Below are 57,108 nucleotides of genomic sequence, written 5' to 3'. Positions count from 1 at the left end.
AACCCACCTAAGAGGATCACAAGCCCGAAGCCCGTCGATGCAAAAAAACGTTCTCTGATGGAGCTTAAATACTCCTCTTTAGAAACTTCAACCATCAAGTAGCGCTGCAGCTCGGGTAACCAGCGGGTGGAGACTAAAAAGGTGTGGTTATCACGTTGGATTTCGTGCACACGAAGTTCTTTTTCATCTTGCAGTAAGCTGGCTGATTCCTGGCTTTGAAGCGCTGCCAGTGACGTCTCGTCACTGCGAATAAGTAACTCACCCTCCGCATTGAGTAACGCGGCGCGGCCGGTTTCGCCAAGTCGGAAGTCTTCAATTAGCTGCGCCAATCGAGAAAGATCCAGCCCCGCACCAGCCACAATAAGAGGGCGACCATTGAGTGCCTGTTCACGACTACGGAAATTTAAAAAGACAAACGCTTCTTCTGGTGAGAAAGTATCACTGTCTAGGTTTAGATTATAAGCAGTATCGCTATCGGTAAACTGATAGTACCAGTCATCATCGCCGCCGGGCGCTTGTAGCGTCCGCTCTAGAAACTCTCCACCGCGGTACTGGAAGTAGTAGCCGCGCCCTTGATATTGAGCCGCGATAAACAACAGTTCGGTGTCGAGCTGTTCCATCAAACGTGACAAATAGCGCATGACGCCCGGCTGGTCGGTGTCTGGCATTCCGTTGCGCACCCACTGCTCAATGAAATAGCTGTCGGCTAGGCTTTCTGACAACGCTAGCGCTGGACTCAACCTAAGCGTTAGCCGGGTGGCAAGGCCCTCTACCTGACTAGGCAGCTCTTCGTTTAGCAAGTTTTCCAAGCGCGCCTGGCTATGTGAACGGGCCTGCAGGTAGAGCGCTAGCAGCATAGCCAGTGCCAATACCGTTCCAAATGAGATAAACAGTCGTAACCGTAATGGCAAGGATTTCCAACGCGCTGTCATTATCGCTTCTGCTCCGAGTTAACTGGTGACGCTAGTAAGTAGGAAGTGCTAACACTGATTGCTTAGCGTTAAATAACGTTACAAGAAGCCTATCATATGACGATTTCAGCGGCTTTTATGAAGGCTGTCCAGTTTTCTCATTAACGCTACGTCACTCGACAGGTAAATGCTGTGACAAAGGTGATGCACTTTGCGATGAAATCAAGCGTGATGAGTGGCCGCTAAAGTAACATCATTGTGACATGGACTGTGCGGCTTGATCCGTGCGACTTAGCACTTGTGACTTAGCCCTTATGACTTGGCCCCTCCTTCCGTAGTGATCAACCACCGTAGCAACTTGTAAAAAACACTTAGGTAGTAAAAAAAACGTCTTATTTTCTTTTTATTGCTACTAAAGAATAATAGTTGAATCGTTTCATCTCCTTAGAATGCCTGTGAATATTGGTAATTTTACCTACATTCACTGCGTCGCCTGCCGATAAGCGACTACTCCCAAGGACCTTCCCATGCATGCCCTAACGCTGGCATCGTTTCTCTTTTTTACCGGCCTGGTGGCCTTTGTTACGTGGCGCATTACGCGTAGAGATGATCACCGAAGTACGAGTGGCTATTTCTTAGCCGGAAGGACACTAACCTTTCCACTAATAGCCGCCTCACTGCTGATGACCAATCTCTCAACTGAGCAGATGGTTGGGCTAAACGGTTCCGCGTTTACCGATGGTCTGAGTGTTATGGCCTGGGAAGTGATTGCGGTGATCGCTTTGGTAGCACTGGCGCTGTTTTTCCTACCGCGCTTTCTTAAAAGTGGAATCGCAACGCTTCCACAGCTGTTAGCAATACGTTTTGATAACGGTACTCAACTGATTGCCAATGTGATTTTCTTGATTGCTTACGCCGTTGTGCTGTTGCCTATCATTCTCTATTCAGGGGCTATTGGTTTACAGGGCATGCTTGATCTTCAAGGGCTTACCGGCATTCAGTCGAGTACGGCGCTGCTGTGGGCCACTGTCTGGACGGTTGGCATCATCGGCGCGGTCTATGCGCTGTTTGGTGGCCTGCGTACGGTAGCGGTCTCAGATACCTTGAATGGCGTCGGTCTATTGATCGGGGGCTTTGTCATCGTTTATTTCGGCCTTCAGGCAGTGAGCAATGGCAGTGGCATCATGGAAGGCTGGAGCATTCTGAAAGAGAGCGATCCGAGTAAATTTAACTCGGTAGGTGGTCCTGACCAGCAGGTGCCGTTCTCGACTATTTTTACCGGCGTCCTGTTGCTACACCTGTTTTACTGGACGACGAACCAGCAAATTATTCAGCGCACCTTTGCGGCAAAAAACCTCGCAGAAGGCCAAAAAGGTGTGTTGCTGACCGGCTTCTTTAAACTGTTAGGCCCGCTCTATCTGGTGCTGCCGGGGATCATTGCTTACCACCTTTACGCCGACCAAGGCGTTCGCGCGGACGAAGCGTATGGCCACTTGGTGTTTAACGTGTTGCCGCCGTACCTAACAGGTTTCTTTGCTGCGGTAATGGTCGGGGCGATTCTCTCCTCGTTTAACTCGGCGCTAAACAGTACCACCACGATTTTCAGCCTGGGTATCTATAAAGGTGTGCTGAAAAAAGATGCCACTGAAGAAGAGGTCGTGAAATCAGGCAAGGTATTTGGCTGGATTATGGCCGTAACGACCATGATTATTGCGCCGCTGTTGGCAGGCCAGGATAGTCTATTTGGCTACCTGCAGAAGATGAACGCGATTTACTTTATCCCTATTTTGGCGGTTGTTCTGGTGGGGCTTCTGACCAAACGCGTGCCTCCCATGGCGGCTAAAGTAGCGTTAGTAGGGGGCTGTTTGCTGATCGCAGCAGGCTACTTTGTTCCGCCGTTTAACAAGCTGCCGATGGTGATGCATGAGTTCCACTTTGTCGCCGCTGTGTTCGTGCTGTTGGTTGCCGTGATGCTGATCATTGGTAAGCTGCGTCCCCGCGCCACCGCCTGGGTGCAAGAAGATTCGGGCGATGTCGATCTCACTCCCTGGAAGGGCGCTGTGCCAACCGGCATTGTGCTTGTGGTATTAGTGGTGATTATGTACGCCTCGTTTGCTGGCTGACCACCGCTAACACAACGTAGATATTGTCACTGACGCCCCGCCTATGCGGGGCGTCAGTGTTTGTAAGGCGGTTATAGAGCTAAGTCGCTCGGTAGGTATCTCCAAAGCGCTTACGCAGCTCGTTTTTTTGCACCTTACCCATCGTATTGCGCGGCAGTTCATCGACAAAGAAGACCCGCTTGGGCTGCTTATACTTAGCGAGCCGTCCATCTAAATGGGTGATTACTTGCTCCTCTTCAAGCTGGTTTTCTCCAAGATCGGCACCTTGCTGGCGAACGACCACTGCGGTAACGCCTTCGCCAAAGTCAGGATGCGGTAGACCGATGACTGCGGATTCTGCGACTTGCTCAAGCTCATCGATCACCTGCTCCACCTCTTTGGGGTAGACGTTGTAGCCGCCGGAAATCACCAGATCCTTGTCACGGCCCACAATATGCACATAGCCCTGCTCGTCGACCATGGCGAGATCGCCGGTAATGAAAAAGCCATCGTCTAATAGCTCTTCACGGGTTTTTTCGGGCATTCGCCAGTAGCCGATAAACACATTCGGGCCGCGAATCTGCAGCATGCCAATCTCGCCCAAAGGCACCTCATCGCCGGTTTCACGATTGGTAATGCGCATCTCCACACCGGGTAGCGGCATGCCCACGGTGCCTGCTCGGCGGGCGCCTTCATAGGGGTTGGAGAGATTCATATTAGTTTCGGTCATGCCGTAGCGTTCAAGAATCGCATGGCCTGTTTTGGCTTCAAATGCCTCGTGGGTCTCGGCGGTGAGTGGCGCAGAGCCGGAAACGAACAGCCGCATATGGGCAGTCGCTTCTGGGGTTAGTCGTTCGTCCTGAACTAGCCGGGTATAGAAGGTGGGAACGCCCATCATCACACTGCCATGGGGCAGCTCATCAAAAATCACATCCGCATCGAACTTGGGCAGGAATAGCATGCTGGCGCCCGCTATCAAGGTGACGTTGCAAGCGACGAATAAGCCGTGGGTGTGGAAGATTGGCAGTGCATGGATCAGCCGATCATCAGCGCTGAAGTGCCATGCTTTGGCCAGGGTCTCGGCGTTAGAGGCGAGGTTTTGGTGCGTTAGCATAGCGCCTTTGGAGCGCCCGGTGGTGCCTGACGTGTAGAGAATCGCAGCCAAGTCACGCTGACCAATCGCCACTATGTCTTGCCTTGGCGTTGCCGCTTGGGCGGCTTCCATCAGGCTGCCATCGGCAGCGCTGCCTAGGGTTGCCACCGCAGGGCAGCCGGTTTCAGCAGCAAGCAACCGCGCTTGCTCTTCTAGTGTCGGTCGACAAACAAATAGCGCTGGCTCGGCGTCATTTAAAAAGTAGCGAATTTCATCGCTGGTATAGCCCGTATTGAGGGGTAAATAGACGCCGCCGATGCGCAGGCAGGCCAAGTAAAGCAGTATCGCCTCAGGACTTTTATCCACCTGTACCGCGACGCGGTCACCTTGCTTAACGCCTAGCTCGGTGAGTGCACCCGCAAGCTGCGCACTGATGGTTAGCGCATCGGCGTAGCGATAGCGGCGGCCGTCGCGGGTGGTGATAAAATCGGCCTCTGCGCGCTCGCGCATTTTGGCAGCAAAGGTTTCAAATAGGTTGTAGCTCATTTGGTGGTCTCTCCCTTGGCCAGCTTGCGGGCGCGTTTGGCGAGGTCACGCACCTCATTTGAGCAAGCAACGGCCGCCTTGGCGGTATAGTTTTCGTGATTGCGCTCGATATCGTTCAGCACATACAGATAGTTAACCATCAGTCCTGCGGCTTGTTTAAAGCCCTTCTCGGAGGTATCGCCCAGCCAGTTAATGCGGTGCAGTTCGGCGCCATTGCCGAGGTGAAAGCGGGCCACCGGATTGAGTGGCAAGCCGTGGCGGTTTTTCTCTTCGGCCAGATAACGGGCGGCCAGTGGGCGAATCGCGGCTTTCAGCTGCTCCTCAAGGGCTTGGTCCTGATGCCATCCTGGGGTTTCAAGCCCTTTGAGTGATTGACGCAGCGACGAGGGAAGTTGCTCATCGTCCCGCTGCTCCTGAAGCCACTGAGCGAAGCCAGGCACCGGCGAGAGGGTGACGAAGTATTTAAGCTGCGGCAGCTCCTGGGAGAGCTCTTGCACCACCTGTTTGATCAAAAAATTACCGAAGGAGATCCCGCGCAGCCCGTTCTGACAGTTGCTAATGCCAAAGAACGCCGCCGTGTCAGCATCCTCGGGGTCATCGATACCTTTTTTGCTATAGCTGCTTTCGCCAGAGAGGATGGGTTGAATACGGCTTGGCAGGCCCTTGTGGAGGGCCACTTCTACAAAGATTAGCGGCTCATCGCCAATCGCCGGGTGGAAAAAGGCGAAACAGCGACGGTCACGGGCATCCAGCCGACGGCGCAGGTCGTCCCAATCCTGAATCTCGTGTACCGCTTCGTAGCGGATGATCTTCTCTAGAATTGAGGCGGGGGTGTTCCAGTCAATGCGCTTGAGCATCAAAAAACCACGGTTAAACCAGGAGCCGAACAGGTGAGCGAAATCGTTGTCGATAGCCGCTAATTCCGGCTGTTCGCGTAGCAACCCCAGCAGGTCTTCACGCATTTTAACCAGCTCATAGGTGCCGTCGCTGGCGAGATTTAGGCGCCGGAAAAGCTCTTGGCGACGGGGCTCACAGGCTTCAAACAAGCGCTGTAGCGATTGATTGTCGCGAGCGTCTTGATACGCCAGATAGGCCGCGTCAATGGGGCCGGGCTCGGCCGCAAAGTCAGTCGTTAGGCGGGCAAAGAAGCTGCTTTTTTCAGCTGCCGAAAGGCGCTGATAAATCGCCAAGGCGCGGCTTGCCAGCGCGATGCTGGAAGCTTCGCCATCGCTTTCCAACAATTTCTGACAGGCATGAATCAACTGCCCATGGTCGGGCGTTAAGTTCTCGGGATGGCGGCGCCGCAACAGCGCATCACGCTGGGTGATGTTGTTGAACAGCTCCTGCAAAAACAGCATGTTCATGGTCGAACTCCTTAACCCATGATCAAGTTAGGTAGCCAAAGCGCGATGCCCGGGAAGAGGCACAGCAGCAAGATACCCAGCACCATACATAGCGCGTAGGGCAAGCTTCCCATCAGAATGTCGCGCAGCGAGATATCCGGCGCGATACCTTTAATAATGAACAGGTTGAGACCCACTGGCGGTGTGATCAGGCCGATCTCCAGGTTGATGGTCAAAATCACCGCAAACCAGTAGGGGTCGAAATTAGCCGCCAGGATGATGGGTAACAGAATCGGCGCGGTCATGACGATCACGGCCACAGGCGGCAGGAAGAAACCGGCCACTAACAGGAAGAGGTTAATCACCCCCCATCAGCGCCCAGCGGTTGATCTCCAGATCAGCAATCGCAGCGGCGACGGTTTGGGTGATAAACATGGAGGAGAGCGCGTAGGCGAACACTTCGGCGGTGGCGATCACCAGCATGATCATCACGCTTTCGCGCAGTGAGTCGCGCATAATCAGCTTGATTGGGCCCAGCTGCCACATGCGGTAGATCAGAATCGCCAGCGCCAAACACAGAAATGCACCCACGCCCGCCGCCTCTGAAGGTGTTGCCACCCCGCCATACAAGGCAAATAGGATGCCCGCGACCACGCCCAGGAAAGGCAGAACACGCACGAGCGCTTTCAGGTTGCTATCAACATTCTGCTTAACGTTCTGCTTTAGCCGTTCGACGGACTCCGCCATGGGATTGTTCATGGAATTGTTATAGCCACCGGCCAGCTTGCAGGCGATCATCGTCCAGATCATAAACAGGCCCGCGAGCATAAAGCCTGGCACCACCCCGGCAATAAATAGTCGACCAATCGAGGTTTCGGTGGAGATACCGTAGATAATCATGGTGACCGACGGCGGAATCAGGATGCCCAGGGTGCCGCCCGCGGCAATACAGCCCCGCCGCGACGCCATCCGGGTAGCCGCGCATGCGCATTTCGGGAATGCCCATTTTACCAATCGCTGCGCAGGTGGCCGGTGATGATCCCGAGAGCGCAGCAAAGATTGAACAGGCGCCGATATTGGAAACCGCCAAGCCGCCGGGCAGCTTGCCCATCCATAGATCCAGCGAGCGATACAGATCGCGTCCGGTGGGGGAGGAGGCTACCGCGGCGCCCATCAGAATAAACATCGGAATGGCGACAAAACCAAATTCGGCGATGCGGTCAAAAAAGGTTTCACCGAAGTAGGTGAGCTCGGCAAGGCCGCGGTCGTAGAGCAGTGCTAGCAGCGATACACCGCCGAGGGCAAAAGCGATAGGGGTGCCAATGGCCATTAGTCCAATCAGGGCGATGGCGACAATAATGCCTAAGGTAATGGGATCCATGCTTAACTCTCCCCACGCAGAATTTCAGCCACATACTGCAACGACAGCAGGGTGGCGCCGACGGCCATGGGCAGCAGGGCGGGCCACAGTGGTGGATTCCAGACGGAGCCCGTCGTCCACCCGCCGTGGAGTGCCTCAAAAACATACACCCAGCTGGCATACGCCAGGGCGGCACAGAAACCTAATCCAAACAGGGAAGCGATCAAACGCATGATGGTGCGGGTAGTACCGCCCAGCGCATCGGGCACAATCGTGATCGCGACGTGGCCGCCGGTCATCAGTACATAAGGGCTGCCCATCAGCATCGCCGCCGTTACTGAGAAAATGGTGAATTCGGTCTGCCAACTGGTGCTCATTCCGAGTAAGTAGCGAATAAATACCATCTGGCAAATCACTAATACGCCAGCGATAAACATGGCGCAGGCTAAATAGGCGGAAAGCCGCGAGAGCTTATCCATGACGCGAATGTAGCCGCCAATGATGCCCCCGCGAGCAAGGGCATTGTGAGTCGTTGCAGGTGCCATATTTCCCTCGTCAAGCTGGTTATCTCGCCAAGCTAAGCAAGCATCCGTTGAAAACGGCCACCCCGAAGGGCAGCCGAGCCATTAGGCGTTCGTGGGTTGCTTATTCGACGGCCAGCGCTGCATCGATAATGGCTTGGCCATTGGGCACATTGTCGGCAAAGTTTTTGTAGGAAGTTTCCTTGGCGATATCGAGCCAGGCGTTGTAGTCCTCTTCACTCATACTGACCACCTCGACGCCATTCTCCTCGTAAAGGTCGACCATCTCCTGATCAATGGCGGCGGCCTCTTCAGCGAAGAAGGCCTCTGCGGCTTCTCCGGCTTCCATCAGCGCCGCCTGCTGCTCTTCATTAAGCCCTTGCCATACCTGCTCGGAAATAAGAATCGGCTCGTACATGTACCAGAGCGCGAAGTCACCCGGTTCGGTCAAGCATTCAACCTGTTCATAAAGCCGGAAAGAGATAAACGACATCGACGAGGTGTTGGCGGCATCCAACACACCGGTTTGCATGGCGGTATACACCTCAGAAGAGGGCATGGAGGCAATAGAGGCACCAGCGGCCTCAAGCATTTGTTCAAACGCAGGTCCGGCAGCACGGAAATTTTGGCCCTCGACGGTATCCGGGGAGGTAACGCACTGTTCGCTAGAGGCAAAACCGCCCGATAGCCACGCATCCGAGAGTACTCGAGCGCCGCCCTCTAGAATCACCGCTTTGATCATCTCCATATATTCGGAGTCATTCAAACGCTGAGCGTGTGCTTGGTTGCGCACTAAGCCAGGCATCAGCGTGGCAGAGAACTCCGGGTGCCGTCCGCTGGCATAATCCAGCGGCAGCGAGGTGATATCGAGGCGACCACGAGCGATAGCGCCCCACTGTTCACGCGCTTTAAACAGCGATTGACCCGGGTAGACCTCTATCGTCAGGCCAACATCTGCCTCGGCGACATGGCGGGCCATCATTTGCACCATTTCGTCTCGGACATCCCCTTGCCCTCCGGGGAATTGGTGCGACGCGCGTAGCACGGTATCGGCAGAGGCATGGGAAGAAGCCGCAATGGCGAGACCAAGGGCGGCAGCAGTTGAGATCAAATAGCGTTGCATGTGGCGTCTCCAACAGTTGTTGTTGTGTGTTTGGATTGGCTATATATATCTATCAGTTGACCTGATATATATATCAATAGGCGCTACGTATGCTAATGTCAACTATATGACAGCATTAAAATGGCTAACATGAGTCGTGATCCAAGGAGGTGAAACATGACGGGCACTAAGCTTTCTAACGCTCAGCGATTAAGAGATTCTCTTGAAGATGACATCATCAATGGCCGTCGTTTACCGGGAGAGCGCCTGGATCCAGAAGCCTTAGGGCGAGAGTTTCAGGTCTCGCGTACCCCGGTGCGCGAAGCCTTTCAGCAGCTGGTCGCCAGCGGCTTGGTCACCGTTTCGCCGAAGAAGGGCACCTTCGTTGCGAAAGTGGGAATTGATCAACTGATCGAGATGTTCGAGGTGATGGCGGAGTTAGAGGGTATGTGCGGCCGCTTGGCGGCACGGCGGATTACCGAAGCCGAACTGGCCGCGTTACGCGAAGCGCATCAGCGCTGCGAAGCAGCAGCGCTGGCTGGTGACAGCGACGAGTATTACTACGAAAACGAAGGGTTTCATGACTGTATCTACACCGCTAGCCACAACGCCTTTTTGGCCAGCGAAGCGCGTCAATTGAAGCAGCGCTTAAAGCCTTACCGACGGCTACAGCTGCAGGTGCGTCAACGGGTAAATAGCTCTCTCAGCGAGCATCAAGCCATCGTCGAGGCTATTGAGCGGGGCGACTCTGTGGCTGCTCAGCAAGCACTGAGCGACCATGTATTGATTCAGGGCGAGCGCTTTAGCGATTTCGTTTCCAGCGTACGCAGGATGGAGTCGCCATTAGAGATAGAGAGAACGGGCTGAGCCTAATGTATCGTTTTTGATAAAGATGTCCGAATCGGTGGGGTAATGGTCCTTGCCGACATCGGGCGTAGCGCTGACACTCTCTCATGCTTCTATATCCCGTTAGCGGAGAGAGACTGTGACTCGCCATGTTGTCCTATTTGCTTACCCTGACTGCCAACTGTTGGATGTCAGTGGCCCTTGGCAGGTGTTTGCCAGCGCCAATGCGTTAAGCCCTCAACCGCTCTATCAGTTGACGCTGGTCTCCGATGCCGTTGGCCCAGTAGCCACCAACAGCGGCTTAGCCGTGCATGCGACGCACAGCTACCACCAGCTTAAGCATTTACTGCCCCTGGATACGCTGTTGGTGGCGGGCGGCAGTGGCGTGATGCAGCAGCGTGACATAGCCGCTGTGAAACAGGTGCTGTTTGAGGTCGCCCCTGAGGTGAGACGGTTTGGATCTATCTGCTCTGGGGCATTTTTACTAGCCGCTGCAGGGCTGCTGGATGGCTGCCGCGTCACCACCCACTGGCGCCATGCAGTTCAATTGGCCGAAGAGTATCCCGCGCTAAGCGTTGAGCCTGATGCACTGTATATCGAAAGCAACGGCCGCTACACCAGCGCCGGTGTAACGGCAGGAATTGATTTGGCGCTGTCGCTGGTAGAGGCGGACCACGGTGCTGACCTAGCCGGACGAGTGGCGCGCGAGTTAGTGGTGTTTTTGCAGCGTCCAGGTGGGCAGTCACAGTTCAGCGAGATACTGCGCCACCAGCAAGAGGCGGGGCCGCTGCGCCGCCTGCTGGATCAACTCCATGCCGACCCCAGCGTAGATCACGGGCTTGAGAGTATGGCCGACCTAATGGCGGTCTCCCCGCGTCATTTAACCCGGCTGTTCAGGCGTTATCTGAATACTACGCCGGGTACTTACCTGACCCAACTACGCCTTGAACAAGCGCGCCTGGCGCTGCTCAATGAGCGCGAGCAGCTCTCCCTTGAGCGCCTAGCGCAACGCTGGCGGCTGGGCGGCGCAGAGCAGTTGCGCCGCCAGTTTCAGCGCTACTACGGCGTATCGCCCTCGGTCTATCGTCAACGCTTTGCCTCTTCCCATGCTGGCGCCACACAGGAGAACCTCTCATGCCTTTAACCGTCACTCTATTATCGCTCTGTCAGGCGTTGCTGGTTACTGGCAATGTCTTGTTGATCGCCGTATCACCGCTGATAGGGGCGTCCTTGGCCCCTAGCGCGTCATGGTCGACAGCGCCTGTCGCTACCCAGTGGCTGGGGCTGATGTGCGCGACTATTCCGGCCTCACTAATCATGGCCAGACTGGGGCGAAAGCGTGGCTTTATTCTGGGCAATATAGTGGGATTCGTAGGCGCACTGGTTGCCGTCCAGGCGCTGATGGGTGAGCACTTTGGACTGTTCTTACTGGCCACCTGGCTGATTGGTATCGGCATTGGCTTTGGTCAACTGTATCGCTTTGCCGCAGTAGAGGCCGCTCCGGCATTGATGCGTGACCGGGCGATTGGTCTGGTGATGGGCGGTGGTGTGCTGGCGGCGTTTGCAGGACCGTGGTTGGCCAGAGTGAGCCGTGAGCTGGGCGAGGTGCCGTTTCTGGGCAGTTTCGTGGGTTTAGCCGTGCTCTATGCGTTGGCATTAGCGGTATTGATGCTGACACGGTTACCGCCCGCTTCTCGCACCCACTGCGAAGGCAGCGCACTGCCGCTAGGGAAGATACTTCGCCAGCCCGGATTTATTGTCGCGGTGAGCGCGGCGATGGTCGGCTACGGTGTGATGAATCTGGCGATGACCGCCACACCGCTCGCCATGGAGGGAGCTGGCCACCACTTTAACCACGTTTCAATGACCATTCAGTGGCACGTGGTAGCGATGTTCTTGCCTTCCTTCTTTACTGGCCATTTGGCCACCCGCTTCGGCGCCAAACAAGTCATTGTGGCAGGTTGCCTGCTGCTGGTAGCCAGTGCTTTGGTTGCTCAGTGGGGAATCGGTTTAGTCGGTTTCAACGTAGCGCTGATTTTGTTGGGCTTGGGCTGGAACTTTACCTTCCTACCCGCCACCGGACTGCTCACTGAGAGCTACCGCCCGGTGGATAAAGCGCGCACCCAGGCCGCCAACGAGTTTCTAGTGTTTGGCACCGCGGCGGTGACCGCCTTGTTCGCTGGGCCTTTGGTTAGCGGCTTGGGCTGGGCGATGCTTAACCTACTATTAATCCCCGTCGCGCTGGTGCCCTTGGTGGTGCTGGTGTGGCAGCACCGAATCCGGCTGGCAAGCGCTTAAAAATCTCCCGGTGCGCACTGCAGGCAAGTAAGTCCGAGTGCGCGCCATTGGGCGACTACCGCGTCACGGTCATCCAGCACCAGCCAAGGCGCAAAGCCGTCGCTACGCATTTGATTGAGTAGCGCGGCTTTCACCTCTTCATCATCTACATGGTCATCGCCTTGCGGGCGCAGGTACATCGCATCAAAGGGAATGGTGTGGCGCTCTAACCAGCGCTGGGTATGCTCACGGTGGCTATCCGGACGGCCGCTGCAAATCACGATCTGCTGGCCTTGGGCCTTCAGGATCTTAACCAGTTTGGCCACCGCGTCGATCACCGGCGCTTCAGCCATATGGGCAAAAAAAGGATCCCACTGCTTGGCGGGGCCAAGAACCCACTCGTGTACGTCGGTGGGATGGAATTCGGCAAGCGTGCCGTCAACATCAACAATCACTGCGGACATTATTAATTTCCTAAACGGTTAAATGGGCGGTAGGGCGCGTGGCCATATGCGGTTGAAGCTCTAAGGTGTGATGGATGCGTAGCCGCTGTCCCAGACGTTGACGCCATTCGCTTAAACAGTTGCCAGTCAGCGGGGTAAATAGCGGCACTACCTGAGTGGCAGCAAGCTGATCGGCAAGCGCTACTAGGTGGGAGGCGCGCAGATGCACATTCCAGCGTTGCCAGCTTATCTCGCCTGCGGCGAGTTGAACTTGGCGTTCAGGTGTTAGGTAACCGGTGTGCAGTAGCTGGTAATTGGGCCATTGGTCGGGCGTATCATTGCGGTCACTAACCAACTGCAGCGCTGGCTGCGAAGCATTCTGCCGTTCTAGCAGTGTGCTAATCGCACTGTCGAGACCTGGGCGGCGTAAGTCGCTTGGCAGTGCTAGCAGTGCGGCGAGGTTATCGCGAATAATCGGGTCAATGGCGAAAGGGAGCTGACGACGGTCGGCCTCTTCCGACAGCCACAGGGCCATTTCCAGGGCGCGCCCTGTTTCAGGCGTCGGTAATACTAACGGCTGGTCAAGCTGCAGACGAATAGCCTGCACGCAGCTTTCCTGGGGTTGGTCATAGTTGCCATAGGAAGCGTCCAGCAGCGCCGTGCGTGCAGGTGGCGGTATATCGAAAGGAAACAAGCGGGATTCAAAACAGGCATCGCCGCTGTAGAAAATGCCGCCATCCACGTCCAAGTGCAGCCAAACGCCACCCAGCGAGTGTCCTGCTTGGCCGGTGGTCACCTTGATACCTTCGACCATAAGGCTTCCGCGTGCTGGCAAAGGCTGCCAAGCGCGGTGTTTAGGCAATGTGTTGGCGACTAAGGGCGTGCAGTAGAGCGGGATAGTATCGGGCAGTTCGGCAACGCCACCGATATGGTCAATATGGTCGTGGCTAATCAGAATAGCGTCTACGCCCAAGCCATCTGCCCAGGTGATAGGCTCCCCAGGGTGCAGCGCGCCTCCTGCGTCCAGCAGCAGCCGTTTGCCGTTGGTTTCGACCACGATAGCGGCGGGGCCTTTACCCCCCAGCCCGCTTAATAGATGAATACGAGTGCTCATTGGTCAGGCTCCAGACACCAGCCTTCTAATAGCCGCAGAGCGACTTGTTGGCCCTCTTCAAGCGCGTGGTGATGGTAAGCCAGCAAGGCTTCGCCGCTGGGCAGACGCAGGTGTAACTCGTAGCGTTCACCACGAAAGGTCAGCCGCTCGACGCGCCCGGTGAGGTCATGTTCATTGGGAGCTTGGGCGTCTACGCGAATATGTTCGGGGCGAACCAGGACGGGTTGACGTGCAGCTTGGGAGCGGGAGCTGTGTGCCGCAGCCAGCCCTTGCATCAGGGCACTTTCCGTTAGCCGCTGCCCTGGCGCGCCGTTGGCAATGGCCAACTGGCTACCTTGACCGATAAAGCTGGCCACCCATTCGCTGCGCGGTTGGCGATAAAGCGTTTCGGGCGTTGCCCACTGTACTAGCTCCCCATCGCGCATTACGGCAATGCGGTCCGCCATCGCCATGGCTTCACTTTGATCGTGAGTGACGTACACCATCGTCGCGCGGGTACGGCGGTGGAAATCCACAAAGCTGTGTTCCATGGAGGCACGCAGATTACGGTCTAGATTGGCCAGCGGCTCATCCAGCAGTACAACCGCAGGGTCGGTCACTAGACAGCGGGCTAGCGCGACCCGCTGGCGCTGACCACCGCTTAGCTCCTGTGGCGAACGCTGTGCATAGGGTTCCAAGGCTACCTGAGCCAGTGCATGAGCAACTCGGCGTTGATATTCACTGCCCTGAATGCGGCGCAGTTTGAGTGGGTAACCGACGTTGTCGGCCACGTTCATATGCGGCCAGAGCGCGTATGACTGAAACACCATCGCCATGTTGCGCTGCTCTGGTGGTACATGGTGATGGCGGCTGGCTAGCAGCGTATCGTTCAGGCGTATTTCGCCGCCAGTGACATTTTCGAACCCCGCCAGCATACGTAGCATGGTGGTTTTACCGCAGCCGCTGGGGCCCAGCAGTGCCACAAATTCCCCTGGTGCAATCTCTAGCGAGAGGTCATTGACCGCGCGATGGTCGCCAAACTGTTTGGTGACCTGTTGAATTGCTAGCCCTGCCATGGCACGACTCCTTTGGGTAAACGAGGGGCGAGCAGGCTGAGCGACAGCATCAGCGTGGCGACCATCAAGACCACCAGTACCGATACCGCAGATGCCAGCACGCTCTCACCGCCCTCATCAAGGTTAAAAATCAATACGCCCAGCGTTTCGTTGCCAGCGCTCCAAAGCAGTGCCGATACCGTCAGCTCGTTCACCGCCAGCAGGAAGACCAACAGCCCCCCGGCAAATAGCGATGGTGCAATCAGTGGCAGTACGATCGTGGTTAGCCGCCGCCACGGGCCTGCCCCCGCCAGTTGTGCGGCTTCTTCCAAGGAGGGATCAAGCTGAGCCAAACTGGCGCTAACGGGTTTGAGGCATACCACTAAGAAACGCGCCAGATAGGCCACAAAGATCAGCCCGAGCGTGCCGTAGAGCGCAACGTTGATCAGCGGCAGAGGGCGTACGAACAGCAAAATGCAGGCGATCGCCAGCACCACACCAGGTAGTGCGTAGGGCAGTTCAATAGCGCTGAGCGTCAACTGCTGGAGACGGGGCGGGAGTCGCTGCAGGCGATATGCTAGCGGCAGGCTGCACAGCATAAGCACCAGCGCGGCACCGCCTGCTAGCCATAGGCTGTTGCGTACAGCGCGCCAGGTGGCGCCTTGGCGGCCAATCACTTCGTGATAAGCGTTTAACGTCACGCTATCGAAGCTGAGGGGAACGCCCATGGCGGGCACCAATGAGCTGACCACCAGCGCCGCGAGTGGTGCGACGAGAATCACCAATAAAACGCCGACGAGTACGGTCGTCACCGCTGGCCGAAAGCGGCCCAGGGTAAAGTCATGAGAGCGACCGCTATGGCCGCCTAAGCCAAAGCGGCTGCGATTCAGCCAGTATTGCTGCAAGGCAACGCCTGCCAGTGCCAGCACACCAATCAATAACGATAGCGCTGCCATTTCTGCCAGCACGCCAGTACCAAAGCTAGCCATACGCTGGTAGATCAGTGTCGGTAACACGTAGTAGCCCGCAGGAATCCCCAGCATGGCAGGAATGCCGAAGTTGCCCAGGCTAGAAATAAACGCCATCGCCGCTCCGGCAATTAAACCGTGCCGAGTGACTGGCAAAATAATCTGCCCCCAGACTTGGGTCTGGCGCGCGCCGCTGATGCGGGCTGCTTCGATAAGCTCGCGGGGGAGTGAGATCAGTGAGGTGCGCAGCGCTAAAAAGACCAGCGGTGCGCTTTGAATTCCCAGCAACAGCGCAATGCCTTCCGCTGAGTAGAGCGGCTGAGGGCTGCCCAGTGGCGGTGCCATACCAATGCTTTTCAGCAACGGGCTGGCGGGGCCGAACAGCTGTAGCCAGCTCAGCGCCGTCACTTGGGGAGGAATCATCATCGGCAGCATAAAGCAGAACACAAGCCACGCTTTGCCACGGATGTCGGTCAGCGTAATCACGAAGGCGAATAGGCTACCCAGCACCAGCGCAATCAACATGCCAAGGCCCGAGGTATACACACTGTGCCACAGCGCTCGCCAAGTACTCGCTGCGTTAAGCACCTTCCATAGCGGTGATTCGCTGCCCTGGCCAAGGTCACTAAGTGCCTCAGCCAGTAGCCGCAGGCTAGGCGCTAGGCTTAATAGCACCACCGTGAGTGTGATTAGGCTGAGCAGCCAGCGGTGCTGGCTGCCAACGTTAAGCGACGGTGTCATGGTTAGCCGCCAAACAGGTCGCTAAAGCGCTGCTTCAACGTCTCTTCCTGCTCCAGTGCTTGCTCAATATTGATCGGCATTAGCTGGATAGCATCACGAGCGGGAAAGCCTTCAGGCGGTGCAACAGCCGGGTGGGCAGGCAGGTAGCCTTGCTGGCTGACGAGTTCCTGGCCTTGTTGAGAAAGCACGAAATCGACAAATTTCTGCGCGGCGTCCGGGTTGTTGGCACCCTGCATGATTGCGACAGGCTCGGTGACCGCACTAACGCCCTCTGCAGGGAAGACAAACTCAACCGGCGAGCCCTTGGCGGCCTCGCGAATCGGCAGGAAATCCACCACGATGCCGTAGGGCTTCGTGCCTGAGGCAACGGCATTGAACACGCCGCCATTCCCGCCCTGAGCTTCTGCACGATTAGCTTGCAGCGCCTCGTAGTAGCCCATTCCAAGGTCGGGGTTGTCGCTCAGCGCTGCCATATGAATCAGCGCTGCGCCGGAATAGAGCGGGCTTGGCATTGTGACAAGGCCTTCATAGTCAGGCCCCGTCAGATCTTGCCAACGCTGCGGCTGATGCTCGGCAGCGGTGTTATACACAATCCCTGTGGTGATCAGTTTGGTGCCGTAGAAGTAGCCTTCCGGATCGTATAGCGCCTCATCATAAGCCTCCCGCTCTGGGCTGAGGTAAGCCTGCAAATGGCCCTCCTGCTTGAGTGAGGTCATGGTCATGCTGTCAGCAATTAATAGTACGTCTGGGTTGCTGACACCCGCGGAAAGCTCTGAGCGTAGGCGAGTCATCAGGCGAGTGGTGCCATCGCGTACCCACTCCACCTCAATATCAGGATAGGCGGCCTGAAAGGCATCCACGGTTTGTTGGGCATCGCTATTCGGTTGGCTGGTATAGAGCACCAATTTGTCATCAGCGAGCAGTGACGACGATAGAGCAAAGCTTGCAAGCGTAACGGCAGTGCACAGTGAGCGCTTCAACATCGTAAAACCTCCAGTAGGTGAACACTGATCACACTACTGTCATCGCCTTACAACATCGTGACACTACGCTTTCGTTTGATGGCGGTAGGCTTTCGCCTGTCAAAAAAAGGCTTTCGTTACTAAGGTGGTCGCCAACGTGAAGAAAATAATAGGATTAAACGAGCGCCGCCGTGCCGTGTTGGCACAGGTGCGCCAGCAAGGTCGCCAGCCCCTGGAATCGCTAGCTGGCCAGTTTGATGTGTCGATACAAACACTGCGTGGGGATGTTCGTGTCTTGGCTGAGCAAGGGCTGGTATTGCGTCGCCACGGAGAAGTGTTGCCATTTCCCGATCAGGAGAATATTGGCTACGATCAGCGCCAAATCGTTAATCAAGCGGGTAAGCGTCAGATTGCCCGCCAGGCCGCTTCGCTGGTTCAGCATCACCAATCGCTATTTTTAGGTACGGGCACTACGGTAGAGCAACTGGCTGACGCCTTACGCGATAAGCAAGGTCTGCAGATTATGACCAATAACCTGCACGCACTCATCAAACTGTGCACCATGGAATGCGAGCTGGTGGTAGCGGGTGGGCGGGTACGGCGGCGTGATCAAGATGTGATTGGCGGCGATGCCTGGCGCTTCTTTCAACGCTACCGGGTGGATGTCGGCATTGTCTCAGTGGGCGGCATGGACAGTGATGGCCATTTATATGACTACAATGATGACGAAGTTATGGCCCGCGAAGCGCTGCTATCCCATGCCGCCTATCGCATTCTGGTGCTGGATAAAACCAAATTCGACCTACCGCTGCGCTGTGCCGCTGGCCAGCTTGCTGACTATCATGCGGTGATTACTGATAGCCCGCTACCGGATAGGCTGCGCAGCCCGCTGGCCGCGAGAGGAGTGCGATTTTTAAGCTAACGATGAGACATCTTAAGCATCGTGATCAGTATCGGGTAACTGCTTAAAATAGACGTAGCGGTGTAAACGAATCGCTGGGCGTATCAAGAGCTGTACACTACCAAGCACAAATAACCATACGCCGACGGTCAGTATCGTGCCGCTGTAAAAAAAGCAGATGCTGCCGATAGTAAACCAAATGCCAATCATGAAGTCGTTCATTATGCTTAGTACTTCATAACGACGGTGAACGATTAGCTCGCGATGACCAATAGTAAATGTCCAATCGTTTGTTGATGGGTCTTGCTGACGCTGCATCGTGCTCTCCTTGTCGTCGGTTGCTGTGCTAATCGTGTTATGACAGTTTCGCTACGCTTGCGTATGAAGGTGTTTGACAACCATTCCCCAGTGTGACAAATAAAAACGCATTTTTCGTGAGGAATAAAATGGTGGCACACGAACAGGCCTATCAAGCGTTAGAGGTAGATACTCTGGCCCAGCGGTTGGGGAGTGTCGAGGCAGTGGCAAGCCGAGTGGGCGCCAACCCTGAGCAGTGGCAGATCCGCGAAGTAGGGGATGGCAATCTCAACTTGGTATTCATTGTATCGGGGAGTGCGGGAAGTGTGGTGGTAAAACAAGCGCTACCCTATGTGCGTATGGTCGGTGAGAGCTGGCCGCTGCCACTTTATCGCGCCCACTTTGAGTATTACGCCCTGGTACGCCAAGCCCAGCGTGCGCCGGGCATCGCCCCTGAGGTGTTCTATTTCGACAAGCCCCAAGCGCTGATTGTCATGGAGTACCTTTACCCGCACACGATTCTGCGTCGCAAACTGATCAGCGGTGAGCGGGTTGCTCAGCTTGGCGAAACCATCGGTGAATTCTGTGCGCGCATGGCGTTTCGTGGCTCGGAACTCTCCTTAAGCAGCCCCGAGAAGAAAGCCGACGTGGGGCTGTTTTCAGGCAACGTGGCGATTCCTGCGATTACCGAATCCCTAGTGTTTACCGACCCCTATTATGGCGCCGAAATGAACCGCCATACGCCAGAGCTTTCGCCGGTAGTGGATGAACTGCGCCGTAATGCGCGCTTAAAAGCTAAAGTGCAGCGGTTGTTGATGAAGTTCACTGCGAACACGGAAACCATGTTGCACGGTGATTTGCACTCTGGGTCAATTATGGCCACTGAGTCGGATGTGCGGGTGATTGATCCCGAGTTTTCCCAGTATGGCCCAATGGCCTTTGATCTAGGCATGGCCGTTGCCAACTTCCTGATGGCCTATTTCAGCCAGCCCGCCCACCGCCAAGCCGATGAGCTTGATGCCTACCAAGCGTGGATTCTTGACGTGATTGAAGCGTGCTTTACCCGCTTTGATGCCGAGTTCCGCCACCTGTGGCAAACCGAACGCACCGGTATTCTGTTCCCCCGGGCGCTGTTTGAAGCCCAGGGAAACAGTGCCGATGACGCCTGCGATGCGCTGCTTGAAGAGATTCGCCTGGATGCACTAGCTTATTGCGGCATTGAAATGCACCGTCGAGTTTTATCGTTGGCCCATAACGCTGACTTTGAAGAGATCGAAGACACCGCGCTGCGTGCCAAGCTTGAAGCACGCAATGTGCTGATGGGCCAAGCGCTAATAATGGAGCCGGAGGCCTATCGTGAGCTTACCGCACTGGCGGATTTAGCCAGGGCGTATAACCAGCAAGAGGTGTTGTAAGAGCCCAATAAAGGAGGCAGCGTTAGCGCTTCGCACGCTAACGCTGCCTCCTACCATTCACAACTTACGATTCACCATTCACAACTTACAGCTGATCCAGGCGATCAAATTTCCCGGCGATATCGCTCTCTGTCCAGTGAGGCACCCAGCCTTCCACGTTATCGAAGAAGCGCAGTGCAGTGAATTCTGGCGCTGGGCCCATATCAAACCAATGGGGTGTGTTCGCGGGTACGCTGATCAGATCGTTGCGGGTACACAGCACCTGATACACCTTGTCTTCAATATGCAGGCAGAAAAGCCCCTGGCCTTTAACGAAGAAGCGCACTTCGTCTTCGTGATGGCGGTGTTCGTTTAAGAACTTCTGGCGCATAGCGTCTTTGTCTGGGTGCGTGGGCACCATGTGCAGCACATCGACGGTTTGATAGCCGCCGATGGCCTTTACCCGGTCGATGTCGTCTTGATAAAGCGCCAAAATATCTTCCTGGGTGGCGTCGTCGGCAATCTCGCCCGGCGTTGCCCAGCGCTCAAACAACACCCCCACCTTGTTCAGCTCAGCAGTCATCTGCTCGCCGTCAGTGATGTCTAGCAGGGCATCGTTAGGGTTCTGATCAGCAAATACTTTCAGTTGCGACATTCTAGGCTCTCCTAAAGCGCAATTTCATCAAAGCGGGTAACGCACGCGTGGCTATTGCCCGCCTGGGTGCCTTCGCGAACTAACTGTAGGGTTTGCATGCCCGCCTGCTTGGCGGCGTCCAGCTCTTCGACTACGTCCGATAAGAACAGCACCGCTTCCGGCGGTAGGTCAAGCTCAGCGATAATTCGCTGATAGGCCGTGGCTTCGCGTTTATGGCCAATATGGGTGTCGAAGTAGCCGCTAAACAGGGGGGTTAAGTCGCCTTCATCGCTGTAGCCAAACAGCAGCTTCTGAGCCTGCACGGAACCTGACGAGTAGACGTACAGCGCCTTGCCTGCCTGCTGCCACTGGCGCAGCGCCGGGGCGACGTCGCTATACAGGTGGCCTTTAAAATCGCCACGCTGATAGCCATCGGCCCACACCATACCTTGCAGTGCTTTCAGCGGCGTGACTTTTTGGTCAGTCTCGATCCAATGTAGCAACTGCGCAATGACTGCTTCCAGTGTGGCATTAGCGTCGCCCATTTCGCGGCGCACGGCGCTAATTTGCTCGGCAACCGCAGGTGTGTCTGCATTCGCGCGTAGAAAGTCGGGCAGTTTGGCCTGGGCGTAGGGAAACAGCACCTTATGTACGAAGTTAATATCCGTGGTGGTGCCTTCGATATCGGTTACAACGGCGCGAACAGCTGGGTTACTCATTTAGACCACCGGCTCTCTTCAAGTACACAGGACAGTAAAAATTCAATGGCTTCCAAGTGCCGACGGCAACTGGCGATGCTATCGCCCACGGCATAAATACCGTGCCCCGCCACCAAAAAGCCCCAGGGCATCGGCCAGCCGAGGCGTACATGCTCCGCTAGCTCGTCCATATCTTGGGAATTTGGTACCACAGGTAAAAGAACCGAGGCATCATGAGTCACGTTGCCCGCTAAGGCTTTTTGCATTTCAAAGCCACTTAGCTCAATGCCGTTTGGAAAGCGCCGTGACAGCACAGTGCTGGCTAGGGTATGGGTATGCAGCACGCAGTTGATGGTCGGGTCTAGCCGATAAAGCGCAGCGTGAAGATCACTTTCTGCACTCGGCTTACCGTCGCCTGATAGTACTCGGCCATCCAGATCGCATAACAGTAGGTCATCGGCTTGAATGCGGGTTTTATCCCGGCCAGAAGCGGTGACAAGATAGCCCGCCTCGGTACGGGCGGAAAAGTTACCGCCGGTGGCGGGTGTCCAGCCTTGCTGCGCCGCCCATGAAATGGCGGCCAGCAGTTCAGTTTGTAGCGTCATCATAGGATCTGCGTCGCCTCATCTAGTAGCAGCCATTCTATATGATAAGCTTCGCGCCTGATAAGCCGCGCCGTTGTTCTGCTAGTCAAGTTCGAGTGCTCAAGGAGTCCAGCAATGCCACACCTACAGTCACGCAGTTTACGGGTCTATGCCGACCACCTTGAGTATTTGGATCAAACCCAACTGCCCCAGGCGGAACAGTGGGTGCGCTGTGACTCGCCAGAAACGTGGCAGGTAGCGGTAAAAAGCTTAGCGATTCGCGGGGCACCGCTGATTGGTTTGAGCGCCGCTTTCGTACTGGCTCAATACGCCGCGCGTCATCCGCAAAGTGATTGGCAGTTGGTAAGTGATCGCTTACGCGCCACGCGTCCCACCGCAGTGAACCTGATGTACTGCCTGGATGCCATGGAAGCCTGCTTTGAGCAAGGCGTCAACGCCCTGGCCGAGCGCGCCGCTGAACTGTTTGCAGAAGACCGCGCGCTTTGCCAGCGTATGGCCGAGCGGGGAGCCGACCTTTTGCAATCAGGCGACCGCATATTGACCCACTGCAATACCGGCGCGTTGGCCACCGCAGGTGTTGGCACCGCCATTGGCGCACTAGCAGTTGCCAAGCAGCGCGGTGTGACGCTGCATGTGTATGTGGATGAAACCCGCCCGTTGCTGCAAGGCGGCCGTTTAACCGCCTGGGAAATGGCTGACTTAGCCATTCCCTATCAATTGATTGCTGACAGCATGGCCGCGAGCTTAATGGCCGCAGGGAAAGTCGATAAAGTCATGGTTGGTGCCGACCGCATTTGCGCCAACGGTGATTTCGCCAACAAAGTAGGTACTTACATGCTGGCGGTGATCGCTCACTACCACCAGGTGCCGTTCTATGTGGTGGCTCCCTACACTACGGTTGATCCCGCTTGTGCCACTGGCGCGGGCATTCCGATTGAACAGCGTGATGCGGCAGAAATTCGTGGTGTTTCAGGCGCTTTTGGTGATGTTGTCTGGGCTCCCGAGGATGCCCCCGTGTGGAACCCTGCCTTTGATGTGACACCCGCCAAACTGGTCACCGCCTGGATTTTGGATACCGGCGTGTTTGATGCCGCCGCCATTGCCCGGGGCGAGCATTGCCGATAACGCCGCCGCGCTAACGTGGTGCCGCCAGAGATGCCCGTACGCAGTGTAGGATGGGGTAATCGATACGCCCTTCCAGTGCCTCGAAAACCACTTTCAGCCCTTGGTCTGGATAGTGCGCAAAGGTGGTGCGGATCTGCTCCAGGGTTACGGGATTCAAGTTGATGACCTCTTCCAGCGCCAGCCCGCCGCTTTGAATCACATCACTCAGGTGGCGATAAATGGTGTTGGCGGCCAGGCTGCGCTTCTCGGCGACTTCCTCAGGTGTTAATCCCTTGTGCAGCAAGGCGGCGGATTCCAAGGCACTGCTGCCCACGGACGGGGTGTCTTGATGGATTTCCTGGTGCGCAAGAATAACGGCCAGAAAATCCTCGCCGTAATCCGCCAGCTTGCGCGCACCGATACCTGAGATCGCGCCCAGTGCCTCTAGGCTTTGGGGTTTCTGTTCGACCAGTTCGGCCAGAGTGGCATCGTGGAAGATTACATAGGCAGGCACGCCCTGGGCTTCGGCAAGTGCCTTGCGGTGCTGGCGCAGGGCTTCCCACAGCGCGCCGTGGCCTTGCGCTACCGAAGCGCCCTTGCTGCTGCGCCGGGCGGCCTTGGCCTTACTTGGCTTACGCAGGGTTAGCGACTGTTCGCCACGCAGTACTGGCTTGGCGTTGGCCGTTAAGCGAATCCCGCCATGACCTTCCATATCCACGCTTAGCAAACCGCTCGCAATCAATTGGCGAAACAGCGCCTTCCATTCGTTGGCCGCAAGGTCGCCGCCAATGCCAAAGGTGCTGATCTTGTCGTGGCCAAAGCGGGTGATACGCTCGTTGCTTTTGCCCAACAACACGTCCACGAGATAGGTCACGCCGAAGCGCTGTTCGGTGCGGTAGACACACGACAGCGCTTTTTGTGCCGCCACGGTGGCCTCCCAAGTGTCGGGCGGGGTCAGGCAGTTGTCGCAGTTGCCGCAGGGCGTGTCCAGAGGGTCGCCAAAGTAGTGGAGAAGCGCCTGGCGTCGGCAACTGATGATTTCGCAAAGCCCCAGCATGGCGTCGAGTTTCTGCTGCTCGATGCGCTTTTGCTGGTCGGCGGCGCTGGAGTCCTGCTGCATCTGGCGCAGGGTGATTACATCCTGAAGCCCGTAGGCCATCCAGGCATCGGCGGGCAGGCCGTCGCGCCCGGCACGGCCAGTCTCTTGGTAGTAGGCTTCGATGCTTTTGGGCAGGTTGAGGTGGGCGACAAAGCGCACGTCCGGCTTGTCGATGCCCATGCCGAAGGCGATGGTGGCCACTACCACCACGCCATCGTCACGCAGAAAGCGGGTTTGGTGTTGCTGGCGCTGCTCGGCAGGAAGCCCCGCGTGGTAAGGCAGTGCGGTCAGCCCCTGGCGTTCCAGCCAGGCGGCGGTTTCCTCCACCTTGCGCCGGGAAAGGCAGTACACAATGCCCGCCTCACCATCGTGGTGCTCGCGAATAAAGCGCAGCAGCTGTTCCTTGGCGTTACCCTGATTCTCGGCGATATGGTAGCGAATGTTGGGCCGGTCAAAGCCGCTGTTGTAAAGCGCCGCCTCGTGGAGCTGCAGATGCTCCATGATATCGCCCCGGGTGGGCACATCGGCAGTGGCGGTCAGGGCGATGCGCGGCACCTGGGGAAAACGCTGCTGCAGGTGGGAGAGCTGGCGATATTCGGGGCGAAAGTCGTGACCCCACTGGGAGACGCAGTGGGCTTCATCAATGGCGAACAGCGCGATTCGGGTCTGTTCTAGCAGCATCTGCATACGCGCTGTGGCCAGCCGCTCGGGTGCAACATAGAGCAGATCCAACTCGCCATTTCGCAGTCGGTTCTCCACCTCGACTGCCTCGTGATAATCGAGACTGGAATTCAGGTAAGCCGCCCTGACCCCGTTCTGCTCAAGCGCCGCCACCTGATCCTGCATTAGCGCGATCAGCGGCGAGACCACAATCGCAGTGCCTTCGCGCAGCAGGGCAGGGATCTGATAGCACAGCGACTTGCCACCGCCGGTGGGCATCAGCACCAGCGCATCGCCCCCAGCAATTACATGCTCAATGATGGCCTGCTGCGGGCCGCGAAAGCTATCGTAGCCAAATACTTCCTGCAGTACCTTGAGGGCTGCTGGATGGGGGGCGCCGTGCATTAATGCTCTCCTTGTCTCGTGCTTGAGGGAGAATTGTCGCACGAAAATTCAAGGGAGTTTGTTTCGCGAATGCCGACGCTGAGAATATGTCCAGCCTCATGGTGACTCAAAGCAATCCAGCGAGGTTGCTACTCTTTATGGCGAAATGTATCGACAAATGCCGAGAAGGCAGGCGAAGACTGTCGACGGTTCGGGTAGTACAGGTGAAAGCCAGAAAAATAGGGCGACCAGTCGGTCAATACCTTTTTGAGCCGACCATTTGCAAGGTAAGGAGCGGCTAAAGCCTCTGGTACGTAAGCTAGACCGATCCCATCCAAAGCCGCATTAAGTACATGAACGATACTGTTGAAGACGAGCTGTCCCTGGCCCTTGACGGTGAACTCCTTACCTTCCTTTTCAAACTCCCAGGCATAGATTGCTCCATCGGGCCTGTGGCGAATATCCACACAGGCGTGCTGGGTCAGCTCATAAGGTGTTTGAGGTTCGGGATGTTGATTAAAATATTCCGTTGAACCCACTACCACCAAGCGCATTTCAGGGCTGAGCGGAATCGCAATCATATCTTGGCTAATCGCTTCGCCAAGGCGTATACCGGCATCAAATCGCTCTGTCACCACGTTGGTAAACCCGTAATCCACATAGAGCTCAATGGTGACGTCAGGATAATTTTCCAGAAACTCGGCCATTTTTGGCCTCAAGCAAAGCGCAATCTGATCATCGGTACACGATATGCGGATGGTTCCTGCTGGTTTGTCACGCAACTCTCCTAACGCCTCTACTTCCATTGCAATCTGATCAAAAAGAGGTGTAAGCGACTGTATCAGCCGCTCACCCGCTTCCGTTGGTGCGACATTTCTTGTAGTGCGGGCCAGTAATCGCAGCCCAAGGCGCTGCTCTAGGGATTTCATACGATGACTTAAGGCTGATGGCGTCACTCCCAGCTTGGCAGCTGCTTTGGTAAAGCTTTGGTCTCGTGCCACGGCGAGAAAAGCCTGTAGGTCATCGATTCTCGAATTTGCCATTGCTGAATTTTACTCACAGGTTCATAAACATTATCCCCACTAATCAAAATGGAAGGCTGATGTCAATATGTGTTCAGTAAAAGAAGGTTATTCGACATTCACCTTAACCATTCACTGCTTGAGGGAAGACGTTTTGAGCACACTAGCTTCTGACACCGCACCTACCAATCGCGTTACTCAGCAGGAAAATAAATCGCAGCCTGCTTATTGGAGCGGTGTTTTTGCGATGACGCTCTGTGTCTTTGCGTTGATCGCCTCGGAATTTATGCCGGTTAGTTTGCTAACTCCCATTGCTAACGACCTACGCGTCACGGAAGGGCTGGCAGGCTACGGCATTGCTATCTCGGGAGCCTTTGCGGTCTTAACCAGCCTATCGATTTCAAAACTCGCAGGCGGAATCGACCGAAAAAACTTGCTGCTTATTTTAACGGCACTGATGAGTGTCTCTGGGCTAATCGTTGGGTTGGCGACTAACTACACGATGTACATGGTGGGGCGGGCACTGATTGGTGTTGTTGTGGGTGGCTTCTGGTCGATGTCTGCGGCAGTCGCCATGCGATTAGTGCCTGCTGATAGTGTTCCCAAAGCATTGGCGATTTTTAACGGGGGCAATGCGCTCGCGGTGGTGGTCGCTGCTCCGTTAGGCAGCTATTTGGGCGGAATGATTGGTTGGCGTGGGACGTTCTTTTTCCTAGTGCCAGTGGCGTTTGTTGCCATGGTTTGGCAATGGATCAGTTTGCCCTCCATGAAAGCGACTCCACAGGCGAACGGTGCTGGCAACGTATTCACGCTGTTGAAGGATCCCCTAGTGTTTTTAGGGATGATGGCGGTGGGCATTTTCTTTATGGGGCAGTTCGCACTGTTCACTTATGTTCGTCCCTTTCTTGAAACCGTCACCGGTGTTGATGTGCCGATGCTTTCGCTGATCCTGTTGGTACTGGGGATTGCCGGGTTGGTCGGTACCATGCTGATCGGTGGATTTATTAAAAAAGGGTTGTACCGGATATTGGTTGTTATTCCGCTGTTAATGGCGGCCACCGCGTTGGCGTTAGTCGCCTTCGGTAGCTCGGTCGCCGTGGCCTTTGTTCTGCTGGGATTCTGGGGATTAGTGTCTACGGCAGCGCCCGTGGGTTGGTGGGCATGGCTCGCTAAATCCGTGCCAGAAAATGCCGAAGTCGGCGGTGGGTTGATGGTAGCGGTAATTCAGTTATCCATCGCGCTGGGATCAACCGTAGGCGGTCTACTGTTCGATTCGGCAGGCTACCGGAGCACCTTTGTGGCAAGTTCTGCCGTGTTGTTGTTCGCGGCTTTCCTCGCCTTTATGACCTCAAGATCGCAAGTCCGGTAAGCGGTATGAGCCGGACGTCACGCCAGGAGAAACCCATGACCACGAGCCTTAGAGCCAATCAAAGCAGTTGCCGTCACCCGGCCATCAAAAATCGCCGAGTGCATGGCCTGCGGACTTATTGGGGACTCGCCCTGTTTGCGTTTGCGCTTGGTGGAGGCAACGCGGCTCATTCCGCGACGTCAGAACCGTCCACTGCCGCCGCAACAGCCACTGTACAACCGGAGGAATCTCGCATGTGGATGACCGTCGGCGAACGCCGTTTCTCCATCACGCTGGCCGGCACTGAAGCAGCTCATGCGTTTGCTGCGCTGCTGCCGATCTCGATGGATATGGGCGACCTACATGGCAACGAGAAATACGCAGATCTGCCTCAAGCACTGCCGACGAACGCAAGCCGCCCCGGCACGATCCACAACGGCGATCTCATGTTATATGGAACGAAGACGCTGGTTGTCTTCTATTTGACGTTCGATTCGACTTACTCCTACACGCATCTTGGTCGCGTAGATGACACTGACGGCCTGATCCAGGCTCTAGGAAGAGATAGTGTGCGAATCGATTTTTCCATGAACTAGATTGCGAATCCATGAAGACCACGATCTTGATTAAGCCTTCCGCTCTAGTGCCTCACTGGCCGATAGGTTCGCACCTCGCACTCACCAGGAACTGAGACACTCGGCCCATAGATGCATCGTGGTGTCCGCAGTGATATCCAGGGTGTTGACCTGGCTTCCTCAGCCTCCAACCAGTAATGGAGAAACCCATGAACGAATCTACCCCGAAATCATTAGATAGTAACCAGTTCATTACATCGCGCAGGGGCTTCATAGAAGGATCCTTGCTGGCCGGTACAGCAGTATTTTTTGGCGCACAGTCCGCCTTGGCTGCCACAGGCGAGGAGCCCCTATTGATGACGCAAGAATGGGACAAGACTTTTCCGCAAAGCAATCAGGTTGATCATGAGAAGGTAACGTTCAAGAATCGTTATGGCATTACCCTGGTTGCTGACCTATACCTACCGAAAAGTCGTATTAATGAACAATTGGCGGCTATTGTTATCGGTGGCCCGTTCGGCGCAGTGAAAGAGCAGTCCTCCGGTCTATATGCGCAAACATTGGCTGAGCGCGGTTTCGTTACGCTGGCTTTCGATCCATCTTATACCGGCGAAAGTGGCGGAGAGCCACGCAACATTGCCTCGCCTGACATCAATACTGAAGACTTTAGTGCCGCAGTAGACTTTATTGGTTTGCAGCCCTACGTTGATCAAGAATGTATTGGGGTCATAGGTATTTGCGGTTGGGGGGGGATGGCATTGAATGCTGTCGCTGTGGATAAGCGTGTTAAGGCTGTCGCGGCTAGCACTATGTATGACATGACGCGGGTCATGTCTAGGGGCTACAACGACAGCATGACTTCCGAGGAGCGGGCGCAAACACTGGAGCAGTTGAGTCGGCAGCGTTGGTTAGATGCGGAAAACGGGAGGCCCGCTTATCAACCGCCTTACAATGAATTACAGGGTGGTGAGGCTCAATTTCTTGTCGACTACCATGACTACTACATGACACCGCGTGGGTACCACGTACGTGCAGTTAACTCGGGCAATGCCTGGACGCAGACCACACCGCTGTCGTTCATGAACATGCCGCTGCTGACCTATATTCATGAAATTTCGCCTCGCCCCCTTCTGTTGATTCATGGCGAAAACGCGCACTCGCGCTACTTCAGTGAAACCGCCTATGCAGCTGCCGCGGCGCCCAAGGAGCTTCTGATCATTGAGGATGCAAGCCATACTGATCTGTATGATCAAATGGATAAGATACCGTTTGATCGGCTGGCAGAGTTCTTTGACGAACATCTGAAGTAAACGCCACGTCGAGGCAGCTTGCGTTCTCATTGAGAATTTTCGTTCCAGTAGTGAGGGGCTGCGCCCGGATGGCGATATTCCTTCGGTGGAGACAGTGGCTATGGTCCTCACTTTGCCGAGGCTGGCTAGCGCTTTGATGGGGTTGACTTAGTCGGTCAGTACGACCCACGCTGGGCCTACATCCATTTGACGCCCATAATAGGTGAGCCCATCTTGCTTGATGATAGTGAACAGCGATTTAGCGTGTGGTGGGAGTGAGCTAAAAGCAAAGCGTTGTTAATCATCACTAGAGTGTCATTAGGTCTTCGATTAGCGAATTCCTGCCCGTAAAAACGACTGGACAAACTGACGCTGAAAGAGCAGGAAAGCGACTAGCAGCGGGGCGATGCTTAACAGCGTCGCAGCGCTAACGGTCGCCCAGTTAACCCCAGTTTCGGGCGCGGAAAATACCCCTAACCCTACCGTTAGCGGGCGGCTCTCTACCGAGTTGGTCACCACTAATGGCCAGATAAAGTTATTCCAGTGGTGGCTAATCGAGACCAGCCCGTAAGCAAGGTAAGTGGGCTTGGCTAGCGGTACGTACACCTTCCACAAAATTTCCAGCCAGTTGCAGCCTTCGATGCGGGCGGCGTCTTCCAGCTCCCTTGGAATGGTTTTAAAGGTTTGGCGGAGCAGAAATATACCCAGGGCGCTGGCTACGTAAGGTAAGCCAATTCCGGTGATGGTGTTGATTAGCCCCAGCTCACTGGCGATGCGGTAGTTCTCGACAATTAACACTTCTGGGAATACAAAGAGCTGAATTAGCACCAGCATAAACAGAACGTTCTTGCCGGGAATCGGAAAGCGCGCAAAGGCAAACGCCGCCAGGGTACAGACTACAAACTGACCAATCACCACCCCTGTCACCAGTGCAAAGGTGTTCAGGTAGTAGCGCGCAAAAGGCGCTTGAGACCAGGCGTTAGTGAAGTTCTCCAGCGTCAGCGGGGCGAAGAGCGCAAAGTTGACCATAAACTCGCTGGGGTGGAAAGCGGCCCAAAAGGCATACAGCAGCGGAAAAATCCAAATAATCGCCAGTAGCCACGCGGCCACGGTTTCCAGCGCTGGAATTGAGAAGAATCGGGAGCGGGGCGCATAGGCAGTGGTCGTATTCATTGATAGTGCGTCCTGCGATCTAAAATCGTGAACTTAAGCGTGGCCACTACCGCGAGCACCAGCAGAATCACCACCGTAATGGTGGCTGCCGTGGTGCGATCAAAGAACGAGAACGCATTCTCGTAAACGTAGTAGAGCAGCAGGTTGGTGGCGTTATTGGGCCCGCCCTTGGTCAAGATAAATAGGTGATCCACGACCCGCACCGAGTTAATCAGCGCATTGATGAGCACAAACAGCGTGGTGGGCATGAGTAGCGGAAATGTCACCCGCCAGAAAAAGCTCCAGCGGCTAGTGCCCTCTAAATCAGCGGCCTCTTTTAACTCGGGTGGCATGCTCTGTAGCGCCGCCAAGTAGAAGATCATAAAAAAGCCGGCTTCTTTCCACACCGACATCACGATCACCGAGCTTAAAGCAAGGCTTGGATCGCCCAGCCAGTTCACTCCGGATAAGCCCAGCATACCGAGCAATTTATTGAATAGGCCGATCTGCGGCGCGTAGAAAAACATCCAGATATTGGCTGCGGCGATCATGGGGAGAATCGTCGGCGTAAAGTAGGCCATACGCACAAAGCCCCGCCCGCGAAGCTTGCCATTGACGAATAGCGCCATACCCAAAGCCAGCGCGATAGACGTAGGAATCGTACCGATGGCGTAGATTAAGTTGTTACGCGCTACTTTCCAAAACGTCGGGTCATCGAACAACACCTGATAATTTTCAAGGCCGACGAATTCAGTGGGTGCACCGCGAAAGCCGGGTAAAAACAGGCTGTTAATGACCGTTGTTACGGTCGGTAAATAAGCAAACGTCGTTAGCAGTAGCGCAGCTGGCAGTAGCAGAAGCGCGCCGTAGAGCTGCATTTTGCGGTGGTTGGTGAATGACATAGTGACGTACCGCACGTTGAAAAAGCCGGGGCGCGCCCCGGCGAATAGTAAAATGGCTAACGATTAGCGGGCGTAGCGGCGTAACACGCTATCGGCCTCTTGCTGCGCTTGGCTAAGCGCTTCTTGCGCTGTCATTTGGCCGGTCAGCGCTGCTTGCACGGCGTTATCCAGTGCGCGGCGAATGCGGCCACCCTGATAAGTGGAAAGCTCTGCCGTGCCATGCTCAAGCTGGTTGCGGGCAACCGCGGCAGGTGGGAACTCTTCCACATAGCCTTGCAGCGCGTCGGTTTCGTAGGCAGCGGGGCTAACGCCCATATAGCCGGTTTCAATCGACCAAGCAGCGGCGCGCTCGGGAGCGGTCATCCAGCGAATAAAGGTCATCGCTGCGCGCTGCTCTTCTTCTGTCGTATCTTCAAAAATGTAGAAGTTACCGCCACCGGTGGGGCTGCCACGCTGGGTTTTCATCGGCAGCATAGCGACGCCAAAATCAAAATTGGCTTCGCTGCGTACCGCGGTCAGGTTGCCCGTGGTGTGCCACATCATTGCCGTGGACTCTTCAAGGAAGTTCTGGCGCAGGGTGCCCCACTCAATGGTGCCGTCAGGCATGGCATTGTGCTCGGTGGCTAACGATACCCAGTACTCCAGCGCTTCAACCGCTGCGGGGTCGTCGAAGTAGACCTCGGTGCCATCTTCGCTCATTAGCCGGTGGCCGTTCTGAAAAGCAAAGGCCTGGAACATCCAATAGGGGTAGCCAGTCGATGGCACCATCACGCCCCACTGCTCGCCGTTGGAGGCTTCGCGCACGGTAGCGGCCATCTCGGCCATCTCTTGCCAGTTTTCTGGGGGCGTTTCGGGGTCTAGGCCAGCGGCTTCAAAAGCGTCTTTGTTCCAGAACAGTACGATGGTGGAGCGCTGGAAGGGGATGCCGTAGGTTTTGCCATCCAGTTGGCCATTTTCCATCAGCCCTGGGTAGAAGCCATCGAGCCATTCGCGCTCTTCATCGGTTTCGACCAAGTCATCAAAGGCGACGATGGCGTTCTGCTCAATCAGCTCGTAAAGATCGATGGAGAACATGACCGACAGCTGCGGCGTTTCGCCCGCTTCCATCGCCGACATGGCGCGCACGCGGGTGTCGTCGTAGTTACCGGCGTAGATCGCTTCCACATTGATATCGGGGTATTCGCTTTCAAACTCTTCCACCAGAGTATCAACGACGTCGGTGAGTGCACCGCCCACTGCGACCGGGTAGTACATGGTCAGATCGACGCTATCCGCGCTTACCTGGGCGGCGCTTAACAAGCCCGCTGCCAGGGCGGTCATTGCAAAAGGGGTACGCAAACGCATAAGAGACTCCGCAAGTGTCAATACTGCTGTCAGTGTTGGAAAGAGCCCACCGCCGGTGGGCGAGGAACGCTTCGAGATGAGCTGGGTAAGGGGAGCGTCGTTAGGTCATCCCGCCGCAGGCCTTCAGCATCGAAAAGGTGTGTATTCTGTGACGTCCAGTAGAGGCTGCATGGCTGACCTGTCAGTGCCTGCTTGCCGCTAAGCCGCACGCGTAGGGTGTGCGCCCCCACTGCCACATAAGCAATGGTGTCCGCTCCCAGATACTCTTCACTTAATACGTTAGCGGGCACGCCGGAACCTGGTGCGATGCGCAGTTCGATATCTTCCGGGCGGATGCCCAAATGTCCGCCAGCGGCGTCCAAGGGGGCTACGGGGGTACTTGGTTCGCCTTCGATAACGGCACCATCTTTGCCGGCTACTAGTGGCAGCAGGTTCATGGCGGGGCTGCCAATAAAACTGGCGGCAAAAGCGCTAGCGGGGCGGTTATAAAGCTCGTCGGGGGTGCCGTCCTGGACGATTTTGCCGTGCTGCATCAGAATCACACGATCGCCCATGCTCATCGCTTCCACTTGGTCGTGGGTGACGTAAATCACCGTCATAGTCAGGCGACTTTGTAGTGCTTTGATTTCCCTACGCATGTCGCTGCGCAGCCGAGCGTCCAGGTTGGATAGCGGTTCATCCATCAGGCAGATCGGGTGTTCGGAAATAATCGAGCGCGCCAAGGCAACCCGTTGGCGTTGGCCGCCGGAAAGTTGCGCAGGTTTGCGGTCTAGGTAATCGGTTAAATCAACCAGTTCGGCGACCTTAGCCAGTCGCTGGCGCTGCTCATCTTTGGGTACCTTGCGGCTGCGCAGGCCAAAAACGATGTTGTCGGCAACGCTCAAATGCGGAAACAGCGCGTAGGACTGAAACACCATGCTCAGCCCACGGTCGCCGGGCGGCAGGCGGGTAACGTCGCGCTCGCCGATATGAATACGCCCGTCGCTGGCCTCTTCCAGGCCCGCGATCATGCGCAGCGTGGTGGATTTACCACAGCCTGAAGGGCCGAGCAGAATGACAAATTGCCCAGGCGTGACGTCGAAAGAGATGTCATCGACGGCAGTAGTCGCGTCCCAACGTTTAGTGACGCGTTCCAAGCGAATACGCGATTGGTTTGACATAGCACACACATCACCGGCTGTTGGTTGTTATTGGTTCAGCTTGTGTTGAAGGTGTTGCCGTTGTATGACACTTACATGGATGGTTGATGACAGCCGTTGTGTCAAGCGGAAAATTCACTTGGTGACTTTGATGCCGTAACGCTGAAGCCTGCGCACCACGCTGGATTGGCTAATCCCCAGCCGTTCAGCGATGGCGTACGTGCTGGGAAGCGTTTTGCTCAACGCTTCCAGTGTCTCGCGCTCTAGTCTGGCGAGGTACTGCTTTAGGGTTTCTTCGGGGGCTAAGGCGGCTATTGGCGAAGAGATTGACGTTTGCGGCAGATTAGCAGGGGGCTGCTGCGTAGGAAGGCTAGGTGCTTCAATTTGATCCGTTGGGCTGGATAGCCAAGCTCTTTCCAACCAGTTTTCAAGCTCGCGGACGTTACCTGGCCAGTCGCTTCCCATTAACGTTGACCATACTGGATTGCCCAGGATTTTTTGCCGCCCATAGCGTTGGTTAAGGCGCTTCAAACAGGCTTCCACGAGATCAGGAATATCTTCTCGGCGGTCGCGCAAAGGGGGAAGTGTGACCGGTATGACGTTGAGACGGTAGTAAAGATCCAGGCGAAATAGGCCCGCTTCTACTTGTTTAGCTAGATTCTGATTTGTGGCGACAACTAAGCGAAAGTCCACTTTGCGCGGTCGTGTATCGCCTAACCGGGTAAGGCTTCCGTCCTGGATAACTTTTAATAGTTTGGTTTGCATTAATAAGGGAAGCTCACCGATTTCATCGAGAAACAGCGTGCCACCTTCCGCTTGCTCTAGTAAGCCTGCTTTTCCTTGGCGAGCCGCGCCGCTGAACGCGCCGGGCTGATAGCCAAACATCTCAGACTCAAATAAGTTTTCGGGAATGGCCGCACAGTTAACCTCAATAAAGGGATGGTTATGGCGTTGGCTCCAACGGTGCAACTGTTTGGCAAACGCGGTTTTTCCCACGCCCGACTCTCCCAGCATCAATACATTAGCGTCCGAGGGGGCGACCCGTTTGAGAAGCAAGGCGACTTCACGCATAACGTGGCTTCGCGCCTGCAAGTTATCCAGCGCGTCGTCCAGCGCTTGTTCCTCGGCACCGTGGGCTGCTTGGCTACGTTTTAAGTGCTCACTAAAGCGTTTCTGGAGTAGCGCATATTCGTCTTGTAGGAGCTGTAAGTCGGTTAAGTCTCTGGAGCGGCTGATAACACGCTCTAACTTCCCATTCACAAAGACAGGGTAGGCTTGAGCTATCACACGGCGCCCGGTGCCTGTTACCTGCATAAGTTGGGCCGGCTGGTGGGTGCGCATCACTTCTAAGGTGATGGATGGCTTCAAAATGCCTGCTTGCTGAAGCTGGTAAACGCTACTACCTAGCAATTCTTCCCGGGGCGCGCCATAAACAGCCTCAGCGCCGGGGCTGATATCAAGCACTCGACCCTCTCCGCTGACGATGAAGAAGTGATCGTTGGCGGTTTCTACAATGGTTTTTAGCACGCACTTATCGATTTCACTCACAGCGATTGTCTCTTGAGTAACCTGTAATTCATTTTTGCATCAATGATGCATAGATGACTTAAGTGTACGTGATTTTGATTCATTACTGCATCAATAATGGCTGAAAGCCCTATTATTAGGGCGTTTAGAGACTTGGCATGTTCTGTGCAATGTAGTTGTTATTCCGAGCTACAACATGAACAACGCCAAGGAGATCTGTATGTCTGATTTTAACCAGCCGCTTGGGGGCAATAGTATGCCGCGCTTTGGTGGGCCAGCCACTATGATGCGTTTACCCACTCAGGAAAGTGCTGCTGGCTTAGATGCTGCTTTTATCGGTATTCCAATGGATATTGGTACGTCTAACCGGCCTGGTACGCGTCTTGGCCCACGCCAGATTCGTGATGAATCTCGCATGCTGCGACCCTATAACATGGCGACCCGCGCCGCCCCGTTTGAAAGTTTACAAGTGGCCGATATCGGTGACGTGCCCATCAACACGTTTCACCTGCCCAAAAGCGTCGACATCATCACGGCCTTTTATGATGACGTGCTTAAACACAACTGCATTCCGCTAACGTTGGGTGGCGAACACACCCTGACACTGCCCATTTTACGTGCCATTGCCAAAAAGCATGGGCCAGTGGGGCTGATCCATATCGATGCCCATGCCGATGTGAACGAGCACATGTTCGGTGAGCCAATTGCTCATGGCACGCCGTTTCGCCGTGCTCAGGAAGAAGGCCTGTTAGCCCACGGCAAAGTGGTGCAAATTGGCCTTCGTGGTACCGGTTACGCAGCCGAAGATTTTGATTGGTGCCGAAGCCAGGGTTTCCGCGTTGTTCCCGCTGAAGAGTGCTGGCATCGCTCGCTTGCTCCCTTGATGGAAGAAGTGCGCGAGCAGATGGGCGATGTGCCTGTCTATATCAGCTTCGATATCGATGGCTTGGATCCTTCCGTTGCGCCAGGAACGGGAACGGTAGAGATGGGCGGACTGACCTCAGCGCAAGGGCTGGAAATTGTGCGCGGTGCGGCAGGCTTGAACATCGTCGGCTGTGATCTAGTGGAAGTGTCGCCTCCTTATGACCCCAGCGGTAATACCGCATTGATGGGCGCCACACTGCTGTACGAAATGCTCTGCGTGCTGCCGGGCGTGAAACACAGTGATTAAGCTGTCCTGAAATAGCTCATAAATAAAAAGCGCTTACCTGACAAAGCGCTAATGGTCAGAGAAATGGCAGGCTGCTTATTGCCTGCCAGGAAGCCACCAGCCCACCTCCAATAATCACTTCCAATAGGTGAACCGTATGTCTTTCTCTCAAGTAAAATTGGATGACGCCGAGCCGTCGGCTCCAATTCAGCGTGCTCATTTGCTGAAGTTTTTGATTCCCTCCTTAATTGGCGTCCTCTTGTTTTTGGTGCCTTTTCAAGTGGGAGGAACGATTAATATTGGCATGGGCCTAATGGCCGATGGGTTGCAGTCGCTGCTTGGCTCTGCACTACCTGCCATTGCCATGCTAGTCCTATGTCTGTCCGTAGTGATAACGCTTTACGTTAAAGTGGCAAAGCCTAACTGGGCGCAACGTGGTCACTTTCAAGAGATGTTTGACGTAGACACTATTTGGGTAGTGATGCGCATCTTAGGTGGCATCTTTGTCGTCATGACCTTTTTTCAAGTCGGCCCAGAATTTGTGACGGCACCGTTTACTGGCGGCGTAATGCTCAATGATTTGGCGCCGGTGCTACTGACGTTCTTCTTCTTTGCGGCGATTCTGCTCCCGTTTTTGGTCGAATTTGGCTTTATGGAATTTATCGGCACCATGGTGCGTAAGCCGTTTCGGGTGATTTTCAATCTTCCTGGGCGCAGTGCTATCGATGCAACGGCTTCTTGGATGGGGTCAGGCACCGTGGGGGTATTGATCACCGCCCAACAGTATGAGCAGGGTTATTACAATGCTCGTGAGGCATCGGTCATTGCGACTAACTTTTCAGTGGCTTCCATCGCGTTTAGTTTACTGGTTACTAACTTTGTTGATATCAATCATCTCTTCGTACAGTTCTACTTTACGGTAGTCGTGTCAGGGCTGATTGCTGCCATCATCGTGGCGCGGATTCCCCCTCTATCGCTCAAATCTAACGACTACTACGAGCCTGTTGGCTGCCAGTTAAGCGAGAAGCGCACCGAAAATGTAGGGTTGTTTCGTTACAGCTTGCTCCAGGCAACTCGCCGGGCAGCGGATGCGCCAGGGCCAAAAGAGTTGGTGCGTTTAGCACTACTCAACGTGATTGATATCTTTTTGACACTGCTGCCTTTGGTATTTGCCATCGGCACCGTCGCGCTGATTTTAGCCGAGTTTACTCCACTGTTTACCTGGCTCTCTTACCCCATGGTGCCGGTGCTTGAGTTGCTGCGTATCCCTGAAGCACAAGCGGCTGCTCCAGCGACGTTGGTCGGGTTTGCCGATATGTTCTTACCAGCAGTGCTGGCGACGAATATTGAAAGCGAGCTGACCCGTTTTGTGATCGCTTGCTTGTCCATGACACAGCTGGTGTATATGTCGGAAATTGGCGCGTTACTACTTAAATCAAAAATCCCTATTAAGCTCTGGGAGCTAGCCGCCGTTTTCTTACTGCGCACGGCCATTACGCTGCCCATCATCGCCTTTATGGCCCATACATTTTTCTTCTGAGAGGGCCTGTCATGAACGCTGACGCAATGCGCAATCACTCAACCATGACCTGTGCCGAGCTGTTGATCCACCTGCTACGTGAAACCTATGGCGTTCGTACTCTGTTCGGTATTCCGGGCGTGCATACGGTGGAGCTGTACCGAGGGCTTGAAGGTAGCGATGTGCGCCACGTAACCCCGCGCCATGAGCAGGGCGCAGGGTTTATGGCCGACGGCTATGCCCGCGCCAGCGGTCAGCCTGGGGTATGTCTGATTATCACTGGCCCGGGAATGACCAATATTGCTACTGCGATGGGCCAAGCCTTAGCAGACTCTATCCCCATGCTGGTGATCTCCAGTGTTAACCGCCGGGATACGCTGGGGCTAGGCCAAGGTCGGCTGCACGAGCTGCCCAGCCAGCAGCAGATGATCAGTGGCGTGGCGCGGTTTAGCCACACGCTATTGGATGCCAATACGCTACCTGACGTGCTGGCCCGCGCCTTTGCGATCTTCAATGGTGCGCGCCCAGGCCCGGTGCATATTGAAATTCCGATTGATCTGTTCAATGCGCCGGTGAAGGTACCGGACAGTTGGCAAGCGCCAACGCTTTACCGAGCAGCGCCTGACCCAGAAGGGCTTGCCGAAGCTGCCCGTTTGTTAAAGGCCGCGAAACAACCCTTGCTGCTGCTAGGTGGTGGTTGTGTGGCAGCGCCAGAGGCAGCCCGGGCATTGGTAGAGAGGCTTGATGCCCCTGCGGTGACGACTATCAATGCCAAAGGGCTGCTGGGTCGCGACCATCCGCTGGATTTGGGCGCGAATGCCGCGCTGCCTGCGGTGCGCGAACTAGCGGCCAACGCCGATGTGATTTTGGCGGTGGGTACCGAGCTTGGCGAGACCGACTACGATGTCGTGTTTGATGGTGGCTTTCACCTCCATGGAAAACTGATTCGAATTGACCTCGACCCTGAACAACTGGTGCGTAATCAGCATACAACGCTTGGTTTAGTGGGCGATGCCGGACGTAGCCTAGCGCTTCTACTCGCTCATTTCCCCGAACCTTTGCAGCGCCACGGTGTTGAACGCGGTATTGAACGAACAGCCACTACGTTGAGTGCACTTAACCTGGTTAATGATCCGGCTTTTAGCGACTTCGTGCCGCTTTATAAGACCCTGGCTGACCATCTGCCGGAGGCGATTTTGGTGGGTGACTCCACTGCACCGGTGTATGCGGGCAACCACCTAGTCAGCCAGCCAGCGCCAAGGCGTTATTTCAATGCCTCTACCGGCTACGGCACCTTGGGTTATGGGCTGCCAGCAGCGCTAGGTGCGCAGTTAGCTCGCGCTGATCTACCTGTGGTGGCGCTTGTCGGTGATGGCGGGGTGATGTTCACCCTTGCTGAGCTTGCTACCGCGGTGGAGGAACGCCTGCCGGTGGTAATTGTGCTGTGGCACAACGCAGGCTACGAAGAAATTCGCCGCTATATGGATGCCAACGGTGTGGCTCGTTTGGGCGTGGATATTCAAGCCCCCAACTTTCTTACTTTGGCCGAAGGGTTTGGTTGCCCAAGCGTGCGGGTAGAAAGCCCTGAGGAGCTTGCAAACTCACTCGCTAAGCGTGTTTCAAGTGGCCCGTTACTCATTGAAATAGACGCGGCTGCTTGGCAGCGTGCGTGCCGAATTTCCGACCAGGATACGTAGATGCCGTTACTCAACCAGCAAGTTATCAATCAGCAGTTCATCAACAACCAATGGGTTGCCTCAGCAGGCACGCGCATGCTCGATGTGATGAATCCTTATCGCGAAGCGCGTATTGCCCAGGTCACGGCGGGGGACGCGGCAGATGTCGACGCTGCCGTTAAAGCCGCTCAGCAAGCACAACCTGCTTGGCAAGCGCTGGGTGGCGCTGCGCGAGCAAAGTACCTAGATAGCTTTGCCGATGCGTTGGAGACCCGCCGAGAAGCGCTAATCACTCTGTCAGCCACTAATAACGGTAAACCGCTTGCAGAAGCAGGCATTGACCTGGACGACGCGATTGCCTGTTATCGCTATTACGCCAAGCAGGCCAGGGTGTTAGATGCTCGCCAGGGCGAACTGGTCAGTGTGGAAATGGAAGGCGTTGAGGCGCGTACGTATCATGACCCTGTGGGCGTCGTGGGGTTGATTGCTCCCTGGAACTTCCCGCTGGTGACAAGCGCCTGGAAGCTGGCGCCCGCGTTGGCAGCCGGTTGTACCGCAGTGCTCAAGCCGTCAGAGGTAACGCCGCTCCCCGAGTTGGTACTGGCAGAAATTGCCCTGGAAATTGGTCTGCCAGCCGGTGTGCTGAACCTGCTTAACGGCGATGGCGAGGGCATTGGCGCACCGCTAACCAATCACCCAGGTGTGGATAAAATCTCTTTTACGGGCAGTAACCGAGTCGGCGAAGCCGTTATGCAAGCTGCTGCCGTTCGCACTGCCAGTGTCTCCCTAGAGCTAGGTGGAAAATCGCCGATTCTGGTAATGGAAGACGCCGACCCAGCCCAAGCCGCCGACTGGGTAATGGCGGGTATCTACTTTAATGCCGGGCAAATCTGTTCAGCGACTTCGCGTTTACTGGTACATGAAAACGTAGCTGAAGCACTCTATACCGCCCTAGCTGAGCGGATGGATGCGCTAACCCTGGGCGACCCACTCGCCGAAGGTACCGACTTAGGGCCGTTGACCAGCGCTAAGCAGCGCGATGCGGTACAACGCTATTTAGACTTAGCAGCGCAAGAAGGCCTAACGGCAGTGCGCGATATTACCCATCGCACGTTACCCACGCAGGGCTACTTTTTAGCGCCGACGCTTTACCGTGATGTGCCGCTGGAAAGCCGCTTGTGGCAAGAGGAGATTTTCGGCCCAGTGCTCTGCGCACGCAGCGTTACCAGAGAAGAAGAGGCGATTAAACTCGCCAACGATAGCGCTTATGGATTAGCTGCGACGGTGATTAGCGGTGATCCTGAGCGGGCAAAGCGCATTGGTCGCCAGCTAAAAGCCGGTAGCATTTGGTACAACAGCGAGCAGCTGGTGTTGCCTGAAACCGCCTGGGGCGGCTTCAAGCGTAGCGGCATTGGGCGTGAACTTGGCCCCTGGGGGCTAAGTGCCTACCTGGAAGTGAAGCATGTGATTGGGCCGGCGTAAGACTAACGGTCGGGCATAGCATAACGCCGGGATGACTTCCCGGCTTTTACCACTTGTCCGGGCACATCGTGGCCGATAAGTGTCGGTAGGCTGGCGGCAACGTCAAGCAGCGCATCTAGATCGACGCCCGTATCGACCCCCATCGCTGCAAACATATGCACTAAGTCTTCGGTGCATACATTACCGCTAGCGCCTGGGGCAAAGGGGCAGCCCCCCAGCCCACCTAACGACGCATCAAAGCGGCTAATGCCCGCCTGCCACGCCGCCAGCGCGTTGGCTAAGCCCATGCCGCGCGTGTTGTGAAAGTGCAGCGTGAACGGCGTTTCCGGCCAGCGCTCAAGCACAGCGTCACACAGGCGCCTCACCTGGGCTGGGTTGGCCATGCCCGTGGTGTCGCATAGCGTAACGCCTTGAATGCCCAGCGCGATCAGTTGTTCCACCAGCGTAAGCACCCGCGTTTCAGGCACCTCGCCTTCAAATGGGCAGCCAAAGGTGGTCGAAAGCGAGGCGTTGATAAACACGCCGCTGCCTTGGCAGGCCTCCACAATCGCGGCAAATTGCTCAAGCGACTGCTCTGGCGTCATGCGAAGGTTTGCCAGGCCATGGCTATCGCTTGCCGACATCACCAAATTAATTTCATCCACCTGGCAGGCAAGCGCACGCTCTGTGCCCTTAAGGTTAGGCACTAAGACGCTGATATCGACGCCTGCCCGGCGCTGAATACCAGTGACAACATCCGCAGCATCGCGCAGGTTAGGAATCGCTTTGGGTGACGTAAACGAGGTGGCCTCGATGCGCCGCAGGCCGGTGGTGGAGAGTGCGTCGATCCAGCGGATCTTATCGTCTGTGGGGACAAAGCGCGCTTCAATCTGCAGGCCGTCACGCGGGGCGACTTCATTAATTTCTATTCTTGTCGGACAGGGCATGGGTTGACTCGTGGACTTGTGCATAGCGCTCTCCTTAAATAATGCCCGCTTGACGCAGTTTGGCGCGGGTTTCCTGGTCAATACCCAGTTCATCCAGCACGTCATCGGTATGCTGGCCAAGCGCCGGGCCGCCATCTCCGATCCGCCCTGGGGTAGCGCTAAGTTTGGGCAGTACACCGGGTACTTTTAATGGTTTGCCGTTGGGGCGGGTGAAGGTTTGAATCATTTCCCGCGCCAAGTAATGGGGGTCAAAGGCAATATCTTCGGCGGTGTACGGATAGCCTGCTGGCACACGCGCCTCATCCAGCGCTTTAAGAATCGCCTCTCTTGGGCGCTCTTCAGACCACGCTTGAATCGCTGCGTCGATCATTTCAGCCTGCTGACTGCGGCCATCGTTGTGGGCTAGCGCGGGGTCGTTGGCCAGATCATCACGGCCAATCACGCCCATCAAGCGTTTGAAAATGCTGTCGCCGTTACCGGCAATCAGTACGTAATCGCCTCCTTGGCAGCGGTAAGCGTTAGAAGGCGTAATGCCGGGGAGGGCGCTGCCGCTAGGTTCGCGCACCTGGCCGCTGGCATCGAATTCCGGCAGTAGGCTCTCCATCATGGCAAATACTGACTCATACAGCGCCACGTCGATCTCTTGTCCCAGGCCGCTGCGGTTGCGCTCTTGCAGTGCCAGCAAGGTGCCAATGACAGCGTATAGCGCGGACAGCGAATCACCAATGCTCACACCTACCCTGACGGAAGGCTCTCCCGGCTGACCGGTGAGATAACGCAGCCCGCCCATGGCTTCACCCACCACACCAAAGCCGGGCTTGTCGCGGTAAGGCCCCGTTTGTCCGTAGCCGGAAATATGCACCATGATTAATCGTGGGTTGAGTTTTGAGAGCGCTTGCCAGCCCAGCCCCCAGTTATCTAATGTGCCAGGGCGGAAGTTTTCCACCACCACATCAGCCTCGGTAGCGAGTTCGCGCACCAGCGCTTGGCCCTCTTCACTGCGCAAGTCCAGCGCCACCGAGCGTTTGTTACGGCTCTGTACGTGCCACCAAAGCGAGGTGCCTTCCTCAAGCATTCGCCATTTGCGAAGGGGGTCGCCGGTGCCAGGTGGCTCAATTTTAATCACATCGGCACCAAATTCGCCCAACAGCTTGGTCGCAAATGGGCCTGCAATGAGCTGCCCAAGTTCAAGGACTTTCAGGCCTTCTAAGGGAAGCTGGCGCGCTTCGGGAGCATGCATTAAGGCTCTCCTGGTCGTGTCGTTAATATTGTTGCCTACCAGCATGCGTGAGCCGCTTAGGCGCGACAATTAGGCAATGGGTAACAAAGGTTTCGTGACTGGCGAAGGTATGCGCTAGCATAGTCAGGTTACTTTTCAGGAGTTTGCCGAGTTGCGCCGCTTTGATTTTTTTACGCTCAAGCTGTTTATCTCTGTTGCAGACGAAGGCCGCTTGACCGCGGCTGCCGAACGCGAACATCTAGCCCTTGCCGCCGTTAGCAAGCGAATGAGCGATCTTGAAAGCTTGGTCGGAGCAACGCTACTTTACCGTAAACCCCGTGGCGTGGAGCTAACCCCGGCAGGGCATGCGTTTTTACATCATGCGCGGCGCATACTCGACAATGTTGAACGCTTACAGGCAGAACTTAGCGAATATGGTGAAGGCGTGCGTGGGCATGTGCGTATTCATTCCAACACCTCGGCGATCATCGCGTTTCTTCCCCAAGATCTCAGCGCGTTCTCTCGTCACTACCCTGAAATCAAAATCGATCTGCAAGAGCGGGTTAGTAATGAAATTATTGCCGCTGTACGGGATGGCTTAACCGATATTGGCATTTTTGCTGGGCATGTGGCTGCGCCAGACTTACAGATAATTCCGTATCGGCGTGATCGCTTAGTGCTAGTAACGCCTGATAAACACCCGTTAGCGGAGCGAAGCAGTATTGCCTTCAATGAAGCGCTCGCTTTCGACTTCATCGGTTTGCAGCAAGATGCGTCACTGCAAGCGCTATTGCTTGAGCAGGCTAATCTATCGGGAAGAGCGCTGCGAATGCGCATTCAGGTACGTAGCTTTGATGCTATTTGCCGCATGATTCACCATGGCATGGGGGTCGGCGTGCTGCCAGAACAAACGATCTACCGCGAGCTAGGTGATCTGCAGCTTAAGAGCATCCCGTTGAGCGACGCCTGGGCCCAACGGGAGCTTGTGATTGGCGTGCGCCGCTACGCGACGCTTCCTGTCACGGCAAGGCACATGGTGGACCTGCTGACCGCAGAAAAGCATTCAGCGTTATAAAGTTCATCAAATCGGCGCTTAATCCCGCAGTATCGAGGGGGCCGACCACTGCTGACAAAGCGGTATCACTTCTAAGCGCGTGATATTGATATGCGGCGGAAGTGAGGCTACATGGAACGCTTGGTCGGCGATATCCTCAGGCTGAAGTGGTTCCGCTCCTGCGTAGTAGCTATCGGCTATCTGGTGGTCACCTTTCATGCGAACCAGCGTAAATTCACTCGCTGTCATCCCCGGGGCGAGGTCGGTCACTCTAACGCCCTGGGGGCCAACGTCGCAGCGCAGGTTATAGCTAAATTGTTCTACAAAGGCTTTGGTGGCGCCATACACATGCCCACCAGGGTAAGGCGTATGAGCGGCGATAGAACCCAGGTTAATGACCGTTGAGCCAGGGCCAGCGGCGATGAGCTTGGGCAATAGGTGGCGTGTGACAGTCACTAACCCTTTTACGTTGGTATCAATCATGCGGTGCCAATCATCCAGCTCAGCGTTTTGTGCTGGCCCCTTACCCAGCGCTAGTCCTGCATTATTGATCAGTGTATGCACGTGCTGAAAGCGTTCTGGCAACGCCGCAACCACGTTGGCAACGTCTTGTGGGTTACTGACATCCAATTGAGCGATGTGCACAGGTACGCTGTTTTTCAGTGAGTTATAGAGCGTCTCTAAGCGAGTTTGACGCCGTCCTGTTAACACCAGTGACCAGCCCGCTTGGGCAAAACGGTGGGCACAAGCAAGGCCGATTCCAGAAGTGGCGCCGGTAATAAACACGACGGGTGCGACTTCGTGCATGATGAAAGCTCCTGGCGAAAATGGCGGTTGAAGCCGCGGCTAAAAACAGCAGACAAGCGCCATTGAGATAGCCTAAGGGTGCAGTGGGTATTCATCTTTGGTCGTATGCTGATAATAGGGTGCGTAGTTTAGCGCGCTATAGCGGCGTTTCTAGCCATCGTATTTGACGAAGTCAGCCTTCATAAACGTCGATTTGAGCCGCTTGGCTGCTTGTTTCAAGATCAATCAAACAGCAAAAATGCTGTGATAAGTATCACGCTTAATAACCATAACCACATCCAATAACGACAACCGTAGAGAGTCATCCTATGCGGACAACATTGCTTACCACGCTGGCCACCCTGGGTATGCTAACGGCGGCCCCCTTTGCCTTGGCAAACCCGATCGAAATTCAAGTTAACAACACCATGAGCGAAGGCGGCTCTGAAAGCGCAGCAGTCGAGCGCTTTGCCGAATACCTAGAAGAGCAGGCTCCAGGCCGTTTTGAGGTGCGTCCTTTTCTAGCAGGTTCACTCGGCGGTGAAAACGCGGTGCTGGAACTGCTCAACTTAGGTCAAACCCAGATTTCTATCACTGGCGGCAACTGGCGCCAGCAGTATGCGCCAGAGTATGACGCTATTACCGTGCCGTTTGTTTTTTCAACCTGGGACGAAGTCGATGCCTATATGGAAAGCCCTTCCGGCCAGGCATTGATTGAGCAGGCTGAAAATCAGGGTGGTCTTAAATATTTCGGCACCCAACACCGTGGCCCACGCCACATGACTGCCAACAAGGCGATCAATAGCCCTGAAGACTTAGACGGCTTCCGTTTACGCCTGCCATCGCTTCCCGTGTGGCTTGAGGTGTGGGAGGAGATCGGCGCTCAGGTAGTTAACGTTCCCGCGCCGGAAATTTACTTGGCCATGCAAACAGGTCAAGTCGATGGCCATGAAAACTCGCTCTCCTCGCCCTATACCCGCCGCCTGTGGGAAGTGCAGGATCACATCATTATGACCAGTCACGTGCAGTTCCCTTGGAACTGGGTAGCCAGTTCACGCTGGTGGGATGGGCTAGAGGCGGAAGATCAAGCGTTGATCGAGGAAGCCATCCATGTCGCCAGGGAGCATGGTTCGGAGCGTGAGCGTGAGCTTGATGAGTACTACCTGACGGCGCTACAGGAAGAGGGCATGACGATTATCGAACCCGATATTGAAGCTTTCCGCGAAGCGGCGTTGCCTGCGATTGATCGTGTCATGGCCGATATGGCTGATGGCGTGCGTGAAGATGCGTTAGGTAATGAAAGCCAGTAATTGCTTGTGCTAAATGAACAACGGCGGCCTATCAGGCCGTCGTTGTAGTTTTAAAAGATACCTATTTAAGCCTTATTAAGCCTCAGGAGCGTTCCCGTGGATTCAGCTATGCCGCCCAGAAACGGGCCGGATAGAATCGCTTTTTATGTGTTGCGTTACACCACCCGTCTTTGCGATGGGGTGGGGGTGACGTTAATGGCCGCGATATTACTGCTCATTGTGTCTGCAGTGGTAGCCCGTGACTTACTTGGGTTGGGGATGCCCTGGACAGAAGAAGTTGCGTCACTGCTGGCCATTTATGCCATTGGCTTTGGGTCTATCTCTGCGTGGGTACGCAGTGAGCATTTAGTGGTTGACCTGTTCAGCCACAAACTTTCTAGCTTAGGTAAAAATATACAGTATCGCCTTACTTCGCTGATCTCTTGCGGCTTTTTTCTGCTCGCGGCATGGGGCGCGTGGATTATGTCGGATATGAGCGCCAACAATAAAACCGTTTCGTTAAGTATTAGTTTCAGCTACCTCTACTACGGTATCTTCTTTAGCTTCGCAAGCATGGCGGTCATCGCCCTTTGGAAAACGCTGCGCGGCCCGGTTTTCTGGCTTGAAGCACCCCGCGAAGAAGAGGTGACGGCACCATGACTGAATTACTAATTTTTGTTGGCGGCCTGCTGGTTCTAATGGCTATCGGGCTGCCTGTTGTGGTTGCCATCGGTGTTACTTCATTTATTGCTTTGGTATTCACCGGTACCGGAGGGTTGCCCGTTGAGCTACTGCCACTGCGGATGGTGCAAACGCTCAACAATTTTACGCTGTTGGCCATTCCGCTGTTTATTTTGGCAGCCAATATTATGAATATTGGCTCAACAACCACGCGTATTTTTGACTTCGCCACGGCATTAGTAGGCTTTACCAAAGGCGGTCTTGGTCACGCTAACGTAGTGGCCAGCTCTATTTTTGCCACCATGTCGGGTACTGCCGTGGCTGACGCGGCGGGGCTTGGCAGCATTGAAATTAAAGCCATGAAAGAGCGTGGCTATGATTTGGGTTACGCCACTGGAATTACCGCCGCCTCTAGCGTGATTGGGCCGATTCTGCCGCCCAGTATTGCGCTAGTAGTGTATGGCTGGCTGGCCAACGTGAGTATCGGCGGGCTGTTTATGGCGGGGCTACTGCCCGGTATTTTGATGGCATTATTGCTGATGGGAATGACGGTAATGCTCGGGGCAACAGGCAAAGTAGTGATGCCTAAGCCTACACCGTTTGATGCCTGCGAGGTCGTTCGAACCGGCAAGCGCGCTATTCTGCCCTTGATGATGCCCGCCATTATTGTCGGTGGTATTTGGGGGGGCTTCTTTACGCCAACGGAAGCGGGTGCCATTGCCTCGCTCTATGCGGTTATTTTAGGCGGCCTGATCTATCGCGACTTAAGCTTGCGCGACTTGTTTAATGCTTTCCAACGTACCCTTATGTTCAGCGCCGTGATTCTGCTGATTATTGCGGTATCCAGTTTTTACGGCTGGATTTTGGTACGCATGGGTATTCCACAAGCGTTGGCGGGACAGGTGGCCAGCATCGATATGCCGACGATTGCGTTGCTGCTCTGCTTTGCGCTGTTTTTCCTGCTTATCGGCTGTTTCATGTCGGTCATCGAGAGCATCCTGATCTTCACTCCCATTGTGGTGCCTGCTGCGCTAAGCGCGGGGTTAGACCCTGTCCATTTCGGCATTGTGATGGTCATTACGCTTTCAGTGGGGGTTATCACACCGCCCTTTGGCACGGTGTTGTTTCTAATGGTGGGCATTACGCGGCTACGCTACGGGCAAGTAGTTAAAGCGGTGTTGCCGTTTTTGCTTCCTATTCTGGCCACCATTTTAGTGTTGATCGCGATACCTGGCCTTGCCACGTGGCTGCCTCGGGTGATGGGGTATTAATCCCCCAAACCTCGTTTGTCATGCTGCAGCGGGGCTCATGTGTCATTGATAAACAATAAATCACTAATTAAAGATCGCTGCGTCATTAGATTGGCATGCACGATTTTTATTCAAGTAATTGTATTTATAGTATTTTTTATTTTTTTTGGCATTTCCTGGTATGGCGGATGCAGTGTATTAGGCAAGAGCAGAGTGTTAGAAAGACGCGATGTTCTTGCCACTAACCAACGTTTTCAAATTATCGAATTTTTTGATTACCGAAAACTGAAGTGAAAGCGAAGCCATATCAGGAGGCATGACTATGAAAAAGGAAGCTCTCAAGAAACTTGGCATTTTAGGCGTATCGTTTGGTTTAATCGCTAGCCCGCTGGCCTTTGCTGGCATGGAAGGCAACGATGATTACGAGCCCGCTCCTCAGGAAGAAACGACCCAGGATGAGCAGGGCGCTTACAACTCTTTCGACTCTGATCAAGAGCAAGGTGCCACCACTGAAGGCGCTACTAATGAAGGTATAACGACCGAGTACGAAGAGGAAGAGCAAGAATTCACTTATGAAGAGGAAGAAGAAGAGCAAGACACATGGGAAACTGAAGAGGAAGATGATTCCGGTTGGTAACTCATGACTGCTAAAGGATTAACTTCTATTCCGGTTCACGGATGAGCCATGAAATGCCCCGCCAGTTGCGGGGCATTTTTGCGTTAAAAGATGTTAAATAGGGGGTGGGGAATGAATAGGCTATGGTTAGAGTTCTATTACTAACATCAGCCACAAGGACGTTGCCGACGTGTTGAACTGGAAGGAGGTTCCACAGCTTCCTAAAGCGCAAGGACGAATCGAAGCGATTGATCTCGCGCGTGGTATTGCCATTGGGCTGATGATTATCAGTCATGCCGTTAGTGGTTTAGTAGGCATGCGTCATGTGCCCGACTGGGGCATGGTGCCTATCCACTTTTTGACTAAGTTCTCGTCCTCACTATTTATTCTAGTGTTCGGCATAGCGCTGGCGGTGGCCTTCCTTGCTTACACGCAAAGTGACGATTGGCCTCGGCGGCGATTAAAGCTATGGGTAAGGGCCATTGAGGTTTGGTTTTGGTATAAATCGCTGATTATTATCGAAATGCTACCCTTTAGCTCGCCAAGCGATATTGTTAATACGCTGCTCTATGGGCGATTTGCTATCTGGGTAGAGATTCTCGGTTTTTACGCCATTGCCTTATTATGGGTGCCATTAATATTGCCGCTGTGGGCGCGAACGCCACTGTGGGGACGTTTGGCGACCATCGCAGGATTAACGGCGCTTTCAGCGTGGTTACAAGGCTTTTCCTTTGGGGGCTACGAGCTCTTAAAAGCGTTTCTGGTGGATCATGAAGAGCACTATGCCTGGGGACAGCTTAGCCGCGCCCCACTAATATTGTCTGGCTTATTGATCGGCGAAGCGCTGTTACGCTGCTATTTCGATGCCACCTTACGCCGCCGTTTAATTCTTTGGCTGGCAGGGTCGGGGGCGCTGATGGTCGGCGCTTTTTATGGCATAGCCATCGCCGGGGGCGATGTTCATGGTGCGATGATGGCGGTGGCTCGTAATGTGGGAAAACACCCGCCAGGGATAAACTTTATGCTGTTTAGCGTGGGTGGCGCGTTGGTGCTGCTTGGGCTTGCCTTAGCGGGTGGCGCAGCCGCTGCGAAAGTACTGTTGCCGATCACGCTCGTCGGTAGTGATGCGCTCAAAGCCTTTATCTTCCATATCGTGATGATTTTTCTGGTACTGCGTTTTTTATTGGAAGGCGAGGGTGCCTACAGCTACCCGCAGGCACTTGGCATTGGTGGTTTGTTAATACTCGGCGCCGCGCTGTGGATTTGGCTAACCCGCTGGATGGCGGCTCATCGCTAAACGCGAGCAAACTAACGGGAGTTGACGATTTGCGACACTGGATACAGCGCGGGCTGATGGTAGTAGCGCTGTTAATAGCACTGCCCGTTCATGCAGATTGGTATTATGCAGTCGATAAACAGAGCCGCTGGCAGGGTGACTTAAACGCCCGCATGGCCGCCATCGAAGAGGTGTTTGGTGGGCAGCTGGGCGTGTATGTGCAGAATTTGGCCAGTGGTGAAGCCTATTCCTGGAAAGCCGATGAGCCATGGTATTTGGCCTCGCTGATAAAGGTACCGGTGGCTGCCCAAGTGTTGGCCGAACGCCAAGCTGGCAGGTTAGCTCTTGATGAGCGGATTACCCTGGCGCGCAGCGACTATGTGGATGGTGCAGGCCCGGTTAACTGGCATGATCCAGGCACGCCTATTTCTATTGGTTATTTGTTGGAACAGATGATCACCGTTAGCGATAACACTGCGTCGGATATGCTGATTGATCGTGTAGGGCTTGAAGCAGTGAATGAACGGGCAAAGGCCATGGTGGCAGCGAGCGGAGGAAGGCCCGGTCATATAGGGCCGATTAGCAAGCTCGTTGGCGTACGCCAAGGTGTGTATGGCCAGCTTCATCCAGATGCCCAAGACTTAGAGGGTTTAGATTTTATGGCGCTGCGCAAGCACAGTGTTAGCCAGCGACCGGAAGCGTTAGCCCGTGCCCTTAGCGTGCGCCAAGATGCCTTCGAGCAGCCTGACTACGACCGCGCCTTTGATGCCTACGAAGCCACGGGTGAGAACGCAGGCACGTTGCGCGCCTTCGGGGATGTACTAGCCTCGCTTCACCATGGAGGTATGACGGATTTGAATACCGAGCAGCGCCAAACGCTGCTGGCGGTATTGAGCCGTACTTCCTCTGGCGAGCGCCGCTTGAAACAAGGGTTGGGCAGTGACATTCATTTTGCCCATAAGACCGGTACCCAGCACCGTCGTAGCTGCGATGCGGGTATTGCCTCGCGCATTTCGTCAGCCCAGAGGTCTTGGGTAATTGTCGCCTGTAGCCGAGGCCCGCTGTCGGTAAGCGCCCACGAACGCGCCTTGGCAAGTGTTGGTGATGCGCTACGTTTTAGTGGTGCATTAGCTGACCTTTAATCAAGCTAACGCTAGCACCTAACGCCGTACCAGCATGATAAACTGAGCCAATGCTCTGTTGATGTTTCACGGCCTGTCGTTGGAAAGTTGTAGCGCTTGGTGGCTAACGACGCGGGTGCCTCATTCGCTCGTACCTCGCGAGATTCGTTACACCGCGCTACGGTAGGTGCCATAGGTTTTGTAGCGCGTGGTAAGCGAAGCGCACCCGCGATGACGGTTATGGCAAAATGAAACAGCAACAGATTATGTAGGTTCTTTTTTTATTACTTAGGAGTTTGTTATGGCACGTGCCAGCGCCCGTCATATTTTGGTAAGCAGTGAAGAGCAGTGCAACACACTGAAGCAAGAGATCGAAAACGGTCGTGATTTCGCAGAAGTGGCCAAGCAGCACTCTAGCTGCCCTTCTGGCCGTCAAGGCGGTGACCTGGGTAGCTTTGGCCCCGGCCAAATGGTACCGGAATTCGACAAGGTCGTTTTCAGCGGTGACCTGAACAAGGTACACGGCCCGGTCAAAACCCAGTTTGGTTACCACCTGTTGGAAATTACCAGCCGCAGTTAATGGCGCCGAACATCCGTCAAGCACCGCGGCAATGCTGTCGCGGTGTGAGGAGCACGCCTTGAACGATCCCATTATTACTATTGAAGGCTTGAACAAAACCTACGAAGGTGGCTTTCAAGCTCTTAGCCGTGTGGATTTAACCATTCAACGCGGTGAAATTTTTGCCCTGCTTGGCCCCAACGGGGCGGGCAAAACAACGTTAATCAGCGTGGTGTGCGGGCTGGTGAATCCAACCCAGGGCCACGTGTTAGTCGATGGCTATGATAGCGTTAGCCACTATCGTCAGGCCCGTGAACGTATTGGTCTTGTACCTCAAGAGCTGACCAACGAAGCCTTTGAAACGGTATGGAATACGGTCAGTTTTAGCCGAGGCTTGTTTGGTAAGCCGCCGAATCCAGCGCATATCGAGAAAGTGCTTAAGTCGCTGGCCTTGTGGGACAAACGCAACAATCGTTTGATGACCCTTTCCGGTGGCATGAAGCGCCGTGTATTGATCGCCAAAGCGCTCTCTCATGAACCACGCATTCTATTCCTAGATGAACCCACTGCTGGGGTAGACGTCGAGCTACGCCGTGATATGTGGGAAGTGGTGCGCGGGCTGCGGGATAATGGTGTCACGATCATTCTCACCACCCATTACATTGAAGAAGCCGAAGAAATGGCCGACCGCATTGGTGTCATCAACCGCGGTGAGATTGTGTTGGTGGAAGAGAAAGCAGCGCTGATGAACAAGCTTGGCAGCAAGCAACTAACGCTTCAGCTGCACACGCCGCTCTCTGCATTGCCTGCGTCCCTTGATCAAGACGAGCTGAGTTTGGCAGCAGATGGCTATGAGTTGGTGTACACCTACGATGGCCGTCAGGAAGAGGATGGGCGCGGTATTTCTGCGCTGCTCACTCAGTTGGAAAGGGCGGGCATTGGCTTTAAAGACCTGCACACCCGGCAAAGCTCGTTGGAAGATATTTTCGTCGACTTGGTAAAGGAGCGCCCATGAATCTCTACCCCGTTCGTGCCATTTATATGGCAGAAATGGCGCGTACTCGCCGTACCTTGCTGCAAAGCATTGTGTCGCCAGTGATTTCAACCTCGCTTTACTTTGTGGTGTTTGGCGCGGCGATTGGTTCACGCATCAGCGAAATTAACGGGGTCAGCTACGGGGCCTTTATTGTGCCCGGTCTGATTATGCTGATGCTACTTACTCAGAGTGTCTCTAATGCCTCGTTTGGGATTTTCTTCCCGAAGTTCTCCGGCAGCATTTATGAAATTCTCTCAGCGCCCATCTCTTATTTAGAAGTGGTGGTCGGTTATGTGGGCGCTGCTGCCTCGAAATCGATCATTCTGGGGCTGATTATCCTGGCAACGTCCAGCTTATTTGTGCCACTGGAGATCGCTCATCCGATTTGGATGCTCACCTTCCTGATACTGACCGCGGTCACCTTCAGCCTGCTGGGCTTTATTATCGGCATTTGGGCAGATGGTTTCGACAAGCTGCAGTTGGTGCCTTTGCTGGTGATCACCCCGCTAACGTTTTTGGGGGGGAGTTTCTACTCTATTGATATGCTGCCGCCGTTTTGGCAAACCGTGACGTTAGCCAACCCCGTGGTCTACTTGGTCAGTGGATTCCGTTGGAGCTTCTACGGCATTGGCGATGTTAGCTTAGCGGCCAGCGTGGCGATGATCATGCTCTTCCTTGCGGCCAGCCTTGCCACCATTGCCTGGATTTTCCGCACCGGTTATCGCTTAAAGCCCTAAACCTGCGGATTGCCTGTTGAGCGGTTCTTTGCCAACACCGCTCTTTTGATGATTTGTTTTTTTAATCAACCGTTCTTAGCTAAATCGCTCTTAAATAAAAGGTAACTCCCGCTTATGCCGCTACTGCAAAGTATTGTGCACCGCCTTGATCCATCACTAGATGGTGAACGTTTGACCGTCACGGCGGCACCTGCGTCAACACCCGCGGCCAACGACGATCCTGTGATGGCAAGCTTGGTGAATTCGCTAAATGACACCTACAACACCAAAGCCAAAGGGTGGGGGCGATTTGCTGAGCAGGGCGAGCAGGCTGGTCCGCTGGTAGCTTGGCTTCGGGCGTATATGGCAGAAGAGCAAGATTTTACCCAGCTTTCTATTGCGATTGCCGAACGCTTGGCGCAAACACTGCAAGAGCAGCTCTCCGTTAGCGGCTACTTAGTGTTCGCACATCTACGCCAGGGCGATACCGAGACGCTGTTTTTAGGCTTAGTTCATCAGCGGGAAGGTATTGGCATTAACGCAGAGCACCAAGCAGTGCCCGCCGCGCAGCTTAATACCAGCCAGCTCACCTTGGCGGCACGGGTAAACCTTACCCAGTGGCAGAGCGATTCTGAAAGCGCACAATATGTGTCGTTTTTAAAAGACCGCGGCGGCAAAAAGCTAGCCGATGGCTTGATAGCGCTGCTGGGAATGGAAGAGGGCATTGATGCTCCTGCTGAAACCCGCACGCTGCTGAAAGCCTTCAGTGATTACGTCGAAAAAGAGGACTACGACGACGAAGCCAGCCGAGAAAAAACCGACACCCTGGTTGACTACGCCAACGAGCAGCTGCGCCGTGGCGAGCCAATGACGTTAGAAGAACTTTCGGGGCTGGTGGACGAAAAGCAGCCCAAAGCGTTTTACGACCATATCCGTAATGCTGACTACGGCCTTTCTCCAGAGATTCCGCCGGATAAGCGTACTATCAGTCAATTTCGCCGTTTTACCGGGCGTGCTGGGGGCGTATCGATCAGTTTTGACTCCCACCTGCTCGGGTCCAGCATTGAGTACGATGAAAACCAGGATCGCCTGATTATCAAGCAAGTGCCCAAGCAGCTAAAAGAGCAGTTGGCGAAGCGTAAGGAGTGATTGGTGAATCGTGAATCGTGATTGGTGAATAGTGAGGTGAGGGTGGGCGCTTAGGCGTAAAGGGCACTAAGTGCCATATCGCCAGTCGAAGTGGCAGGTTTATTAACAGGAGAGAAACCGTGCTGGATGCCATTAGCAATTTCTTCCAACGCGCGCTGGCAGAACCTGAGCAGCGTGATAATCAAACCCTGACGCTAGAACTCGCAACGGCGGCGCTGCTCTGTGAAGTCATGCGTGCCGATTACGATAAAAGCGATGCTGAACGCGCCGCACTGAAGCAGATGTTAATCAGCCGCTACCACTTAAGTGACAGCGACGTTAACGAGTTAATGACGTTGGCGGAAGCAGAAGTGGATGATGCCGTCGATCATTACCAGTTTGTTAGCCTGATAAAAGAGCACTACGGTTATGAGCAGCGCTGCGAGTTGGTAGCGTTAATGTGGCAGCTTGCTTGGGCAGACGGCAGTATCGACCCGCTCGAAGAGCACCGTATCCGGCGGCTGGCAGATCTTTTACACGTTAGCCATAGTGATTTTATTCGCAGCAAGCTTGCCAGCACGCCCCAGGCCTAGCGGCTCCCTTCCGGCTCAGCAGAAATCCCCAGCCGTCGACATAACCATTAATAGACCCATTGATACAGGGCTCGGAGCGCAGAAACGCCAATGAGTGATATGCAGGATGCATCGAACTTAACCGAACTGATTAACACCATGGAGCGAATGGAGCGTGAAAAAGCCAAGGTAAGCGTAGACGACGTGGTTCACGCGGTGGGCAGGCGTTCATTTGGGCCACTATTGTTGCTTGCTGGGCTAATCACACTTGCGCCTATCATCGGTGATATTCCCGGTATGCCAACGCTTATGGCGGCGTTGGTGTTGCTCACGTCCGTTCAGTTATTAATCGGCAGGGAAACTTTTTGGTTACCTAAATGGCTGGTAAAACGCTCTATTGCCCGAAACAAATTCGATAAAGCTATTCACTACATGAAAAAGCCCGCCACATGGATTGATAGCTTACTAGGTGTGCGCCTAGCGTGGATGACTGGCTATATCGGGATACGCGTCACCGCCGTGATGTGCCTGCTTATCGCGCTAGCCATGCCGCCGATGGAGTTTATTCCGTTTAGCGCCAACGGCGCGGGTTTGGCGCTTACCCTGTTTGGTTTAGGTTTAGTCGCCAGAGACGGCATTATGCTCTCGCTGGGTTTTCTACTCACCGGAGTTACGTTTACGGTTGTGCTGATCAACGTGCTATAAGTTCGCGTACGATCATCCTAGCGCCGCCTAAGCTGACGGCTTTTTAAAAGGAGCAAGCACGCACCATGTCTGATCCAGCACCGTCTGAGTCATCATCATCGAACTCACCATCGCCACATTCAGCACTGCCGCCTGCGCCCAAAACGCCCCGTGAACAATCCTCCTGGGAGCGGCGGATTGAAACGGTGCTTTGGAATTCGCGCTTTCTAGTAATGCTGGCGGTAGTGCCAAGCCTGTTGGGTTCACTGATGCTGTTTATTGTTGGCACGCTGGATATCTTAACCGTGGTGGGTGACGTACTGCGCTACTACCTGGTGGATAGCTCTCAAGATATCCACGACACCCTGGTGCCGGACATCATCATCGCCGTTGATGTTTATTTAATAGCGATTGTGCTGCTGATCTTTGGGCTAGGTATCTATCGGCTGTTTGTTTCCCGGATCGACCAGGCGGAAGTGCGCTATCCCAAGCATCCGTTTAACGTAGGCTCACTGGATCAACTCAAGGACAAGATTGCCCGCGTGGTGATTTTGGCGGTAATTATTGAGTTTTTCCGCGCTGTGGTGGATATCCGTTTCACGACGCCACTGGAAGCCATCTACCTCGCGCTTTCGGTGCTGGCGCTGGCGGCAGCGCTGTATCTCATGAGTCTTGGGCATAAGGGGGAGTGAGACGAATCGTCGGGCTGTCTCTTAAGCGAGTGAGTTAATACCCGCCGAGGGTAAATTACGCAAACATTATCAATCACTGCTAGGCTGGAAATGTTATCCCAAGGTGTTGCTTTCTTTGAAGCAAGCCTTTAAACGCAAAAGCAAGGAGTGCCGTTATGCGTAACATTATCTATATTATTGGTCTAATCGTTGTTGTGTAAGCGTCCATTCCGCGACGTTCTGCCACCCCGCTAAAATTC

52 protein-coding genes and 1 pseudogene (1 of these 53 only partly in view) are annotated in these 57,108 nt (G+C 54.9%); 28 read left to right on the top strand and 25 right to left on the bottom strand.

The window, feature by feature from the left end:
• On the bottom strand, window positions 1-932 hold the 5' end (the start) of the coding sequence (locus INT21_RS04265) for a methyl-accepting chemotaxis protein (protein ID WP_193060073.1). 1,096 nt of this gene lie to the left of the window's left edge; only the first 932 of its 2,028 coding nucleotides appear in the window; its start codon is at window positions 930-932; its stop codon lies beyond the left edge, outside the window.
• Window positions 933-1,438: 506 nt separating this feature from the next.
• Here INT21_RS04265 and INT21_RS04260 point away from each other — a divergent pair.
• Window positions 1,439-3,034, top strand: coding sequence for a solute:sodium symporter family transporter (locus INT21_RS04260; protein WP_089040671.1), 1,596 nt, complete (start codon window positions 1,439-1,441; stop codon window positions 3,032-3,034).
• A 79-nt stretch (window positions 3,035-3,113) separates the two neighbouring features.
• On the opposite strand, the gene INT21_RS04255 is transcribed toward INT21_RS04260, so the two are convergent.
• The 5 genes and pseudogenes from INT21_RS04255 to dctP form a co-directional block, all read right to left on the bottom strand.
• Window positions 3,114-4,652, bottom strand: coding sequence for a malonate--CoA ligase (locus tag INT21_RS04255; RefSeq protein ID WP_193060074.1), 1,539 nt, complete (start codon window positions 4,650-4,652; stop codon window positions 3,114-3,116).
• Window positions 4,649-6,016 (bottom strand): malonyl-CoA decarboxylase, encoded by a 1,368-nt coding sequence (locus tag INT21_RS04250; protein ID WP_193060075.1) that lies wholly within the window; start codon window positions 6,014-6,016, stop codon window positions 4,649-4,651. The genes INT21_RS04255 and INT21_RS04250 overlap by 4 nt, the downstream gene beginning before the upstream one ends.
• 11 nt (window positions 6,017-6,027) lie before the next feature.
• Window positions 6,028-7,376 (bottom strand): annotated as a pseudogene (locus INT21_RS20640) (TRAP transporter large permease).
• Window positions 7,377-7,378: 2 nt separating this feature from the next.
• Window positions 7,379-7,900: a TRAP transporter small permease subunit gene (locus INT21_RS04240; protein ID WP_193060076.1), complete on the bottom strand. Its 522-nt coding sequence runs from the start codon at window positions 7,898-7,900 to the stop codon at window positions 7,379-7,381.
• Between the two features lie 100 nt (window positions 7,901-8,000).
• Window positions 8,001-8,999: a TRAP transporter substrate-binding protein DctP gene (dctP, locus tag INT21_RS04235; RefSeq protein ID WP_193060077.1), complete on the bottom strand. Its 999-nt coding sequence runs from the start codon at window positions 8,997-8,999 to the stop codon at window positions 8,001-8,003.
• Between the two features lie 156 nt (window positions 9,000-9,155).
• Between dctP and INT21_RS04230 the strand changes: the two genes are divergently transcribed.
• From INT21_RS04230 to INT21_RS04220, 3 genes are all read left to right on the top strand, one after another.
• Complete coding sequence (locus INT21_RS04230) at window positions 9,156-9,845, top strand: GntR family transcriptional regulator (protein WP_089040677.1); 690 nt, start codon at window positions 9,156-9,158, stop codon at window positions 9,843-9,845.
• 118 nt (window positions 9,846-9,963) lie between these two features.
• Window positions 9,964-10,968, top strand: a complete 1,005-nt coding sequence (locus INT21_RS04225; RefSeq protein ID WP_193060078.1) for a GlxA family transcriptional regulator — start codon at window positions 9,964-9,966, stop codon at window positions 10,966-10,968.
• Window positions 10,959-12,122 (top strand): MFS transporter, encoded by a 1,164-nt coding sequence (locus INT21_RS04220; protein WP_193060079.1) that lies wholly within the window; start codon window positions 10,959-10,961, stop codon window positions 12,120-12,122. The genes INT21_RS04225 and INT21_RS04220 overlap by 10 nt, the downstream gene beginning before the upstream one ends.
• Here INT21_RS04220 and INT21_RS04215 read toward each other — a convergent pair.
• From INT21_RS04215 to INT21_RS04195, 5 genes are read right to left on the bottom strand one after another with little or no spacing between them, the layout of a single operon-like run.
• Window positions 12,119-12,565 (bottom strand): phosphatase domain-containing protein, encoded by a 447-nt coding sequence (locus INT21_RS04215; RefSeq protein WP_089040680.1) that lies wholly within the window; start codon window positions 12,563-12,565, stop codon window positions 12,119-12,121. The two genes, INT21_RS04220 and INT21_RS04215, sit on opposite strands and share 4 nt — an antisense overlap.
• 10 nt (window positions 12,566-12,575) lie before the next feature.
• Complete coding sequence (locus INT21_RS04210) at window positions 12,576-13,658, bottom strand: MBL fold metallo-hydrolase (protein ID WP_193060080.1); 1,083 nt, start codon at window positions 13,656-13,658, stop codon at window positions 12,576-12,578.
• Window positions 13,655-14,713 (bottom strand): ABC transporter ATP-binding protein, encoded by a 1,059-nt coding sequence (locus tag INT21_RS04205; RefSeq protein ID WP_089040682.1) that lies wholly within the window; start codon window positions 14,711-14,713, stop codon window positions 13,655-13,657. The genes INT21_RS04210 and INT21_RS04205 overlap by 4 nt, the downstream gene beginning before the upstream one ends.
• Window positions 14,701-16,401 (bottom strand): ABC transporter permease, encoded by a 1,701-nt coding sequence (locus INT21_RS04200; protein ID WP_193060081.1) that lies wholly within the window; start codon window positions 16,399-16,401, stop codon window positions 14,701-14,703. Before INT21_RS04200 ends, INT21_RS04205 begins: the two co-directional genes overlap by 13 nt.
• A gap of 2 nt (window positions 16,402-16,403) precedes the next feature.
• A complete protein-coding gene (locus INT21_RS04195) occupies window positions 16,404-17,384 on the bottom strand; it encodes an ABC transporter substrate-binding protein (protein WP_193060082.1) in 981 nt (326 codons plus the stop codon).
• Window positions 17,385-17,529: 145 nt separating this feature from the next.
• Between INT21_RS04195 and INT21_RS04190 the strand changes: the two genes are divergently transcribed.
• On the top strand, window positions 17,530-18,285 hold the full coding sequence (locus INT21_RS04190) for a DeoR/GlpR family DNA-binding transcription regulator (protein ID WP_319021976.1): 756 nt from the start codon (window positions 17,530-17,532) through the stop codon (window positions 18,283-18,285).
• Window positions 18,286-18,297: 12 nt separating this feature from the next.
• On the opposite strand, the gene INT21_RS04185 is transcribed toward INT21_RS04190, so the two are convergent.
• On the bottom strand, window positions 18,298-18,582 hold the full coding sequence (locus INT21_RS04185; RefSeq protein WP_089040686.1) for a YrhK family protein: 285 nt from the start codon (window positions 18,580-18,582) through the stop codon (window positions 18,298-18,300).
• 128 nt (window positions 18,583-18,710) lie between these two features.
• On the opposite strand from INT21_RS04185, the gene mtnK reads away from it, so the two are divergent.
• Window positions 18,711-19,976 (top strand): S-methyl-5-thioribose kinase, encoded by a 1,266-nt coding sequence (gene mtnK / locus INT21_RS04180; protein WP_226912312.1) that lies wholly within the window; start codon window positions 18,711-18,713, stop codon window positions 19,974-19,976.
• A gap of 85 nt (window positions 19,977-20,061) precedes the next feature.
• Here mtnK and INT21_RS04175 read toward each other — a convergent pair whose 3' ends face one another.
• From INT21_RS04175 to mtnB, 3 genes are read right to left on the bottom strand one after another with little or no spacing between them, the layout of a single operon-like run.
• On the bottom strand, window positions 20,062-20,610 hold the full coding sequence (locus tag INT21_RS04175) for a 1,2-dihydroxy-3-keto-5-methylthiopentene dioxygenase (protein ID WP_193060083.1): 549 nt from the start codon (window positions 20,608-20,610) through the stop codon (window positions 20,062-20,064).
• A gap of 11 nt (window positions 20,611-20,621) precedes the next feature.
• Window positions 20,622-21,308: an acireductone synthase gene (mtnC, locus tag INT21_RS04170; protein ID WP_193060084.1), complete on the bottom strand. Its 687-nt coding sequence runs from the start codon at window positions 21,306-21,308 to the stop codon at window positions 20,622-20,624.
• Complete coding sequence (mtnB, locus tag INT21_RS04165; RefSeq protein ID WP_193060085.1) at window positions 21,305-21,895, bottom strand: methylthioribulose 1-phosphate dehydratase; 591 nt, start codon at window positions 21,893-21,895, stop codon at window positions 21,305-21,307. The genes mtnC and mtnB overlap by 4 nt, the downstream gene beginning before the upstream one ends.
• A gap of 111 nt (window positions 21,896-22,006) precedes the next feature.
• On the opposite strand from mtnB, the gene mtnA reads away from it, so the two are divergent.
• Complete coding sequence (mtnA, locus tag INT21_RS04160) at window positions 22,007-23,017, top strand: S-methyl-5-thioribose-1-phosphate isomerase (protein ID WP_193060086.1); 1,011 nt, start codon at window positions 22,007-22,009, stop codon at window positions 23,015-23,017.
• 10 nt (window positions 23,018-23,027) lie between these two features.
• Here mtnA and recQ read toward each other — a convergent pair whose 3' ends face one another.
• Both recQ and INT21_RS04150 read right to left on the bottom strand, forming a co-directional pair.
• Window positions 23,028-25,160 (bottom strand): DNA helicase RecQ, encoded by a 2,133-nt coding sequence (gene recQ, locus INT21_RS04155; protein WP_193067512.1) that lies wholly within the window; start codon window positions 25,158-25,160, stop codon window positions 23,028-23,030.
• Between the two features lie 128 nt (window positions 25,161-25,288).
• Window positions 25,289-26,182, bottom strand: a complete 894-nt coding sequence (locus INT21_RS04150) for a LysR family transcriptional regulator (protein ID WP_193060087.1) — start codon at window positions 26,180-26,182, stop codon at window positions 25,289-25,291.
• A gap of 133 nt (window positions 26,183-26,315) precedes the next feature.
• Here INT21_RS04150 and INT21_RS04145 point away from each other — a divergent pair, with 133 nt between their 5' ends.
• The 3 genes from INT21_RS04145 to INT21_RS04135 all read left to right on the top strand — a co-directional run bounded on the left by INT21_RS04145 (window position 26,316) and on the right by INT21_RS04135 (window position 29,394).
• Window positions 26,316-27,530, top strand: a complete 1,215-nt coding sequence (locus INT21_RS04145) for an MFS transporter (protein ID WP_226912313.1) — start codon at window positions 26,316-26,318, stop codon at window positions 27,528-27,530.
• A gap of 35 nt (window positions 27,531-27,565) precedes the next feature.
• Window positions 27,566-28,105, top strand: a complete 540-nt coding sequence (locus INT21_RS20310) for a cyclophilin-like fold protein (RefSeq protein ID WP_226912314.1) — start codon at window positions 27,566-27,568, stop codon at window positions 28,103-28,105.
• 188 nt (window positions 28,106-28,293) lie between these two features.
• Window positions 28,294-29,394, top strand: a complete 1,101-nt coding sequence (locus INT21_RS04135; RefSeq protein ID WP_193060088.1) for an alpha/beta hydrolase — start codon at window positions 28,294-28,296, stop codon at window positions 29,392-29,394.
• Between the two features lie 309 nt (window positions 29,395-29,703).
• Here INT21_RS04135 and INT21_RS04130 read toward each other — a convergent pair whose 3' ends face one another.
• From INT21_RS04130 to INT21_RS04110, 5 genes are all read right to left on the bottom strand, one after another.
• Window positions 29,704-30,546 (bottom strand): carbohydrate ABC transporter permease, encoded by an 843-nt coding sequence (locus INT21_RS04130; protein ID WP_193060089.1) that lies wholly within the window; start codon window positions 30,544-30,546, stop codon window positions 29,704-29,706.
• Window positions 30,543-31,427 (bottom strand): carbohydrate ABC transporter permease, encoded by an 885-nt coding sequence (locus INT21_RS04125; protein WP_193067507.1) that lies wholly within the window; start codon window positions 31,425-31,427, stop codon window positions 30,543-30,545. The genes INT21_RS04130 and INT21_RS04125 overlap by 4 nt, the downstream gene beginning before the upstream one ends.
• 63 nt (window positions 31,428-31,490) lie before the next feature.
• Window positions 31,491-32,771 (bottom strand): ABC transporter substrate-binding protein, encoded by a 1,281-nt coding sequence (locus INT21_RS04120; protein ID WP_193060091.1) that lies wholly within the window; start codon window positions 32,769-32,771, stop codon window positions 31,491-31,493.
• A 29-nt stretch (window positions 32,772-32,800) separates the two neighbouring features.
• Entirely contained in the window at window positions 32,801-33,931 is a 1,131-nt protein-coding gene (locus tag INT21_RS04115) for an ABC transporter ATP-binding protein (RefSeq protein WP_193060092.1), read from the bottom strand.
• A gap of 114 nt (window positions 33,932-34,045) precedes the next feature.
• Entirely contained in the window at window positions 34,046-35,458 is a 1,413-nt protein-coding gene (locus INT21_RS04110) for a sigma-54 interaction domain-containing protein (protein WP_193060093.1), read from the bottom strand.
• Between the two features lie 199 nt (window positions 35,459-35,657).
• Between INT21_RS04110 and speB the strand changes: the two genes are divergently transcribed.
• From speB to INT21_RS04090, 4 genes are all read left to right on the top strand, one after another.
• The gene (gene speB, locus INT21_RS04105; RefSeq protein WP_095603720.1) at window positions 35,658-36,608 is read left to right on the top strand and encodes an agmatinase; all 951 of its coding nucleotides are present in this window, start codon (window positions 35,658-35,660) and stop codon (window positions 36,606-36,608) included.
• A gap of 136 nt (window positions 36,609-36,744) precedes the next feature.
• Window positions 36,745-38,127 carry a YjiH family protein gene (locus INT21_RS04100; protein WP_193060094.1) on the top strand — a complete coding sequence of 461 codons (1,383 nt, stop codon included), beginning with the start codon at window positions 36,745-36,747 and terminating at the stop codon, window positions 38,125-38,127.
• Between the two features lie 11 nt (window positions 38,128-38,138).
• Entirely contained in the window at window positions 38,139-39,803 is a 1,665-nt protein-coding gene (locus INT21_RS04095; protein ID WP_193060095.1) for a 5-guanidino-2-oxopentanoate decarboxylase, read from the top strand.
• On the top strand, window positions 39,804-41,264 hold the full coding sequence (locus INT21_RS04090; RefSeq protein ID WP_193084875.1) for an aldehyde dehydrogenase family protein: 1,461 nt from the start codon (window positions 39,804-39,806) through the stop codon (window positions 41,262-41,264).
• Between the two features lie 2 nt (window positions 41,265-41,266).
• On the opposite strand, the gene INT21_RS04085 is transcribed toward INT21_RS04090, so the two are convergent.
• On the bottom strand, window positions 41,267-42,214 hold the full coding sequence (locus tag INT21_RS04085; protein WP_226912494.1) for a hydroxymethylglutaryl-CoA lyase: 948 nt from the start codon (window positions 42,212-42,214) through the stop codon (window positions 41,267-41,269).
• A gap of 10 nt (window positions 42,215-42,224) precedes the next feature.
• On the bottom strand, window positions 42,225-43,430 hold the full coding sequence (locus INT21_RS04080; protein ID WP_193060096.1) for a CaiB/BaiF CoA transferase family protein: 1,206 nt from the start codon (window positions 43,428-43,430) through the stop codon (window positions 42,225-42,227).
• Window positions 43,431-43,581: 151 nt separating this feature from the next.
• Between INT21_RS04080 and INT21_RS04075 the strand changes: the two genes are divergently transcribed.
• Window positions 43,582-44,484, top strand: coding sequence for a LysR family transcriptional regulator (locus INT21_RS04075; RefSeq protein WP_038478477.1), 903 nt, complete (start codon window positions 43,582-43,584; stop codon window positions 44,482-44,484).
• 18 nt (window positions 44,485-44,502) lie between these two features.
• Here the strand turns inward: INT21_RS04075 and INT21_RS04070 are convergent, their stop codons facing one another.
• On the bottom strand, window positions 44,503-45,270 hold the full coding sequence (locus INT21_RS04070) for an SDR family NAD(P)-dependent oxidoreductase (RefSeq protein ID WP_193060097.1): 768 nt from the start codon (window positions 45,268-45,270) through the stop codon (window positions 44,503-44,505).
• Window positions 45,271-45,578: 308 nt separating this feature from the next.
• On the opposite strand from INT21_RS04070, the gene INT21_RS04065 reads away from it, so the two are divergent.
• The 13 genes from INT21_RS04065 (at window position 45,579) to INT21_RS04005 (ending at window position 56,869) form a co-directional block, all read left to right on the top strand.
• Window positions 45,579-46,559 (top strand): TRAP transporter substrate-binding protein, encoded by a 981-nt coding sequence (locus tag INT21_RS04065; protein ID WP_095603725.1) that lies wholly within the window; start codon window positions 45,579-45,581, stop codon window positions 46,557-46,559.
• Window positions 46,560-46,667: 108 nt separating this feature from the next.
• Window positions 46,668-47,198: a TRAP transporter small permease gene (locus INT21_RS04060; RefSeq protein WP_226912500.1), complete on the top strand. Its 531-nt coding sequence runs from the start codon at window positions 46,668-46,670 to the stop codon at window positions 47,196-47,198.
• The gene (locus INT21_RS04055) at window positions 47,195-48,490 is read left to right on the top strand and encodes a TRAP transporter large permease (RefSeq protein ID WP_193060099.1); all 1,296 of its coding nucleotides are present in this window, start codon (window positions 47,195-47,197) and stop codon (window positions 48,488-48,490) included. The genes INT21_RS04060 and INT21_RS04055 overlap by 4 nt, the downstream gene beginning before the upstream one ends.
• A 301-nt stretch (window positions 48,491-48,791) precedes the next feature.
• The gene (locus INT21_RS04050) at window positions 48,792-49,106 is read left to right on the top strand and encodes a hypothetical protein (RefSeq protein WP_193060100.1); all 315 of its coding nucleotides are present in this window, start codon (window positions 48,792-48,794) and stop codon (window positions 49,104-49,106) included.
• Window positions 49,107-49,275: 169 nt separating this feature from the next.
• Complete coding sequence (locus INT21_RS04045; protein WP_193060101.1) at window positions 49,276-50,382, top strand: heparan-alpha-glucosaminide N-acetyltransferase domain-containing protein; 1,107 nt, start codon at window positions 49,276-49,278, stop codon at window positions 50,380-50,382.
• A 56-nt stretch (window positions 50,383-50,438) separates the two neighbouring features.
• Entirely contained in the window at window positions 50,439-51,503 is a 1,065-nt protein-coding gene (locus INT21_RS04040; protein WP_193060110.1) for a serine hydrolase, read from the top strand.
• Window positions 51,504-51,783: 280 nt separating this feature from the next.
• Entirely contained in the window at window positions 51,784-52,062 is a 279-nt protein-coding gene (locus INT21_RS04035) for a peptidylprolyl isomerase (RefSeq protein ID WP_009722821.1), read from the top strand.
• Between the two features lie 58 nt (window positions 52,063-52,120).
• On the top strand, window positions 52,121-53,056 hold the full coding sequence (locus tag INT21_RS04030; RefSeq protein WP_193060793.1) for an ABC transporter ATP-binding protein: 936 nt from the start codon (window positions 52,121-52,123) through the stop codon (window positions 53,054-53,056).
• A complete protein-coding gene (locus tag INT21_RS04025; protein ID WP_193060794.1) occupies window positions 53,053-53,814 on the top strand; it encodes an ABC transporter permease in 762 nt (253 codons plus the stop codon). Before INT21_RS04030 ends, INT21_RS04025 begins: the two co-directional genes overlap by 4 nt.
• Before the next feature lie 114 nt (window positions 53,815-53,928).
• Entirely contained in the window at window positions 53,929-54,942 is a 1,014-nt protein-coding gene (gene yejK / locus INT21_RS04020; RefSeq protein ID WP_193060795.1) for a nucleoid-associated protein YejK, read from the top strand.
• Between the two features lie 119 nt (window positions 54,943-55,061).
• Window positions 55,062-55,514, top strand: coding sequence for a tellurite resistance TerB family protein (locus INT21_RS04015; RefSeq protein ID WP_089040734.1), 453 nt, complete (start codon window positions 55,062-55,064; stop codon window positions 55,512-55,514).
• 90 nt (window positions 55,515-55,604) lie between these two features.
• The gene (locus INT21_RS04010) at window positions 55,605-56,198 is read left to right on the top strand and encodes an exopolysaccharide biosynthesis protein (RefSeq protein ID WP_193060796.1); all 594 of its coding nucleotides are present in this window, start codon (window positions 55,605-55,607) and stop codon (window positions 56,196-56,198) included.
• Between the two features lie 65 nt (window positions 56,199-56,263).
• Window positions 56,264-56,869, top strand: a complete 606-nt coding sequence (locus INT21_RS04005; RefSeq protein ID WP_226912666.1) for a YqhA family protein — start codon at window positions 56,264-56,266, stop codon at window positions 56,867-56,869.
• Window positions 56,870-57,108: the final 239 nt, after the last annotated feature.

The organism is Halomonas sp. 3F2F (assembly GCF_014897805.1).
Lineage (GTDB): Bacteria > Pseudomonadota > Gammaproteobacteria > Pseudomonadales > Halomonadaceae > Vreelandella.
Note: the sequence above shows the minus strand (reverse complement) of the source record. Positions and strands in the feature narration are given on the sequence as shown.

What these genes read in the sequence shown, in the direction of transcription:
- INT21_RS04260 (WP_089040671.1), top strand. Translation starts at nt 1,439, where the DNA reads ATGCATGCCCTAACGCTGGCATCGTTTCTCTTTTTTACCGGCCTGGTG.
- INT21_RS04255 (WP_193060074.1), bottom strand. Translation starts at nt 4,652, where the DNA reads ATGAGCTACAACCTATTTGAAACCTTTGCTGCCAAAATGCGCGAGCGC.
- INT21_RS04250 (WP_193060075.1), bottom strand. Translation starts at nt 6,016, where the DNA reads ATGAACATGCTGTTTTTGCAGGAGCTGTTCAACAACATCACCCAGCGT.
- INT21_RS04240 (WP_193060076.1), bottom strand. Translation starts at nt 7,900, where the DNA reads ATGGCACCTGCAACGACTCACAATGCCCTTGCTCGCGGGGGCATCATT.
- dctP (WP_193060077.1), bottom strand. Translation starts at nt 8,999, where the DNA reads ATGCAACGCTATTTGATCTCAACTGCTGCCGCCCTTGGTCTCGCCATT.
- INT21_RS04230 (WP_089040677.1), top strand. Translation starts at nt 9,156, where the DNA reads ATGACGGGCACTAAGCTTTCTAACGCTCAGCGATTAAGAGATTCTCTT.
- INT21_RS04220 (WP_193060079.1), top strand. Translation starts at nt 10,959, where the DNA reads ATGCCTTTAACCGTCACTCTATTATCGCTCTGTCAGGCGTTGCTGGTT.
- INT21_RS04215 (WP_089040680.1), bottom strand. Translation starts at nt 12,565, where the DNA reads ATGTCCGCAGTGATTGTTGATGTTGACGGCACGCTTGCCGAATTCCAT.
- INT21_RS04210 (WP_193060080.1), bottom strand. Translation starts at nt 13,658, where the DNA reads ATGAGCACTCGTATTCATCTATTAAGCGGGCTGGGGGGTAAAGGCCCC.
- INT21_RS04205 (WP_089040682.1), bottom strand. Translation starts at nt 14,713, where the DNA reads ATGGCAGGGCTAGCAATTCAACAGGTCACCAAACAGTTTGGCGACCAT.
- INT21_RS04200 (WP_193060081.1), bottom strand. Translation starts at nt 16,401, where the DNA reads ATGACACCGTCGCTTAACGTTGGCAGCCAGCACCGCTGGCTGCTCAGC.
- INT21_RS04195 (WP_193060082.1), bottom strand. Translation starts at nt 17,384, where the DNA reads ATGTTGAAGCGCTCACTGTGCACTGCCGTTACGCTTGCAAGCTTTGCT.
- INT21_RS04185 (WP_089040686.1), bottom strand. Translation starts at nt 18,582, where the DNA reads ATGCAGCGTCAGCAAGACCCATCAACAAACGATTGGACATTTACTATT.
- mtnK (WP_226912312.1), top strand. Translation starts at nt 18,711, where the DNA reads ATGGTGGCACACGAACAGGCCTATCAAGCGTTAGAGGTAGATACTCTG.
- INT21_RS04175 (WP_193060083.1), bottom strand. Translation starts at nt 20,610, where the DNA reads ATGTCGCAACTGAAAGTATTTGCTGATCAGAACCCTAACGATGCCCTG.
- mtnC (WP_193060084.1), bottom strand. Translation starts at nt 21,308, where the DNA reads ATGAGTAACCCAGCTGTTCGCGCCGTTGTAACCGATATCGAAGGCACC.
- mtnB (WP_193060085.1), bottom strand. Translation starts at nt 21,895, where the DNA reads ATGATGACGCTACAAACTGAACTGCTGGCCGCCATTTCATGGGCGGCG.
- mtnA (WP_193060086.1), top strand. Translation starts at nt 22,007, where the DNA reads ATGCCACACCTACAGTCACGCAGTTTACGGGTCTATGCCGACCACCTT.
- recQ (WP_193067512.1), bottom strand. Translation starts at nt 25,160, where the DNA reads ATGCACGGCGCCCCCCATCCAGCAGCCCTCAAGGTACTGCAGGAAGTA.
- INT21_RS04150 (WP_193060087.1), bottom strand. Translation starts at nt 26,182, where the DNA reads ATGGCAAATTCGAGAATCGATGACCTACAGGCTTTTCTCGCCGTGGCA.
- INT21_RS20310 (WP_226912314.1), top strand. Translation starts at nt 27,566, where the DNA reads ATGACCACGAGCCTTAGAGCCAATCAAAGCAGTTGCCGTCACCCGGCC.
- INT21_RS04135 (WP_193060088.1), top strand. Translation starts at nt 28,294, where the DNA reads ATGAACGAATCTACCCCGAAATCATTAGATAGTAACCAGTTCATTACA.
- INT21_RS04130 (WP_193060089.1), bottom strand. Translation starts at nt 30,546, where the DNA reads ATGAATACGACCACTGCCTATGCGCCCCGCTCCCGATTCTTCTCAATT.
- INT21_RS04125 (WP_193067507.1), bottom strand. Translation starts at nt 31,427, where the DNA reads ATGTCATTCACCAACCACCGCAAAATGCAGCTCTACGGCGCGCTTCTG.
- INT21_RS04120 (WP_193060091.1), bottom strand. Translation starts at nt 32,771, where the DNA reads ATGCGTTTGCGTACCCCTTTTGCAATGACCGCCCTGGCAGCGGGCTTG.
- INT21_RS04115 (WP_193060092.1), bottom strand. Translation starts at nt 33,931, where the DNA reads ATGTCAAACCAATCGCGTATTCGCTTGGAACGCGTCACTAAACGTTGG.
- speB (WP_095603720.1), top strand. Translation starts at nt 35,658, where the DNA reads ATGTCTGATTTTAACCAGCCGCTTGGGGGCAATAGTATGCCGCGCTTT.
- INT21_RS04100 (WP_193060094.1), top strand. Translation starts at nt 36,745, where the DNA reads ATGTCTTTCTCTCAAGTAAAATTGGATGACGCCGAGCCGTCGGCTCCA.
- INT21_RS04095 (WP_193060095.1), top strand. Translation starts at nt 38,139, where the DNA reads ATGAACGCTGACGCAATGCGCAATCACTCAACCATGACCTGTGCCGAG.
- INT21_RS04090 (WP_193084875.1), top strand. Translation starts at nt 39,804, where the DNA reads ATGCCGTTACTCAACCAGCAAGTTATCAATCAGCAGTTCATCAACAAC.
- INT21_RS04085 (WP_226912494.1), bottom strand. Translation starts at nt 42,214, where the DNA reads ATGCACAAGTCCACGAGTCAACCCATGCCCTGTCCGACAAGAATAGAA.
- INT21_RS04080 (WP_193060096.1), bottom strand. Translation starts at nt 43,430, where the DNA reads ATGCATGCTCCCGAAGCGCGCCAGCTTCCCTTAGAAGGCCTGAAAGTC.
- INT21_RS04070 (WP_193060097.1), bottom strand. Translation starts at nt 45,270, where the DNA reads ATGCACGAAGTCGCACCCGTCGTGTTTATTACCGGCGCCACTTCTGGA.
- INT21_RS04065 (WP_095603725.1), top strand. Translation starts at nt 45,579, where the DNA reads ATGCGGACAACATTGCTTACCACGCTGGCCACCCTGGGTATGCTAACG.
- INT21_RS04060 (WP_226912500.1), top strand. Translation starts at nt 46,668, where the DNA reads ATGCCGCCCAGAAACGGGCCGGATAGAATCGCTTTTTATGTGTTGCGT.
- INT21_RS04055 (WP_193060099.1), top strand. Translation starts at nt 47,195, where the DNA reads ATGACTGAATTACTAATTTTTGTTGGCGGCCTGCTGGTTCTAATGGCT.
- INT21_RS04050 (WP_193060100.1), top strand. Translation starts at nt 48,792, where the DNA reads ATGAAAAAGGAAGCTCTCAAGAAACTTGGCATTTTAGGCGTATCGTTT.
- INT21_RS04040 (WP_193060110.1), top strand. Translation starts at nt 50,439, where the DNA reads ATGGTAGTAGCGCTGTTAATAGCACTGCCCGTTCATGCAGATTGGTAT.
- INT21_RS04035 (WP_009722821.1), top strand. Translation starts at nt 51,784, where the DNA reads ATGGCACGTGCCAGCGCCCGTCATATTTTGGTAAGCAGTGAAGAGCAG.
- INT21_RS04025 (WP_193060794.1), top strand. Translation starts at nt 53,053, where the DNA reads ATGAATCTCTACCCCGTTCGTGCCATTTATATGGCAGAAATGGCGCGT.
- yejK (WP_193060795.1), top strand. Translation starts at nt 53,929, where the DNA reads ATGCCGCTACTGCAAAGTATTGTGCACCGCCTTGATCCATCACTAGAT.
- INT21_RS04010 (WP_193060796.1), top strand. Translation starts at nt 55,605, where the DNA reads ATGAGTGATATGCAGGATGCATCGAACTTAACCGAACTGATTAACACC.
- INT21_RS04005 (WP_226912666.1), top strand. Translation starts at nt 56,264, where the DNA reads ATGTCTGATCCAGCACCGTCTGAGTCATCATCATCGAACTCACCATCG.